Source organism: Bradyrhizobium arachidis, assembly GCF_015291705.1.
In the GTDB taxonomy this organism is placed as follows: domain Bacteria; phylum Pseudomonadota; class Alphaproteobacteria; order Rhizobiales; family Xanthobacteraceae; genus Bradyrhizobium; species Bradyrhizobium arachidis.
This window is the reverse complement of the sequence record NZ_CP030050.1, coordinates 5,333,045-5,390,194: the sequence shown is the minus strand read 5'-3', so window position 1 is coordinate 5,390,194 and position 57,150 is coordinate 5,333,045. Positions and strand designations below refer to the sequence as shown.

Here is a 57,150-nt window from a genome sequence, read left to right as displayed (position 1 = left end):
TTTGATCTACAATTTTAGATGAGGCCAACAATGCATCCTGTCGTCAGAATGGTCGCGATTGCGACAGTCCCTGTTTGGATCGGATTGACCCCGGAGTCCGCCGCAGCACAGGATTTCAATGATCGATGGTCCATCATTCCAAAGGCCCACGCAGACCCGGCCCCTGAGGGACTCGAACAGGTGAAGAAGGACGAGCCGCAAGCGCAACCTGCGACCGGACAAGATACGTTGAAGGACGCGCGAACTTCCAATCGAGTTTTTTCCGGAAAGGCTTCCTTCTATGCGTATTCCAAGAGCAAGACAGCGAGCGGCTCGTTATTCAATCGGAATCTACTGACGGCCGCCCATCGCAATCTACCGTTCGGCACCAAGGTCCGCGTAACCCATGGCGGAAGCAGCGTCATCGTCACCATCAATGACCGAGGCCCATTCGTTCGTGGCCGCGTCCTAGACCTTTCGCGCGCCGCGGCGCAAAGCTTAGGAATTACGGAGCTTGGCGTCGCCCATATTCGTGCTGAGGTGTTGTAGAGAACGATGCTGACAGAAGGCGTGCCCTTGCCGCGCCAGCTTAAACCGGCCAAGCACCGAAGCCGCTGTAAACCCCTCCAGCGCGATCTAGGCCCTAGACCATCGCCCTGCCGCAGGTACCTTCGTTCTGCGGCACCCTGTTTTTCGACATCTGCACCGACACGAGCTCAAGTGCGAGCCAATCTTGGATTACCTGCAAAGCGGTTTTCGATATCGTTCTGACTGCTTATTAGCAGCGCAAACTGCTGCTTGAACATCCCTGCAGCACGTTCTCATAGAAATCCTGTAGGTGCAGGTCCGCTCGGGTCAAAAGCTGACCATCGGAGAGCCCGGCAGCTTGGTCTGCAACTGGCCAAGACCGGACTCATGCAGCGCAGCAAACAACAGACGTCGATGCGCCCACGGACAAGGTCCCCAAAAATAAGCCGCCGGGTGGCGTTCCGGATAACGTATTCAGGGGAAGCAAGACGCGGGTAGATGGCTTGCGGGAGAGCCACGGAGCGCAATCGATAAACCGCGGCCATTTTGCCTGCAACGCCAGGGCCCCGGCTGCGCGGGACCCCTCGCTGGCTGGCAAAATCCCGACAGATCAGGTTGGGCTCAAGGGGATCAGCGTCATTTCCTCCGGATAATAGCGGAAGCCATCGCCCTGCTTCGCCACGTGGCCGATCCCCGGCCAAGCAAAATGATAGGCGAGCAGGCGCGTCCTGCCCTCCGCCAGCATGTTGAGCACACGCACCCGGCTCTTCGCCGACTGTTTGGCGTCGGTATCGTACATGAACTCGGTCAGCGGTTTCTCCAGAAGCAGGACCGGGTGGTGAGCGAGGTCGCCGATGTAGCACAGCGAGTCCGTGCCGGAATTGATCATGAAGACCGTGTGACCGACCGTGTGGCCCGGCGCCAAGATCGCATGAACACCGGGCAGGATTTCCTCGCCGTCCTTGATGAAATGCATCCGGTCCTTGTTCGGCTGCAGATTCTTGCGCGCCGTATCGAGAAAGACCTTGAACTCGGACGGCACCTTGGTCTCGTCAGTCCAGAAATCGTAGTCCGCCTGCGTGATGAAATACTCGGCATTCGGGAAGTGACGCGATCCGTCGTCCGCCATGCAGCCGCCGCAATGGTCGATGTGCGCGTGCGTCATCACCACCGCGTCGACGTCTTTCGGATCGATTCCCGCCAGCTTGAGGCTGCTCATCAGCCGGCCAGTCGTCGGACCGAATAGCGTCAGGCTTCCCATCCCAGTATCGAACACGATGAGCTTGTCGCCGGTATTGACCACCAGCGCGTTCTGCTGGAGCACCGCGTTGCTGAGCGGCAGGAAGTTGTCGGTAAGCTGCTTGTCCATCTCGGCAGCGCTAAGACCATTGAAGTTCTTGTGGGGGTCGCCGAGGGGCAGCGGCCCGTCGGTCACGATCGTTGCTTCAAAATCGCCGATCTTGAAGCGATAGAACGGGGCAACCTGGGTGCCGAGCTTCGGGGCCTTGGCGAATGCTGGGCTGAGCGAGCCGAGAGCGCCCATCGTTCCAACTGCAGAGGCTCCGATCAGCAAGTTACGGCGTGATACCGCATCGAATCTGGCCATGTGCTTCCTCCTTTTCGTCGCATCATTGGCGCTTATGCGCGAGCGAACGTTACCGCAGCCTGGGCCGCGCTTCGAGCAGAAAGTCGCAAGATCCGGATTGAGGTCCGGTCGCCCCGAGCATGCTGCCGATGCCTGTCGTCGCAAAAGCCGTTCCGAAGGGAGAAGTGCCTCGACCTATTCATGAACGGATTGCAGTGGGCTTGTGATCGACTACAACGACCTTCCGTGCCCCAAGGTCATTCCTTCATAGATTAATCGTCCGGCTTCTCACGGGTTATCTCCCCGGTCTTGGGGTCTGCATGGAATTCCATCTTCTGTCCGTTCTTGATGCCTTTGCCCTCCCACCGGCCATCGTCGGCTTCAATTCGGGTGACCACCGTGTAGCCGGACTCTGTGACCTTCGCCTTCACCTGTTCAATCGGCATCCAGTCGGGACCAGGTTGGTCGGCATTTGCGATCGAGCTGACGGCGAGGAATCCGATTACCGTGATTGCTGCCTTCATCGCGGGCCTCCCGTGGTTGAACGTCTTACCGAAAGGCAAGTCGGTTGTTCGTGGAAGGAGGCGTAGTGTCGCGCTGACCAAACGGAACCGCGCGGAGAAGGCGCGCGGCACGCGCGAGCACAAGAAAAGCCCGCCTCCAGGGTGAAACCTGAAACGAGGCGGGCCTCCGGGAGTACGTGCTGGCCAGCGCATACCCCTAACCGAAGTGTTGCACGACGACCGACGGAAGGGAAGTGGATGCCGAAACAACTTGGCCGAACGGTTAGCTGCCGGCGGTGAGTTCCCGACGTTACATTCGTGAACGTCGGGGCCGGAAGGAGCTGCATTGGGCGAAAAGACGACGACTGATACCATTAAGGCGGCCGCGCTCTATATGCTGAGAAACGGATTAGCCAGCTATCAAGAGATAGCTCAACTGTCTGGTAGATCCCGGCAAGTCATCCGCGTTTGGGGTAAAAAGGTCGACGCTCCGGCAGCCCGAAAGCGATACCTTCGAAGAATCTGGATCGATGCTCATCGATCGCTTCGGTGACGTGACGTCTGGCCTACTTGGGAAACAGCTTGTCGCGAATATAACGCGAGGTCGCGGTCAGTCGGATGCCGCTCGGCTTCCGCCATACGGCCCGGTCGATCTCCTTCGGATCGCCGATGACCAGCTTGCCTCTGGCGTTCTTGGCGACGAAGATCGCATCGCTCATCTTCCGCCCCGACCGCTTGTTTTTCGCCGTGACCTCCTTCCAGAGGCTTACGCGTCCAAGCTTGAGTTTTGGCAGCTCCTCTTTGATTTCTCGGCGCAAGCATTCCTTTTCGGATTCGTTCGGGCGACGGCGGCCGCCCGGAAACATCCAGCGGCCGTCCGACCGACGCCTCACGAGGAGCACCTTGCCACGCTTCGCAGCAACCAGTTTCGATGATTTCGTCATAGCCAGCCGCAACGACCAAGAATCAGCGAAATGGTAACTTGTCTCTTCGGCTAGACAAGTTTGGCGGCTCGCCTAATGCCGCCAGGGTGGCTGCTTCACGTCTGCTAATGGGATGGTCCGGCCGTGCTCCGGCCCTGCCAGCACGAGAAGCTGGCAAGGGGCGCTCAAGACAAGGAGCACGCCATGTCTCAGAAACTCAACGCGGCGATCGCCGTGATCGGCATCGACATCGGCAAAAACTCGTTCCACATCGTGGGTCAGGATCACCGCGGTGCCATCGTGCTGCGGCAGAAGTGGTCGCGCGGCCAGGTGGAAACGCGGCTCGCCAACCTGCCGCCGTGCTTGATCGGTATGGAGGCCTGCGTAGGCGCCCATCATCTCAGCCGCAAACTCCAAGTACTTGGCCACGACGCCCGCCTGATGCCAGCGAAATACGTGCGCCCGTATTCGAAGGGACAGAAGAATGACTTCCGAGATGCGGAAGCCATCGCCGAGGCTGTCCAACGCCCGACCATGAAGTTCGTCGCGACCAAGACCGCCGATCAGCTCGACCTTCAGGCACTGCACCGCGTCCGCGATCGATTGGTCGGTCAGCGTACCGGCGCGATCAATCAGATCCGTGCGTTCCTGCTGGAACGGGGCATCGCCGTGCGGCAAGGCCCGCATTCCCTGCGGTTCGAGTTGCCAGGTATCTTGGCAACACGCACTGATGTGCTCTCGCCTCGCATGTTGCCCATCATCGAGGGTCTGGCGGAAGACTGGCGCCGGCTGGATGAGCGTATCGAGGGTCTATCTGGCGAGATCGAAACACTAGCCCGTCAAGATAGGGCCTGCCAGCGACTGATGACGGTGCCTGGCATTGGCCCAATCATCTCGAGCGCAATGGTGGCTGCGATCGGCACCGGAGACGTGTTCTCGAAAGGCCGCGACTTCGGCGCCTGGCTTGGACTTGTTCCGAAGCAGATATCGACCGGCGACCGCACGATCCTCGGCAGTATATCAAGGCGCGGTAATCGCTACCTGCGCGCGCTGTTCGTGCAAGCCGCGTGGGTTGTTCTGGTAAAGGTCAAGTGCTGGGAGCGCTATGGCCTCAACTCTTGGATCGAAGCCGCCAAGAAGCGATTGCACCACAACGTGCTGGCGATTGCGCTCGCCAACAAGCTCGCCCGGATCGCCTGGGCGGTCCTCAACAAGGGACGCGCCTTCGCGTGCGTCAAGATGGAGGAGACGGTGTCCCGACCTGCTTGATCCTCGCGCCGTGCGCGGGGCCGTCAAGGCGCAGCCTGGCAGCAGGAGAGCAAGACGTCAGGACAGCACGACGGCCGGCTTTGACGGCCCCTTGCGCGCGGCGCGTCTGCGCGCGCAGGCCGGGACGAAGGAACGGCCGCCAGGCACGAACGAAGGAACAGCGCGAAGTGAGGAGCTATCGATGACGTAACAACCCTTACCCGCCGAGGTCTGCGAGAGGATGAGACGACGATGGAGAATCGGTCTTCCCGGCACATGTGAACCCTGGTGACCCAAATGGCCCGGTCGAGGCCTGTCCGCTAACCAGATCACATGCGCGCTGATATCCATGATGGCCCGGAGCACTGCGCTCCAAACAGAGGCCGGATACATTGATGCAAGACCGCATCTACCGGATCGTCGAAATCTTCTTGCACCCCACGGCCGGACCATACATTTGGGTCACAAGCAGACCAAAGGCCGCCGACCTTACGACTTCCGCTTTTACCCTTGAAGCTGACGTCTGTCGTGACTCACTTGAGCGACTGGCGCAGCGCCGCATTTCGAGACCAAAATCGTAGATTGCAACCGTAGCAATCGCGCTGGGCGCCGAAAAACGTCAAGCATTCAACAGAATGTAGAGGAGGGAGTATCCTCGCAGAATACGGCTCGCGCTGGAGTTACCCTCACAACTTCGGCTGGAAATGCTGAACACCTTCAAAAGCTTGCGCAGTAAGAAAAAATTCTATTTTGGCGAATTTGAGAAGAGCTATTTTTTTCAATAGCTTGGTCGGCCTGTAAACCCGCCAGCAGGTCGCGCGCGTTTGTGAGGGCCTGTTACGAAGTCGAATACCGTTGGCTTCGTTAGAAAGGAGCTGCGGTCCGCGCCCTGAAAATGTTCAGTTGCCCAATGCTGAACATCTGGGAACAGGACGATGAATTCTACGAAGGTTGAAGGCGAACGCGCCGTAGTCGCGACCGTTAACGAGACTATGTTTGCGCTCAGGATCGGTCGCGCGAAGCTCTACGAGTTGCTGCATTCGAGAGCGTTGGACAGTTATCGCGAAGGTGCTTCGCGGAAGATCACTTGGAGCAGCATCGACGCATATGTCGAGCGCCGTCTGGCGGAGGAATCTAAGCGGCGAGGCAGGGAGTAATTTCATGCAGGCCGCGGCCGAATCTCTAGCAGCGATAGTGTCCTCGAACGAGCTTAAAGACGCCGCGACGAGGCCGGTGCCATTCCCTAGCGAAGAGAGGATTTTAGGCCTTTCAAGGCACTTAGGCCGGAGTTTGGGCCAAGCCCGCTTCATTGAAACTCAAGGTGTTTCAACTCCGCCTCCCAAACGGCTTACTGTGGAAGGTAAGGAGGGCTCGTCTGCGGCCACACGTTGCCGTTTCAACAAACACGAGTTCGGCGTAGCCATTCCTGAACCGGACCCGCCGGACAAAAGAAAGCGCCCCCCGAGGGCAAATCGGGAGGCGCCGGCTTTCTTTGGTACTTGGGCAGCTGCTGATTCTGCATACCCGAACGAGGAGCTCCGTTCAAGCGCCCCAGTAATGTGGGGGCGTCCGTGAGCGAGAAATTCGACTGGGATGACGGGTGCCTCGTCGTGCCGTTCTATCCGGCGCAAAACAAAACCGCCGTGTACACGAACCCTTTTGGGGACATCGTGCTGCGGCAACACAATCCGGATTCCTGGAAGGACGATGAAGATAACGTCCTAATCTTCCGACCGGAGCATGCGGAAGCCATTGTTCGCGCGATCATTCAGGAGGTCGGGCTCCCTTACGTTCTGGTGCCAGAAGTTGCGGAGAACGCTTGTTCTCGCGATACAAGCCTCAAGGACAGGACCGCCGCGGAACGCCAGCGCCGCCGGCGCAAGAAGCTGCGCCAAGGCCGTGACTCCAATCGTGACGACAGCGTTGCCGTCACGGGAGTCACGTCCGATCAGCCGCTGGTCCTGCCCGATCGTGCCAACCTTGTCCTCCTGCGCGCTCCTGATGAGCAAGGCGAGGAGAAGGTCCAACACACGGCGCTCACGCGCTGACCGAACCGCCGCGTTCGGACGGCCGTGGGCTCCGCGATTGCGGGTCCGCTTCGGAGGCTCCCGCCGCAATCGAGGTACTTCGGCCGACCGTCGCGAGAGTAGCGACGAGTCGAGATCGGCCATGATCTCGTCGCCGGGGACGGAAGAGCAAAGCTTTTTCTCCCGCCGATGAATGACCGCAGCGCGCTTGGGCGCTCAATTCCGAGCTAGAGCCGGCTACACCGGCAATCTCGCGGGCTCTCACCCTGGCGGAACGGACGACGAAGCCGCATGTCAGGTTCTCCGGCCCTGCGCGCAGTATCACGATCGGCGCGCGATATACCGAGGCAACTCATATCCCCCTGTCGAATGGGTCCGATCCCCATTCGGAGGACCGACTGATCGCACGTCACGCGATGCCCGGATAAAGCGAGTGGAAATCGTGGTCCGAGACCGTGTCTCTTCCCTAGGTGGCGGGGAGGGGAGGACGACGGAGGAGGAGCTATGTCCGGACTTCAGAACAGCTCACAACCACAGCGTACGATAGTGAAGCGCGTGAACCAGTGAGACACCCCGAGTCACCGCGCCCGCGAATGAGACAGGTGTCTCAGGCCGGATTGAGAGAAAAATGGGGGGCTGAAGGCTGAGGGGAGAATGCCAAAGTCGGCACGCTACCTCAGAGGGGGTGTCTCAGGCCCGGGGGCGGCTGCGTCGTCAGCACCGGCAAGATTTTGCCCCCCGGGAGGAGGCTTCTGGCCAAGCGGCGCGAGATACCGCCGAGATGAGACAGGGCGGCTGCGCCATCGACGAGCCTTGGGACAGAGGCGACATCTGATGCCAACACCAAGCCAATGGGAAGCCACTGGCTTACCCGTTGGCTAAGCCACCGCAACAGGAGACGACATGGACCGCAGCACGATGCTCGAACGCTTGAAGTGGCTGGCCGAGGCCGAGCCGGGCACGCCGCCGCCCAACTGGATAGAAGAGAATTGGGCCTGCTCTATTCCCGAGGTGGCCCAGGCCGCGCTCGCCGAGATCCAGCAGCACGAATACAGCTTCGAGCTGCGGTGGAACGCCGACATGCGCGCCATCAAGCGCTGGTAGGAGCGCGCCTGGTCAATGGAGCAGAGCAGGGCTAGCGACCTGAGCCCGATCGAGAATGGCCGATCCTGCCGCCCCAACACCTGTCGAGCTTGGGGCGACCGATACTTCTGAACGACCGGTGAGACACCGCGAGTCACCGCGCGTCCTCAGATGAGACAGGTGTCTCAGAGGCCGCCCGGGTGGAAACCCAATGCAGAAGATAGACTTAGCATGAGACCCCCCTCCATCTTGTCGGTGAGACACCGGGGTCAGTGATGCAAACATGTCCCCTAGCAGCCAGTCGCTCAGCTACTGAGTAATCCCCGCTTCAGCCCATCCATGTTCCTGGCGGGTGCCGCTCGTCCGCATTGCAGAGTGTTTCGAGCCCAGCTGCGGCCATCCCGGACAAACCAATCGGCTGGCTTCAACGAGCTAGCCCCCCTGGCAGCTGATGCCAAGGCTGTCGCAGGTGAGGGCAAATAAATCTTTCGATTTGGAATCTTCAAAACAGAATCTAGTGCCGATCTCGGCTCGGTCGGTCCACCAACCGACGTTAGCAGCTTTTGCGATGCGGGAAGCTTCGCCTCGTAACAGGTCAAGCTGTTTCCCGGCGGCACGAACAATCACGCAATTCTCTTTGGGCATAAAGGTCTCTCCAATAGTGAATCGGGGGCGGCCCCGTCAGTACGAAGGCCGCAGCAGGGGGACTGCTGCGGCCAGCGCGATGGTCAAAATCGACCGGGTGAAAAGGTCTAAGTGAAATATGGAGCCAGCCCCGGTGACGCTGAGCCTACCGCAGCCTTTTTGGCCTGCAATATGATCAAATTCACAATCTTCAGCAGGCTTAACGTGCATCAAGGTGAGGGAGGCCCGCCGGGCCGGCGAGCTGGCGGGCCTCTACCTCTGAGCAAGGCCGCGTATGTCCCCCACCGGCTTCGTCTCAAGAGCAACACGATTCTCGCTAATGACGGCCTAAGATCGTGGCGGAGTTGGCGCGCGATATGCTTAGGTCTTGCGCCGCGCCGATCGTGCGGAACGCCGCGGCTCGGGCCGCGGGAGCCGCACCAGAGCGGCGTCCGCCGGCCCGTAGCTCTCGCCCCATCGCGGGATGACTTCAGTTCTCGACCTTGACCCAGAACTTCTCCCGGCCGCGGTAACGGCCGGTCGAGGCGCTTCGAGCGCGCGACAGCTTAGGCTTGTCTGGTTCAATTTGGGTGTGCCCCATTCATGGTTCAATAATATGCTTCGACAAACCTAACTGAACCATGTTCATGTGAACCATCCAAACCAGACTCGCGGGGGTTTACATGTTCATCCGAGCCTATCTTCGCGCCTCAACCGACGATCAGGACGCCGACCGCGCCCGCGATCAGCTCAAGACCTTCGCTGCCGATCGCGGCTTGAAGATTGCCGCCTGGTACGTCGAGAGCGAGAGCGGCGCCAAGCTGGCGCGGCCGGAGCTGTTCCGACTGATCGCCGACTCACAGCCCGGTGACGTTCTGCTGATCGAGCAGGTCGACCGCCTGAGCCGTCTGACGCAAGCGGACTGGGAAAGGCTCAAAGCCGAGCTGACGGCACGCCGCCTCCGCGTGGTCGCGCTCGACCTGCCGACCAGCTGGATGATGGCGGTGGGCAACGGCGACGAATTCACCGCCCGCATGTTCGACGCCATCAACGGCATGCTGCTCGATATGCTCGCCGCGATCGCGCGCAAGGACTATGAGGACCGTCGCCGCCGGCAGGCGCAAGGACAGGCCAAGGCGAAGACGGAGGGCCGTTATAAGGGCCGCCCGGCTGACACCGAGCGCAACGCTGGCATCGCTCGCATGCTCGCCGCTCGCATGTCCTGGAGCGCTATCCAGGCCGCCACAGGGTGCAGCCGCGCCACCATCGCGAAGATTGCCAAGCAGGCCGCCTAATTCCCATCCGACAGCAGCGTCTCGACGGGCCGCCTATGCGGCTCGTTTCGAGCAGCGCGCGGACCGCCGGTGAGAGGAACCTCAGGGACGGCGGGCAGTTATCGGCAGTATCCCCAGACAAGCGGAGTTCTCCCATGCGCGAGAAGCGCAGCATGGCAGCACCAGCAACCTCCGCCCGCACAACCAAGGCATCGATTGAATCTCTTCGGACCGGTTATGCCTTAATCGTCGACGGTCATGTCAAGGCGACCTTCACGGCGAAAGCGAGCGCCCTGGAAGCTGGCACACAGCTGAAGAACCGATCCCCTCGGCTCCAGGTCAAGATCTACGACGCCGAAAACAAGGTCAGCGAGGTTGTTGAGATCGCCCGCGCTTGACGAACTGATCGGCGGCCCGTTCGGAGTTGGTACCATGAGCGCCTCGCGCACAGGCGACAAACGAGCCATGAACATCTTGCGCGAATTGCACGAGGCCGAGAAAGAGTTAGTTGGCAAGGCTGTCGTCTTGACTGATGGCAAGGCTGGCACAATCGATGGCGTCTTCCTCGATGATGAGCATGGGCTCCGCATCTCGATCGCGGGGCACGAGGGTCGATGGCCGATCGCGACGGTGAAGCACATCGAGAGCTGATCGCCCGCGGCCTTGCAGCCGCGCTGGCGTTCGGTTCGCGAGACACCGCGAGTCACCGCGCGCCCTGCCGCGGAAGTACCTAAACAATGCTACTCAGTCTGACGCATCCCGCTCAGTTAACCCATGAAGCGATTTAGTTGGTTCATGAGGCCGGTGAAGAGGCCCTAGATACTCGGCCAGTCGGCGCAATCCTATTGCCATGCCGTTCAGGCGGGCCGCTTCATAATCGCGCAAATTCGGCGTGCAAGCCCAGCCTTCGCACATGTCGGCAAGATGGTCGAGCTGTGAGCTCGATAGCAAGCCCAGTGTGCCCATTGGCGGAACGGCGAAAAAATCAATCAAGCTCAGCGCATCCGCTCTTGGTATCGACTTTTCCAGGGCTCCTCCTCGATCAACAATGACCTTCAAGAACTCTGGGAGCTTCCACATCCTGCATCGCCGTTCAGCTTTGGCCTCTTCGAGAGCGGCTTCTTTGATGATAGCGAGCTTGTGTTTCATCTCGGCGATCTCGCCAGCCGACGAGCTTGCTGCGATGTTCTCAGTGATCTGGGCGTACTTTTGCGCGCACAGCTGGATGTAATATTCGGGTTCGGATTTTCCCACCATTAGAACCTGCCAGCACAGTCGGTAATGCCGATTGGGGCGTTCAGACCGGTGCTTCCTGCTTGTTCAGGGTCACGCCCATCTTGCAGGTAGTCAGCCTCCCTTCGATCTTCGAGTCTTCTTCGTCCCTTCAGCGAAAATTTCCTGAAAGCTCACGCCTAGCGCTTGCGAGACATGCCAGAGCGTCACGATAGTCGCGTTGCGGGTCCCAAGCTCAAGTCCGCTTACGTAAGAGCGATCGACACCCAACCGATTAGCCAATTCCGCCTGCGACAGCCCAGCGGCAGTGCGAAGCCGCCTAACATTATCTCCAACCAGCTGTCGCACGTCCTCTGCCATGGACACAATGCGACAGACCGTGCAATACATTGCGACGCATTATAGTGCACAGGGAGGGCATTCGGGTGTGCAAAACCGCGCTAGCTAGCCTAGTTCTCTATTGCTTGCTGTTTTCAGTTATAGATCCTGCTCAGGCAGGGGTTGTTGGGAAGGTCTCATGCGATGGCCGATCGATTGGCTTTGCGATCGATATCACTGGGCCAATAGAGGATGCTACCTTCGACGAAGTCCGCGAGGTATTTACGAAATACCACCAGCAACAAAATGAAATTGCCAATGGCGGGATTTGTCCTGAGAAGGCTCTCAAGGGCAAACCGCTCGATTTCAGTGCCTATGGTCACCGCTTTTCGATCGACAGCACGGGCGGAAGTGTGATCGCGGCGATGAAGATTGGTAGGCTCTTGCGGCAAGAACGAGAGTCTGTGATGGTCGAGGGCGTCTGCTTCAGCGCGTGCGTCTTTGTGCTTGCCGGTGCGGTCGATCGAGCCGTCTTTGCCCCTGGCAAAGTTGGTATCCATCGTCCATATTTAGTTTCATATACTTCTGATGCGCGGCACGAGATTGAGAGTGCTTTGCGCCTGATGCGCGACTATCTTCGCGAGATGGATGTGTCTCCGCAACTGGCGGATGACATGATTGCTGTTGAACCAGAGGACAACAGGGTACTTACCGCTTCTCAACTAGCAAGCTACGGACTCTTGGGCGTCGACCGCGCGGAGAAGCAACAGCGGGCGATCGATCAGGAAGTGAGGGATCTGGAAGAGGCGAAGGCATTGGGGCTGGATCGACGAGAATACAATAGGCGCAAATCTCGCGCCAAACTTCTTTGCTCTGGGCCCGAGGCATCTCCCGATTGTCGGAAGATGATTTTGCAAACGGGTCAGCCGTGACGCGGTGCTTGCAACCATGGCTAGAGGCGCACTAGTTTAGGCACGCATACCTTGGGGGCCAACCATAATGCGACTTGCATCCATATTGCCGTGCCTAGCAGCGGCTTTGTTGTCCGGCTGCATCACAACGTCCATGCAAGGTTATGCGGATCGAGATCCTCCGGCGCGCCCAGTCAAACACCTGGCGGCCTACGTAGTTGCGCCTACCGGCTTAGCAACAAGTTTCCAAACGAGTATTGCGCAAGAAGCCGCTAAACGCGGCATTCTGGCAGACGACGCCTATATTTTGCTCCCACCTACGCGCAGTTACAACGATGCGGAAATCCGAAAAGTTCTCGCTGCGACCAATGTTGATGCCGTTCTAATTATTAATGTTGGCGACACTGGCGTTGTCAGAGAGTACGCTGGGACTTTTTTTCAAGCGGAGTATTCTGGTTCTACCGATATCAGCGGGACCGTTACGAGAAGCGGAAACGTTTCAAGTGTGGCGTTGGCCGGAAGCACGTCGGGGACAATGACTGGAATCTCCTCCCCGATACATCGTTACAGCCGACAAACGGCTTTCAGGGCTCGCCTAGTTGAACCGGCGACCGGGCGTAGTCTTTGGGTGGGGTCAGGCGAGGTGAGCGCAGGCGGCCGCCTCTTCGTTGGAAACGGCAGCAGTGCATCTAGCTCCGCGACTGCCATATTCGATGATTTGAGCGCAAAAAGGCTAATCTGAATACCAACTGAACTAATGATGCGGAGGACGTACGTCCGTCATCGCTCGCCTCCCATCGGTACTGAACGGGTATTCCATGGAGCTGCCTTATTGCGACGAACCGTTCGACATGGACTCGCTGTCCGTAAAGACGTGGGCGCGGGTCCCGGAGCCGGTCCGGAAGAAGGTCGAGCTGCATGTGGCAGCCCACCTTCCAGCCGAAATGCTTGCGACGGTTCGCGACCTACACGCTCGCGGACTTCCTCTCAGTTCTAATTTGGCGTTCTTCCATTTTGCCGCCGGCATGGCTGTCAGAAATCTTTGCCGAGAACGGCTTAGTGACGACGAGCTCGCTGCCTGCGGTGGTTTTGGCGCTGATTGGGACAACTGCTATATCGGCGTTCTCGCCGCGATCGCTGCGATGCGCCAGTAGCAAGCCTGCGCTCGTCATTGGCAGGACCAAGCAAGTTGGGGCCTCTGTCCGCCCGGCTGAACACCCCCAGGAGCGCCGCCATGTCGGCTGTCTGCGGGAGACCGGACGTCGTACGATGGTTGCGTTGACCGCCGGTTTGACCCAAATGTATGGTCCGGCCGTGGGGTGCAAGAAGATTTCGACGATCCGGTAGATGCGGTCTTGCATCAATGTATCCGGCCTCTGTTTGGAGCGCAGTGCTCCGGGCCATCATGGATATCAGCGCGCATGTGATCTGGTTAGCGGACAGGCCTCGACCGGGCCATTTGGGTCACCAGGGTTCACATGTGCCGGGAAGACCGATTCTCCATCGTCGTCTCATCCTCTCGCAGACCTCGGCGGGTAAGGGTTGTTACGTCATCGATAGCTCCTCACTTCGCGCTGTTCCTTCGTTCGTGCCTGGCGGCCGTTCCTTCGTCCCGGCCTGCGCGCGCAGACGCGCCGCGCGCAAGGGGCCGTCAAAGCCGGCCGTCGTGCTGTCCTGACGTCTTGCTCTCCTGCTGCCAGGCTGCGCCTTGACGGCCCCGCGCACGGCGCGAGGATCAAGCAGGTCGGGACACCGTCTCCTCCATCTTGACGCACGCGAAGGCGCGTCCCTTGTTGAGGACCGCCCAGGCGATCCGGGCGAGCTTGTTGGCGAGCGCAATCGCCAGCACGTTGTGGTGCAATCGCTTCTTGGCGGCTTCGATCCAAGAGTTGAGGCCATAGCGCTCCCAGCACTTGACCTTTACCAGAACAACCCACGCGGCTTGCACGAACAGCGCGCGCAGGTAGCGATTACCGCGCCTTGATATACTGCCGAGGATCGTGCGGTCGCCGGTCGATATCTGCTTCGGAACAAGTCCAAGCCAGGCGCCGAAGTCGCGGCCTTTCGAGAACACGTCTCCGGTGCCGATCGCAGCCACCATTGCGCTCGAGATGATTGGGCCAATGCCAGGCACCGTCATCAGTCGCTGGCAGGCCCTATCTTGACGGGCTAGTGTTTCGATCTCGCCAGATAGACCCTCGATACGCTCATCCAGCCGGCGCCAGTCTTCCGCCAGACCCTCGATGATGGGCAACATGCGAGGCGAGAGCACATCAGTGCGTGTTGCCAAGATACCTGGCAACTCGAACCGCAGGGAATGCGGGCCTTGCCGCACGGCGATGCCCCGTTCCAGCAGGAACGCACGGATCTGATTGATCGCGCCGGTACGCTGACCGACCAATCGATCGCGGACGCGGTGCAGTGCCTGAAGGTCGAGCTGATCGGCGGTCTTGGTCGCGACGAACTTCATGGTCGGGCGTTGGACAGCCTCGGCGATGGCTTCCGCATCTCGGAAGTCATTCTTCTGTCCCTTCGAATACGGGCGCACGTATTTCGCTGGCATCAGGCGGGCGTCGTGGCCAAGTACTTGGAGTTTGCGGCTGAGATGATGGGCGCCTACGCAGGCCTCCATACCGATCAAGCACGGCGGCAGGTTGGCGAGCCGCGTTTCCACCTGGCCGCGCGACCACTTCTGCCGCAGCACGATGGCACCGCGGTGATCCTGACCCACGATGTGGAACGAGTTTTTGCCGATGTCGATGCCGATCACGGCGATCGCCGCGTTGAGTTTCTGAGACATGGCGTGCTCCTTGTCTTGAGCGCCCCTTGCCAGCTTCTCGTGCTGGCAGGGCCGGAGCACGGCCGGACCATCCCATTAGCCGACGTAGGGCAGTAAAGCACTGAAGTCGGCCCGAAGCGCTCATCACCCTTCCGGCACGCTAGCGAGGCGCCAGCCTTCACACAAGCGCTGCAGCCCGGCAAGGTAAATTGGATTGTCGCTTTGTTGAGCTGCGAGCAAGCGACGAATGGTGAAACCTGAGTTGAGCGCAAGCCCCGTTCTCGCAGCAGTTCGCGCCTCATCGAGCGCGCCGGTCAAGGCCAAGGCAGCGGCGAGCGATATATGAGCGAGATGAAAGTTACGGTTCGCCTCGGTGCTTCGTCGCAGCCAACTGACGGCTTCGACGTCGGAACCAAGCAGCAGCTTGGCCACGCCCGCAAAACACGCCCACTGGTAGGCGAAAACGTCCCGAGGAGAGAGCCGTAAAGCTTCGAGCACATGGCCTTCGGTCTCGGTAGCGCGACCTATGTAGGATTTTGCGAAACCAAGGGCCGCATGAGCGTTGACCAAATTCGGAGCCAGCGCCAACGCATGTTCGAACTCACGGATGCCTTGGGCGGCCCGGTTCGTAAAGGTCTGGACCCAACCCCGAGCCATGTGGGCTGAGGCACTGTTCGGCCTAATCGACAATACCTTGTTCACCATCGCCTCGGCCGCCGCAAGCCGCGCGGGCCCATCATCCGTCGTAAAGCTACCTCCAACTACCGTATCAACATTTGCCAGACCAATCATTGCTTCGACGTTGCCGGGATCGAACTCCAGCGAGCGTTCGAAGAAGCCCCGCGCTTGCGTCACGCATTCAAGGCTAATCCCCTTCATCAACCAGGCCCGGCCCTGGAAGCACAAGTCCATCGCATCGGGATGCAGCGTACGCTCGGCTCGTCGCGCCTCAGCCTCGATGAGCTGGGCACCTAATGTACCGGCGAGCCTCGACACGATTTCGTCCTGCATATCGAACAGGTCGCCGAAAGGCTTCTCGAAGCGCTCGGCCCAAAGATGCTGGCCGCTCCTGGCATCGATCAGCTGAACATTCATCCGAAGTCGCTTGCCGCTGCGTTGCACTGAGCCTTCGAGCACGTAGCGAACATTCAATTCGCGGCCGACTTGGCGGACATCGACAGCTCTGCCCTTGTATGAGACGGCGCTGTCCTGTGCCATTACAAATGAACCACCGATGCGCGACAGGTCCGTGGTTAGACTCTCGGTTATACCGTCCGCGAAATAGTCCTGCTCACGATCACCGCTCAGGTTCGCGAAGGGTAGCACGACGATGGACAGGCGCGGCGCTGGGTGGGGGATCGGTGTCGTGCCGCTGCCCTTTATTGTCGGGCCAAACTTAACCCGAGCCACGGCATAGGCCCGAACCGGGCGAGCGATGTTTTTGAGGTTCTGATCGCCCAAATCGGCGAACTCAACCCCGATCTTGCCCCATACTTGATCGTAGGCAAAAGACGAAATGCAGATGCCGCCAGGCTCTGCGATGCCCTCAAGCCGCGCCGCGATGTTAACTCCGTCTCCAAATATGTCATAGGGTTCGACGATTACGTCGCCAACATTGATGCCGACTCGGAAAGCAATTCGCCGGTCTTCCTCCTCGTTGATGGTAAGTTCCTTGATGCGGGTCTGAAACTGCACAGCGGCTCGGACTGCCTCAACTGAGCTTGTAAACTCCGCCAAGAACCCATCGCCAGTGTTCTTCACGATACGGCCGCCGTGTTCGGCAATTGAAGGCACAACGGCGTCGGCCAAGAGCGCGGTAAGTTTGGCGTGCGTAGCCTCTTCGTCAATATGCATGAGCCGCGAATAGCCAGCCACGTCGGCCGCCAATATCGCCGACAACCTGCGCTCGACCCTGACTGGCCGTTCTTGCACCATCGCCCGCAATCCAGACCTGGATGCGACTGTACAACAATTGGAACAAGATGCCCACCCAGGTCGATGTTGCATATTGGCCCTTCTGCGACTTCGAGCGATGTCCGCTCTTCCGCCGCTGTTGAGGGTGAGCGGACATCAGTTACGGCCAGGTGCGTAAGGTCACGCCCTAGGCAGAAAGCATAGAAGCAATCGAAGATGCGGAAAATCTCGCTCCGCGTTCGTTGGTAAAGCCTAATCTGGCGAGTTCATCGGCGACCTCACGCAACGAGCGCTGGTGACCCTTCGGCGATCGCCGCCGTAGACGCTTTGCTGTGGCAACCAGCTCTGGACTGAGCTCCGCCCAGCTCTTCCTGCCTTCGACCTTTCCGACCGCCTCACGCTTGCGCTGACGCGCGGCGCGCAACTTCGCCACCGTGGTTGCCTTCTCGAACTGCGCGATGGCGCCCAGCACTTGGCGCACTAATACCGCCGTTGGTGTGTCCTCGATGAAGAAGTCTGGCGAGCTCGCGGGAATCAGCGTGATGCCGAGGCTGCGGAGATGATCATGTCCGGCGAGTTGGACCGCCAAATCTCGCGCAAAGCGATCTGGGCTTTCGACAAGGATGGTCCTGACACCGTTGCCGGCGATGCGGTCGAGCATCGCTGCAAAACCCGGTCGCTCTGCGATCGGGTCTCCACCGCTGACCGCCGCGTCGTAGAACTCGCCGACCACCTCATACCCGTTCGCATTTGCGAAGCTTTCGATCGCAGCGCGCTGCCGGCGATCGCTGTCCTTGTCGGCGCCGACATTGGCAGCTGATGAGGTGCGGAGATACGCAATAGATTTTACTCGTTTTTCTTTTCCTACCATGAGGTTACCCCGCATGTTTGTACGGATTTCTTGAGAATTCCGCGCGATGAAAGTGGCTGCGGGGCAGGCCCAGCTTGACCTTCACAGCCTCGAGGCGGAGGCGAGGAGGGCTATCGCTGGCAGGTCGGCGGAACGGGGCTCCTCCGACCCAAAGCAGCTAAGGGCGTGATTGAGCTAATCTTTGCAGCGGGATGCCGAACTGCAAAATCAAAAGCTACGGTGCCAAGCTACGGGACGTGAGGCCATGGCTAACCGCTGTTGCGTGTATGGTGTCGAAGGTTTTTCCCGACCGGCGCTCGGTCTCTTTCCAATCGATGCCACGCGGCAGGAGGAGTTCCCATTCTTGAGACCTTCCGACGTGGCCCCACAGCGCGCGCAGAGGTACGCATAACTTGAGGACCAGAACAACCGAGCGACCATTGACGCAATCAATGCCCGCCCGCCTAAAGGCGCTGTTGAGGGCAACGATGGGATCGAGTGTCGCAGAGACGTAGCTCGGGTAGGGATGCTGCGTCACGAGCAGGTCGTTGCATCGCCCATGAAACAATATCTGACCATGGTCCAGCGATATCCTAGAGGCGGCAATCTCGGCGTCGAGCCCATCGATAAGCTTCCGATCCTTTTCCGAGGCCGTCCCATCTGCAATCTGCCGGGCCGCCGCATGGTACCTATCGTATTGGCGGCGACGGTAGGCCGGAAAGTGTCTCAGATCCTTGAGCGGCGTGTAGAGGGCTTTAATCGCTGCGACATCTGGGTCCTGTACAAGCCGCTCCGCGATGCTCTGCTGAAATCGGGCGCGGTCGTCGTTGCCTGGGTCGTCCAGATGCTTCAGCAGGGCGTCAACGTCGGGGAAGTCGTAGGACTCCGCGTCCGGCACGAGTGACGGATCGTGTGCGCGAAGCGCACGATCGCGCGGTGTGTCGTGTAGGTACTCAAAATGCCAGCAGGAAACATCAACGGGCATTCTGATCCTATAGGAATTCGAGGAAAGACATCTTCTACCAACATAGACCGCAGCGATACTTCTATAGCACAGCAGGCCACGTCCTAAGCTGGCGGCCAAGCACGCGAACTGTCTCCCAGAGCCGGACGCGGCGCGGCCGGCGAGGTGGAGAATAAAGGGGTAGGCGAGGCCGAAGCCTCGCCCTTGGGGTCTTAGTTACGGCGGGTGATCGGCGGCAATGACGGGCCACGGCCCGGCCCCACTGGGCGCCCCACCGAATGTTCAACATTTGTTCAGGTGGAAGCAGCAGCACTTCGCGCAAGACCACTTCAAACGGATTCTTTCGACGCAGAATATTGACCGAATCCCCACTTCTATGCGCCATAAAATAGTCGATTCGCGGCGCAAGCCGCGCCAGTATTTCGATGTGGTGGGGGCAGGGTGAACCAAAATCCCGAGCAAATCGTGCGCGACCGGGTTGACGCGAAGCTGGCCGAAGCGGGGTGGCACGTTCAGGACAAGGCTGCGCTGGATTGGAGCGTGGGACGCGGCATCGCGGTGAGCGAATATCCCACCGACACAGGCCCCGCGGATTATGTGTTGTTCGTGGACAAGCGCGCCGTCGGTGTGATCGAGGCGAAGTCCAAGGATTGGGGACACAAAATCACGACTGTTGAGGAGCAGTCGTCCGACTATGCTGCCGCCAAACTGAAATGGGTCGGCAACCGCCGGCAACATGTGTCAACCAATAATCCCAGCGAGTGAGCCGGCCCCCATAGAGTTTGCCGGTAAGAAAGTTCGTGAGTCTTCAATGGCGGATGATGTTGTAACCTTCGGGGACGGTCTTCCCCCCATCCCCGAAAAACTCCTTCTGGCTCGTGATCGTGGTGAGGTCCTGTTCATTACAGGAGCGGGAATATCTCGACCAGCCCCTTCGTCGCTGCCCGACTTCCGCGAACTTGTCGTTCAAGTGTACGATCGTCTCGATACTGCAGTTGCAGCAAAGCTGCATGCGATCTTCAAAGAAGAGCAGAAGGCCCGTGATGCCGGTAGCATCTCGCGAACATCTTGGAGGGACTACACCGCGGGTTTGAACGCTGGTCAGCAAGCCGAGTTGCGGGCCTTCACGGGCTATGAGTTTGATGTGGTGCTGGGCATGCTTGAGCGCAGGCTCGATTCTGGCGCCAGCAGCGCTAGCTCGATGCGCAAAGCGGTTTCGGAGATCCTGGCCCGCACGCGACAGACCAACGAACTACACGTATCGCTCGCACGATTGGGACAACGTTTCGGCCGCCCATTCATCGCTACTACGAATTTCGACGCCCTCCTCGGAACAGCTGCCTCGCGCAGGAAACTATCGCCGAAGATTTATGCGTTGGGTGCAATGCCTCGTCCCAGCCGGCGAAAAGAATTCGAGGGAATCTTCCACCTTCATGGCGCCTTGGGAAAAGACGATGGCGCTTCCGATCTCGTACTGACTGATCAAGACTTCGGCGATGTGTATTTACGTCGGCGGATCGCGGCCGAGTTCATCTACGACGCGGCACGCATATTCCATCTGGTCCTCGTGGGTTACAGTCTTAGCGACGCGCCGATGCGCTATCTTATGAATGCGATCGCGGGAGATGAGACGCATTTTGCCGACATCAAGGCGCGGTATGCAATCATTCCGGTCGGGAACGACAACGCCGTCGACATAGCCTATTGGCAGGCGAGAGGAATCGTTCCAATCGCGTATAATCAGCGCGACAATCACAGCCAGCTACGATCACTAATGAGGAATTGGGCGGAAAGTATTCCATCGCCTGCTAACGACGCTTGGTCACGCCGGCAGATCAGGCGCATCACGAGTTCCACCCTAGAGGCGGCATCCGAGGCCGACCGATCACTCTTTCGATACCTTGTGCGCAGAGCGACACCATCCGAACGGGAATCGTTCGCCGGTTTGCTCCGCGGAGGTGGAGCATCAGCGCGGTGGCTCGGGTATATAAATGAAATCACGCGAGAAGACGTGGCGGGACCACGATGACTGATGACCATACCCTTAGAGGTCGCGAACTGGCTCAACAAATCAGAGCCACAACAATCGCGTTCCTACAGAACCGATTGAACGATCGTTCCTCAATTGAATGGGCACTGGAACTAGGTAGCGAACACGACGAAGAGCGGCTCGCGATCCGGCATTTGATCACAAGTGCGGCCGTCAAGATGAAGGAGCCGTTTCGTTCCGCCTGGTCTTGGCTTCTGGAATCGTGGTCTGCAATGCCGCAGACGGGTCCCGATACACGTTATGGACTGATAGCGCGCGCGCGGCAGAAGAGCATTGATGGCGACGTTTTGCGTCAGGTGGTCGATCTTGTTCGGCCATGGCCCCGCATAAAGAGGCGAGAGGATTGGAGCCTGTATGGGGGCCCCGCTTTGCCGAAAGTGCCTCGTAAGCTCGGAGATTTGGTTTTCATCTCCATGACCAGCGGCGATCTTATTTCCCTTCACGACGTCGGCCTTGAAGATATCACCAACGTTGCTCTTGCAGACGAACTAGCAGATCGGCTAGAGGCGGCGCTGTTAGATGGTTTACACGTTGCGCAGCGGCTTGGCTGGACCGAAGGGATCGACTTGACGAACTCGGAGGTGCGGCGCGTTTACCACGTCTCGGGCTTCGCTGGCAGCGAGGAGGACTCAGGCCGCGATCCTGATGCTTATCGACATGGCTTTGCACCCGTGACGAAGCTTCTGTACGAGGCAATCGAGGTTCTTGCACGCATCGACGTCGAGAACGCGAAGCTTCGGATTGTTAGATGGAACGCCAGTAAGTGGGCCCTTTTCAAGAGGCTGTGGGCTGCGCTGGCACGAAACCCCAATCTGGCCTCCGCTGAATGCTTATCGAAATTCTTGTCAGATCTTACTGACAAAGAATTTTGGAAAGTCGCCGAATATCCGGAGTTCGCCGAGCTTCGAGCTCGCCGCTTCAGTGATCTGGATGAGGCTGCAAAACTGGCACTGGAAACGAGGATTCAGCGCCTTCCCCCCAAAACGCTCTGGACTAATAAGCCCGTGCCGAAGGAGTTGGAGCGCTATCGGCACATTCGCGCCGGTATCGAGTTCAAGAGAATTCTCGCAGCGCCGGCTCAAGTCAGTGACATTTCCCAGGCTTGGATCGAGAATATTGCCGCAAAATACGAACTACCAAATGTGACCACCGTCGATTTCGACTTTGAAGGGACGTCTTCAACACGGTGGATGCAGGAGGAGGAAGAAACGTTCGAAGCCTTGGATTCGGCTTCGGCAGTTCGCAATTTGGAGAACGCGTTCAGCAAAGAGCGATGGGGAAACGCCGGCGCGGCACAAGTGTACTTGGAATCCCATCTCTCAGAGATTCTTGAACTTTTCTCCGCCTCGCCAGAGCTTAGCGCCAACAGCCCTGGAGTATGGGGCCAAGTCTTACGTCTTTCGCGCCCTGCAAACCAAACGTCCGCCCCAACAGAAGAGGCCACAATCCAGGCGGAACTAGAAAGAGGGCGAGCTTTCGTAATCTTGACGCTCCTGAACTCCGTGCCGGAACGTCATCTGGAAACTATGATTGATGGCTTGTCGGGCTGGATTGCTGATTGGGCCGGGAGTTTAAAGGGCAACCCGATGTTTTCAGCGCTGTGGCTTCGCGCTTGGCCGCCAGCGGTCGACGTCACCAACAAACGCGGGACACCCTCGAAAGACGACGAGGTCACGGACCTCTTGGGCGAGAGAGACTCGGACCTTGGCGAGCGCCTGGCTACGGCCGCCCTGAACACACCGGCCGGAGTCATGATGACGGCCTTTCTGCGCATGTGCCCCAATTTGAATGAGGTGCCGCATCCATTTGCGAGTGGTGCACTCAGGGACATGCGAGATAGCGCGGCGCGAGCGACAGGCGCAACCCGCCTGCAAGTGCTTCATCGGTTTCTGTCGTCGCTAGAATACATGCGGCGCGCCGACGAAGCATGGACGGACCAGAACCTTCTGGATCCGTTGAACAACGCCGACGGAACTGAAATTGAGGTGTGGGATGCCATCTCGCGAAATCCCGTTCTTCGCTACGACACAATGCTGAGAATTGGAGAGCGGATGGCCGAGGTGGCGCATTCCAGTGCGCTGCCGATAGAGACCCGCGCGAGGCTAGGAGAACGCGTGGTGTACCGCGTTCTTCTCGATAAGAACGACGGCAGGGAGCCATCGATACCGGAGAGGGTCGTGCAGCAGATGCTGAGGCTTGGAACAGACCGCCTTCGTGCAGCTGGCGGACGAATTGCTGGGGTCTTTATCGAAGCCGACGACCGTCGGTCATCGCGCGAAGACCGTCTTAGAAAGGTAGTGGTGCCATTCTTTGAAACCATTTGGCCGTTGGAGAGAACGCTGGCGTCACCGAGCCTTTCAAAAGAACTTGCTAGGCTTCCTGCAAAATCAGGTACTGCTTTCGCTGAAGCTGTCGATGCGATCGCACGCTTCCTAACTCCCTTCGATTGTTGGTCGCTGCATGACTACGGGCTCTATGAGCGTGACGCCGATGGCAAAAACTTGCGAGAAATAATCGGGGAGGCCGCGTCGGCGCTTCTGACGCTCCTCGACATGACCATCGGCAGCGAGGAGCGTGCTGTGCATCCGCTCGATCTGGATCGCGCCTTGGTCGCCATACGGGGTGCTAACCCGAAACTGGTTCGCGACACGCGGTACGCGCGTCTATCTGCACTGGAAAGGCATTGACAAGCTCCCGCCAATAAAGCGGATCGAAGGATCACCGCTCCTCTAAACGCTTGAGCTAAACTATTACGTACTCTGCAATTTTCGGCACGCGACCCGTTGTTCGCGTGAACAACTACGGTGATAAGCTACAGATTGGCCCGCGCGGCGAGCAGGCGTGAAGGGCACCGGAGCCTTCTGATCGTCCTTCATTCGCGGGCGGATGCGTGTTCTTTGTTGTCATGGCGATAATCCTCCTGTTCTTAGCTGCAAACTGGTTGGGATTGGGTCGGCGCTTGACGCAGCGAGGTTGGAGCTAGAGTTGAGGCGACCGCTCGGTCAAAGCAGGGCGGCCCAAGTCGGCTTTGGATCATTCGCCGCGGACCAAAAGCGGCCCCACGGCCGCAAATCTCTGAAAGCAGATCCAATCTGTGCGCCGCCGCGCATGCTCGATGCCCCTAGAAACCGAGGAGCACGAACATGCCCGACAAAGACAGTCTCGCCACCGTCGCCCGTCGCACGCCCTGGAACAAGGGCAAGCTGATCGGAGCCAAGCCGCCGTTGCGACCAAACCAGGTCTGGGCGATCCGAACCCGTCTCCTGATCGAAAGACGAACCCGCGACCTCGCTCTTTTCAATCTTGCGATCTACAGTAAGTTGCGTGGTTGCGACGTCGTCGCCTTGAGGGTCGAAGATGTCGCTCCGAATGGCTATACGGTTGATCGTGCGGCCGTCCGGCAGAAGAAGACCGGAAGCCCAGTCAAGTTCGAGTTGACGGATCAAATCTGGCAAGCCGTCGACGACCTCTTGAAGGAGACCTGCAAGAGGCCAGGTGAGTATTTGTTTACAGGGCGCCGTGGGCGCGCGATCGGGCGATTACAACCCGCCAATATGCTCGCCTTCTTGCCGAATAGGTGGCAAGCATCGGGCTTGACACGAGGGTGTTTGGCACCCACTCCCTGCGCCGTACTAAGCAACGCTGATCTACCGCCGCACAGGAAATTTGCGAGTCGTGCAGCTCTTGCTTGGCCACACGAAGATCGAAAGCACGGTCCGCTACCTTGGCATCGAAGTTGACGACGCGCTCGCGATTGCCGAACAGGTCGATGTCTGAATTACCGGGGCAGAGCGGACACCCTCTGCCCATCGGCCATCAGCTGCTTCGGGCCACTAGCAGACATCGCGATTAGGGAAGCAATTTGTCAAAGCGCAGGGGCCGCACGAGAAACAAATAGGCGTGGCTTTGCGATTTGAGGGAGCGCATCTGTGACATACGTTCCCTTGTTGCTACCGCTTGCCTCTCGGAAGCAGTTACGATCCGAGGTGACCTACTGACCTTCGCGGTGCTTGACCATCTCTTCGATTTTCTTTTTCACCGATTCCAGATTGAATGAAGCCGGGTCCTGCATAGGCGGATATTCGATTGCCGTCAGAGCCAACTTCCCGACATACTCCTGAACCAGAACGAAGCGCCAGAACTCACGCGCGAAAAAGTCGTTGCCATAGCCGAATGCCCCGGCGTTTGACGACTCGCCGCGAATGAACGGCGTCCGCTCGAACGGATCCTGACGAATGTTGACCATCGAGGGCATGTCGGTGGTGGTTTTCTCGCCCGGCCAGCCCCAAGGCTGCTGATAGAACTGGAACTTGAAGTTGTCGATGCGGACCGCACCAAGTTGCGCGCCACCGAAGTAGAAGATCTCATGACGCTTGGACGGGCCTTTTCCGGTGAGCAGATCCATCTGATTGTAGCCGTCCAGATGGTTCTTGTAGGTCCGCTCGCCGAGCTTCACGCCCTTTAGCAGTTGCTCGCCGATATTGGGATTGCCTGCCGCGGCGACCAGAGTGGGGAACCAGTCCAACCCGGACATAATTTGGTTCTCGACGGTCCCCGGCTTGATCACGCCCGGCCATCGGATGATGCACGGCACGCGGAAGCCACCTTCGCCAACGGTGCCCTTGGTGTTCTTGAACGGGGTCATGCCGCCATCCGGCCAGGTAAACACCTCCGCGCCGTTGTCCGTCGTAAAGATGACGATCGTGTTGTTAGTCTCACCGATGTCGTCGAGATGCTTCAGCAGGGCACCAATGCTGTCATCCATCTGCGTCATACCGGCTTCCTCGAGTCCGTAGTTCGTCTCGCTGTTCTGCATCGCGCTGTACTTCTTCGAGAGGAACGTCCAGACGTGCATGCGCGTGGTATTGTGCCAGACGAAGAACGGCTTGCCGTCCCTCTTGGCTCTGTCCATGAAGTCACTGGAAGACTTAACCAACACTTCGTCGAATGTCGTCATGTCATACTTCGCCTTCAGGAAGGGCAAATCGTGCATGTTGGGCACGTTCGACATATCCGGGAACGGCGGCAACGGACCTTCATCGATGATCTTTTGCTTGCCGATTTTGCCCCAGCGCGGCATTTCAGTCGGATCGTCGGTATCGGTCGCATAGCTATGGATCAGGCTGCGCGGGCCGTTCTTGTTGTAATAATCCTGGTTGGCGGGGAACGAGTACCAGTACGGATCGGACATGGCATCGAGGTGGTACAGATATCCAAAGAACTCGTCGAATCCGTGCACGGTCGGGAGATATTTGTTCAGGTCGCCAAGGTGGTTCTTGCCGAACTGCCCGGTAGCATAGCCCTGTGCCTTCAGGGCGGTGGCGAGCGTCGCAGCCTCAACCGGGATCCCCACATCGGCACCTGCTTGGCCTACGGTCGTCAATCCAGTGCGGATCGGCAACTCGCCGGTGATGAAGTTCGCCCGACCTGCCGTACAACTTGCTTCGGCGTAATAATCGGTGAACATCATGCCTTCAGATGCCAGCTTGTCGAGGTTCGGCGTCTTGCCCGACATGATCCCGCGATGGTAGGCGCCGATGTTGAACCAACCAACGTCATCGCCCATTATGACGACGATGTTTGGACGCTTTCCGTCAGCTGCGGGAGCTCCCGGTCGCTGCTGCGCTTGGGCCGGGCTTGTGAGCCCGACAGCCGAAAGCGCGGAAGCGGCGACGAGTGAAGTACCGCTCAATAATAAATCGCGACGTTTCAATCCTGCGCTGGTCAGCTCGGCTCTCTTGGAGTTTTTAGGAATGTCATCGTTCCTCATGGCGCGATCCTCCTTTGACAGATGCTGAGGTGCACAAAATCGGAGCGGCGCACACTTCAGGGTTGATCCAGATCAAAGGATGTCCGAGTCGGGTCATAGGCTGCCCTTGGCGGGCTGCTTCACCTTGGCCGGCTTATCTCCCGGAAGAAGACTTTTCGGCTCTCCGAGCGAAGGTCAGCAACGGGCCATAAGCAGACCTCGAGCTGAAGGGTCCAGGTAAGCAGAATCTTTGAGCTTTGATTTAGCTCAAAGGAGATCTCGGTATCGGAATCAGACTGCCAATATGAAGGCCACGCCCGGCCCAAAGATACGCAAGCGCAGACCTGGTCGCAAAGCGAGCAGGACCGACGAGGCACTGCGCATAATTGCTGATTATGCGAATGAGCTGCGCAAATTGATGGATAAGCTTCGACGCCGTCTAAATTAATACCTTGTACCTTGGTACAATGTTCTATGGGACAGGTGCCGCTTACGCTTCGGCAGCCGCGCTTCAATGTGAATTGTGATTGGAGCAGCCGATGTTTCTGCGCATTACAAGAAACAACACGTCCCACCTCAGTACGCTCGGCGACTTTGGTATATCGAGCCAATCAGATGCCGCGGTAAACCTGAACGAGATCACCTATAAAAAGGGCACCGAAATTTACGGCGAGAAAGAGCCGGCCGAATACGTCTATCAAGTCAAAAAAGGCGCCGTGCGAACATACAAATTGCTCTCGGATGGCCGGCGCCAGATTGGAGCGTTCCACCTGGTGGGAGATATCTTCGGTCTTGTTGATGCCAGTACCCACCGGTTCACAGCGGAGGCAATCGTCAAGACCACACTGCGGTTGATCAAGCGTCGGACTTTAGACACGGTAGCCGACACAGATACCGTCGTAACCCGCGAGCTCCTCAGCATGGCGATGCTAAATCTGAAGCACGTCGAGGATCATATGCTGCTTTTGGGTCGCAAGGACTCAGTTGAACGAGTGGCCGCATTTCTCGTGGAAATGGACGAGCGTGAAGCTTCGCAAGTCATGGCTCTCCCGATGACGCGACGGGATATCGCCGATTATCTCGGGCTGTCACTTGAGACTGTATCTCGTGCCTTGTCCAGAATGCGTCACGCTGGATTGCTCAACTTCGTCGGCTCGACGCAGCGTGAAATCGTTATTCTGGATCGGATGAGACTTCGCGCCGTTGATTTCAAGTGACATGGTTGCCTTGCCTTCAGTCTCGATAGCACTTCCACATGCGGCGCAAAGAAAAACGTGACGCATTGTCGGACCATCTTTTACCAATTGGGAGCGGGACCACTTCATGATGTTCCCGCACCCAGAGCACAGTGGAGGTCCCATTCCGTTGGAGGCATCCGAACTTGCTATACCTTCTAGACCTTGCGCGACCGAGCTATAGCTCTCGGCGATATGTTGTAATGTTGCGCGCCTAGACTCATTGCCGACTTGATCGGCCATCTGTAAAGCTTCGGCGGCCTTGCCGAAAGCGTTTGGCGTTTTCCAAATCAGTACGCGCCTTCTGACGGACTTTGCTAGGCGACCTCAACCCCTCGCTCATATGCGAACCGGTCTCAGCCTGGCGGGCCTTCCGCAGAAGTTGCTCGCGCTCGGGGCCGCGCCGCAGGGGCTTCTCCTCGCGCAGTCGATTGGCTTCCTGAACAAGCCGCTCTTCGAGAGATTGGGTCTGCCTGGACCCATGGCGCTGCTCCATTGATGAGAGGCGGAGCGCAACTGGCGTTCACACACCGATAGAAGCCTCGGAATACGCGGTGATGGAACAAATGTGCAGCTAGGAAGAAGATAAGGCCAAGGGTTTATTTCAATCCGCACACGGAACTATTCAGGAACTAATCAAACGTAGCCGATTTAGCCGGTACCCGTCCGCTATGGGTCTTGGCCGTGTAAAAACGGCCTTACTGGGCCGTCAGTCTTGAAGCCAAAACTGAGCCGACCTCAGGCCACGATCGCGGCGATCAGCGGCCTGATCCCAAGGATGTTCATTGCTCGGGTCAGATTATAGGCCAAAACCGAGAGGGCCATCTCAGCGGCGACCTTTGGAAGGGTTTTAGTCAGGAAGTGCGTCGCTCCCATGCGTGCCTTCATCGTGCCGAACGGATGCTCGACAGTTTCGCGACGAAGGCGCATAGCGAGCGGGTTCGCATCGAGCCGCTGCTGCACGGCGTCGAGCAGATCCTCGTGCTCCCATCGCGCGATCCGTCGCTCTGACCCGGGCGTACACTGGGCCTTGATCGAACAATTCTTACAGGCATTGGTCCAGTAGCGCCGCAGCATCTTGTCGGCTTCTTCGTTTGTATAGCGATACGGCAATAGCTCTCCGGCCGGACAACGATAGGCGTCTTCCTCCGGCAAATAGACAAAGTCCTGCTTACCGAAGCGTCCGTCTGACTTGGCGCCCGAAGTCAGCGGCTTGGGCAGAGTTACCGTGATGCCGACCTCGTGGCAGGCGAGGATCTCCGGGCTGCTGAAGTAGCCACGATCGGCAACGGCCTCGAGCGTCTCGGTCTTCAGAACAGCCTTCGCCTGCCTGGCCATGTTGGCAAGTTGTGCCCGATCTGAGCCGCTGTTCGTCACCTCATGCGCGATGATCAGGTGATGGTCGGTATCGACGGCGACTTGGACATTGTAGCCGACAACGCCGGATCCGCGGCCACTGGTTGCCATCGAACGGCTATCCGGATCGGTCAGCGAGATCTGCTGATCCGGCGAAGCAAACATCTGCTTCTCGGAGGCAGCAAGCTTGCCCATTTCCTCCTTCAGCTTTGTCAGCTTCTCGGTAAGCCTCGTCACCTTCGCCGCCAGCGCCTCGCTCGGCTCCTGTCGGTCGGCCGTGTCAAGTTGGCTCAAGTAGCGCGCGACGCTCTCCTCCAGCTGAGCACGTCGCCGCTCCACCTTCGCGCGCGTGAAGTTCCTGTCCCGGTTGTTAACGGCCTTGAACTTGCTGCCATCGATGGCGACGCTCGCTGTCGCGAGCAGGCCCATCTCGCGGCAAAGTTCGACGAAGCGCGCACATACCTTGCGCAGTGCCAGGCCGTTGTCCTTGCGGAAGTCCGCAATCGTCTTGTGATCGGGAGCGAGCCGACCCAGCAGCCACATCACCTCGATATTGCGCCCGGCCTCTCGTTCCAGCCGCCGGCTCGACTGCACTCGGTTCAGATAGCCGTAAATGTAAAGCTTAAGGAGCACCGAGGGATGGTACGACGGCCGGCCGGTGGCCGCCGGCTCCGCACCCTCAAAGCCCATCTCAGCCAAACCGAGCGCATCGACAAATACGTCGATCACGCGAACTGGGTTACTCTCGTCAATGAAGTCATCGAGGCATTCGGGCAACAGCGTCCGCTGCCCACGATCCGCCTCTTCAACGAAGCGCCTCATCGATTCCCCCAAAAGCATCACAGGAGAATCATAATAGCAGCCCGCCGTTTTTACACAGCCAGGATCAAAAGGCGACGTGGCCATCGCTACCGGTCTTGGAGCAAAGCAGACTTAGCGGCGGTACATCCCACATCATCAAGATGCAGCGGATATCCACTCCTCTACACTCGGCACGGCAAGTAGTTGGAGTTGGACAGATTTCAGCTCAATGTCTGAAACTGCCCATATGCTTCTACGGCGACTTGCTACAACTTGGTCGACGGTGAAATGATTCGTAGGAAACGCGTACGAGACCTATCGGAGACGCCGCAGTGGCGCGAGCACGCGGGCGAATGTCCGGACACAATGCGCGGCTATCGAGGTAACTGCCGCGGGAGCGCTAAAGGGATTGCTGGTCTGTGAACCTTTCACCGCCGCGATACAGGTTGGACAGTTTACTGCTTTCATTGTGGAGCATGGGCGTGGACAGGCAAGGATGGATGCCACAAGCTGGCAAGGCGCGGGTCTGACGGATGCTTTCGTCCGTCAGTTCCAAGTAGCGCGGCACAGCCCGAGCGTCGCCCGACGCAAGGAGGGCCGATGAACTATCGCGCGTATCATCTTCAGAAAAGTCATCCACGTCGTATCAAATGATACGGATGCATAAAAATAATGAGCGGCTATCTCCGACAAACCCCGCGAGGCCAGGCAGCTTATTCTTGTCAGCGTGTAACCGTAGGCAAGGCCGAAGTCTCGTTGTGCTGCGCTTTCGTCCACGCCAATGGTGCGGAACGCGCGGCACCGGCCTCTGATACCAGGACAGCGCATGGCGCCTTTCTCTTTCGCGTCCTCTGAAAACGCGTTTTTTGCTTGAGCAGCGTCGGAGCTTCGTCGATCGTCCGGGAGGCCGGCATCGTTTCCGGAAAGCCGTGATGTTGCGGACGCGAAGTCTCTAGCTATGGCGGATATGGCCGGGTGCACTGGTGTTCGACGTTGATCCATTCGTGCTCCGTACGATCTCATCGGCATTCGGTCGATCCCGGCACACCCCAGCGCTATGACGCACCGGCTGTTGTAACGCGCTAAAGTGTGACACCGGCGAATGTACGAGTCGCACCGGGGGCACTTCCCCATCCAGCCACCGCTGCTCCTCGGCCAGCGCGCGCCACGCGGCCTCCATCCTCTGGAAGCGGCGCGCGGCGGGAGAGGTCTCGGCCTCCTCCGCAAGCTCGGCGCAGTTCTCAGCGCGCTCCAGGTACTCCCTCGTTTGGTACATCACGCTACTCCGGTCTTAGTGGGTGTGGACTCCTGCCATTTCTCCAGGTCGATATCGGGCCGGTCCCGGGGAGCTGGTCTTTTTCGGGGTTGCCCGTCCACGGCTTGTTCGTCTGCCTGTGGGTGGGTTCGTCGGTCTGCTGCCGGGGATCATCCGTCGTCTCGCGGGCGTCTCGGTCTTGGGAGGCGTTTTCCATGGGGCGATAATGGGTGAGCGCCACCCTCCGTTCCTAGGCGAGCGGGCAACTGATCGGCCAGGCCGAGCATTTGAGGGCATGCAGCGCATTGCAATATTGGCCTTCATGCTAACGGCCGCCGTGATGCTCGCTCGATCGGTCGAGGACGGCGGCGTGCATACGGCGGGGCATCGCGAGCCAGAGAGGACAACCGTCGGGCAAGGCCGCTAACGCGCGTCGCCGAGGTTCAAGGTGTTCGGGTCGAGAAGAAGAAAAAGGCCAAGAAGGCGAGCAAGAGTAAGACTGCAAAGAAGCGCCGCCAAGTCGGGTCACGTGGTCGCTTTGAACGCGACTTCTTGCGAAGAAGCGGCCGCACGATCTCGGTCGTAGTGAAACTCGTTCGAAGCCCTCCGGCAACAAAAGCAGTTCATTCGGCCGGCGTTGTTGCAGACGGGGCAGGGAACGCCGGCTCCTCCGCAACCGCAAGCCGAGGCCGGTCGCGATGGCTTTCACACACCCGGCGGGCATCCGCGCAACGTACGCATGTCACTTTCTCTTTTCCGCTAGTGCTGCGTCGGCTGTTCTTCAACTTCCTGGCCGTGCAGATGATCAAGCACCTGGTCGAGCTTGCGCATGTCGAATATCTCACCGCAGATCGTGCACGGGCGTTATGGTCGGCTTAGCGGGGTTGTCGAGCGCCGACGGGTTTTCCTTTCTCATGCATTGCTGGCGCTCCTTAGAGGCAGAGCCACCCGCACGCCGACCGCGCGCCTGAGCTGGCTCTCGATGAAGTCCTTTAATCCGTCGGAGATATCCTGACCTTCGGCGGCCACTCGCCGCTCGATCTCTTCAGCGATGTCTTCAGATGCAGTCTCGTGACCAGCTCTCAACCGGGTTGAATGCGACGAATGAGCCAGCCGCGGCTTGCCGAATCTTCGGAAATAGCGAACGTTCTGCTTCGCCGGTTCCCGCTGGCGGGCCAAGCGCCCTAAGTTCATTCTTGAACTTTCCTAAGTCGTCTGTTGCAGTAGATCCGGCTCGATGGGGCACGGAGCTTGAAATGCGGACTGCCGAAGAATGTCTGACGCTAGCGATGGATTATCGGAGCAAGGCGGAGGTGGCGGGCGTCAATCCACGAGCCGCCACCGTACTTAGGAACATCGCGAAGAGCCTCATAGGACTCGCCAAGCAGTACGATATGCTCGCAGCTATCGAGGATGAAGAACGACGCGCGCGTTGAGGCCGCCTCAATTGGCGGCCGGGCGCCTTTCGCTTTCTACTGGTCGCCAGTGGGAACCGATCTGTAGGTCCACAGTTTACCGTTAGCTTCTGTCCCCCGAACCCGTGGTCAGAAGATTGGAAATAGCGGCTCCGGTTTTGCCCAAGCTGGAGCCGTACTTCTTTGACGCTGCTGCGACCCGTTCACGCTGGCGGGCCCTGCTCTTTTGATGTCCTGCCGTCGTCATCCTTGCGGGGTTTTCTTTTAGAATCGAGAAGCTCTGGGGAAGGCGCCATCTGCCGGCGCGGAGTATCGGTAGCAGCGTCGGGGTGTGTATTCACGTACACCGTGTTCTTTGTTTTCTTTGCGCCGACGAGAACACCAATAGAGCCGGCGACCACAAGAAACGCCCCTGCGATCATCAGCCAGTGGGGCAACTTCAGCATTGCGACCAGCGGTAGCCATGCAGTCTCCGCCAAGATCTCTACTCCCTGGCCCCCGGTTCACGCTGGAGTGCCCGTACTCCGTGTTGATCACCTGTTTCGAAAATGAATACACGCCCGAGTTTCACTGCCTGTTGCTCTGCCGCCGGAATTCAGTCGGCACTTCACGTCCCTGGGTAGTCAGCTCGTATCGATCGCCGTTCTTCGTCAACCAGCCGCCCTCGACCATGAGGAGTGCAAACGCTTTCGTGCAAACTGGATGAAAGGCGGTCAGCTGATAGATCTGGTCGTTTCGCTCGATCAGGTAGCCGTATAGCCGGGCCCGCCGCAAAATCCTGTGTACCTCTGGCGAAAGAACCAACATGATAATCGCTCAAACATCGGGTTGAGAGAGTGTTCCTAAGAATGGCGAGCCAGTGCGGGGTGCTTATTGCCGCACGCCGCCGGTCGCGCTGGTGGACCTCTGTGCTAGCAAATTAGCCTGCCGAGCCGATCGTGCAGAACGTTGCGGCACAGAGCAGAGCCTGCGGCTTTTGCACCGGCCGCAGGCGCTGTTCCCGCGACGAACAAATCCACGGTCCAAGTCCTAGCAGATTAAGTCCGCCTCAGGTGCGTCCCCTTCCATGAATGGAAGTGCTTAGCTAACTCGTCGTAGCTCTCAGCGGCTCGCCGAAGAGTATCTCTGGTTTGTTGATGTTCCGCGTTGTCAGCCTTGGGCGAACTCTTCCGCTCGCATGCGCCAATACTTGGTTGGACGATTGCGCTCGATGCCATCGTACAATCCTGGGTCGGCTAGTCCATGCCGGTTAATGGACCATCCGTCCAAGTGTTCCATTCGCACATACATTAACCAGAGAACAAATTAGGCCGCTTCCACACGGGCCGAGGCGGCTTACTTCTTCCGGCGCTGCTCTATGATCTCAAGGGCCTGGGAGGAGCGGTTTAGAACGGCGGCGCTCTTGGCGAGCACAGAGGAGCTTTTATCCAAGGCTTCGAGTTGGGACTTAGAGATCGGGTCCCAAGCCTGATCTGCGGCCCAGGCGAAGCGCTCTGCCAATTCCAAGGATTCCGCTGGCGTCATCATGTCCACCAAACGATACACGAGGGGAGCCGTTCCCAATTAAGGACACTCGCCCAATCAACTTAGGATACTCGGAGGCGAAGACGAACAGTACCATCGAGCGTCGACAAGGAGGCATGGCTGAAGCTGGTCGAGTGCGGCCTACTCGCCATAGAGCAGTAATGACCGGGAGGCCATGGTGAGTGAAAGAGGGCAGAGGACGAGCAGGTTCATCGTACGGAGGGGAAGCACAGGTTGGATGGTTTACGATCGAGAGCGCAAGGGACCTGCGCTGATCGGGACCGAATGGGCAGCCAATCTGACGAAGGAGCAGGCAGAACGAGCCTACCGAACTTTGTCCCGATCAGTTGGGCAGCCTGAAGCACCTCCATCGTAGCGCGCAGGACGCATCTTTTACGCTCTCGTCAGCAGACTTTCGGCGCCAGCAGCCGAACGTAGCGCAGCTCAAGCCAGCCGCGCTCGACCGCGTACTTGATGCGGGCTCCGGACAGTCGCCGGAGCAGCTGCCAAAAATATCCTAAGTTAAGTTTGGAACGGCCGCGGCGATTGTGCGTCTCTGGATAAGGAGACGGGCTATGCCTCTCTCATCACCTCCTACACCTGTGGTGTACCGCTGCCCCAAATGCAGCCAGCCGCTCACTTTGGCTGACAAGATTTGGGACATGGAGACGAAGCGTTTTATCCGCGTCTTCAAATGCAAGTGCGGAGCACTGATCTGGGACGACTAAAGACGAAGGGAACAGTTCGACGGGGGTCGTCCATTAAAGAGCATGAACGTACGAATCGGGATTGGCGTCATGGGCATCGAGCGTATCTACACCCCCAAGTATTTTCGGGACCGCGCGGAAGAGTTTCTGGCAAAGGCGGACAATTCGGAGCACGCAAAGACGAAAGAAACACTCCGCAAGGTCGCCAAGACCTACGACGAATTGGCCCGTCGATCTGAGCAAATCCGCACCGTCCGAGAGGCAGCAGAGTAGGGTGTCTCTTTGATCTAGCTCAAACGGAGCTTGCCTCAGCAGCGGACCATCGAGGCATGTCCGACCGCGCCGAAACAGACCGAAAGGGAAGTCAAGCCGTCCCGGATGGAGGAGGCGCCGTATGTTCGCGGAGTACGCGAACGACCTCCGCGAGATCATCCAGGCCGCGCCGCAAGATGAACTAAGGCTGCCTCACAGAAACCTACGCCCGTTTTGGTGCTTATATCGGATGCAACGGGTTTATTTGGTTCGGGTCACAACCGACAGCGGCGCACGCCAGCTCTGGCTAGCAGCGACGGAGCGAGGCGCCGCTGTGGATCGAGTGCTCGACGCCATCCCCGAAGGCTGGGCAGCGAGCCTAGTTGAACGGGAGTTGGATGCGGACCTGACAGCTTCATTGAACATGCAGCCCGGCGAAGTCCGGCGACATCTGGTGTCCTAATTCCCCTGTGCGGGTACGAACGGCCCCGGGCATCTCCGGGGCTGGACCGAGACGCACCGAGACCGCCCGACGCACCATACTCAACGCGGCACGCCGGTTGACAGCGTCCCGCCCGGGATTCACTCCACGAGTCTCAAATGATAGAGTGTCCTAAATTTAATGTGCGGGTGTCCTAATGAGAACAGCACCCATGGCTTCTTCAGAGAGGCCGCCCTCCGTCTTTGTTGAGCAGCCTGACGTAAGTTCCGCTCGTGCAGCTCGAGCCAGCCGTGCTCGACGGCGTACCTGATACCGGCGCCAAATTCGGCGCCGCTGGCCTTCAGCGCAAGCAGAAACGGCGCGTTGATCTTTTCGATATGGATGCGCCCATCCTGGACGGACTCGACGTTCGCGGCGGGTTCGAGGAGCTTGCGCGCGGCGATTTCAGGGTCGGAGTAGGGATTCTCCGGTCATTTTCAATTCACCGCTCCCCGGGCCATCAGATAGAGGGCGGGTTAGTGGCGGATAATTGTGGTGGGCAAGGCGACAAATGGCTGCGATCAACGGCAGTCTATTCGCTCGGAGCCTCAGCTCAGTCCGCAGGCGCAGATCGGTTTGCTCTGCCAGCAGACCTGTGGATTTGAACACACCTCCGGGAAGGATGGGCGAGGCCAACTGCTGGCCGGCAGTCACCTTGCATCTCTCCGGGCCCACGGCCTTCAGCGATTGCTCCACCAAGGCGCTCAGATCGGGATCGGCGCTGCCGGCGAGCGCGAGGGCCGCTTCAGCTATTGCTTGGAATCGTCTCAAGAAAGCATCGCACTCCGCTCCGGCTCCCTCTAGTGCGTCGCGAGGAGATTTGAGGAGGAAATTCTCTTCTCCATGATTTGAGCATGCCGATGGGACATTCTTTATTCGGACCAACAAAAAATAATCCGCCGCGTGGCCGCTTTTGATGAAAAGGCAGCAGGGCGCAAGCCTCGCTCACGGGCGGAAAACTACGGTTGAGATATTGCTGGGACGACCGTTGCAAACACCGTAGCTATTCTTCCGAGCCGCGAGAAAAGTCCAGTTGAATCAACGAGGTTGACAAGACACCCCTTCCGCCAGGTCGCAAAAAAACGGCCCCGGCACAACGCCGGAGCCGTTGGAAGCCTCGACGGTAATGGGGCGCGCCAAGGCACATTGGGTCTAGGGCGATTCGGCAACGGGGTCTGTATGTCTTTGGAGATAGGCGGCGCCTTGGTAGGTTAGGCGCTATTGTCTGGTGTGGTGTTCAATCGCGCGACGCGCCGCTCTCGCTGCCAGACTTCTAGTCGTACCATCTAGAAATTGGGCTGCCTTTTGTCTCGCATCCTCGTCGTCGGCGCAATCCAGCTCGTGCACACCGATGATCCGCCCGTCACCATCAAGGATGTGAGCGCGGTCGTCCATGGCGGCCGTTCCCCAGACGGAACGATTATGTAATTGGCTAAGAAATTGAGAAGTGGCTGGCGTTCTCGAAACTTTTCGGTCGGATACGGGGTTGACGCTTAGCTCGGGCAATCTGAGCCGAACGATGGGTGACTTGCCCCGGCCGCGTGATCCCCCACCGCCGGGGCCTTCTACCCTCCGCAAGGCCCGCCGAGTGCCCGATGCCGCAGGCCAAGGCCGACGGCTTCTCGATGCCCTCAGCGGCTCTGACCTTAATGTCACACCTTCTAAGTTCCTCAAAAGGAACAGCATTTTCTTGCGCGACGAAATACGGCCGAAACACCGCAGTGCTCTACTTTGGGCACCGGGGCTGGCTCATACTTCACTTGGATCTTTTCACCCGGTTCATTTGACCTTGCGCGGGCCGCAGCGATTGACTTCGCTGCGGCCTTCGTCGTCGAGGTCGGCGTGTTTGCTTTTGGGGAACGGTCTCGGGCATCCTATGGGACGTCGATATCCGCTTTAGCGCTGTGACCATGGCCATGCCAATAACGGCTGCGGCTTCTTGGCCTGCGATCGCTCCGGGGTTGGCGGCGGCCTTTGCGTTTGGGCAACATTGGCCGGCTGCCGCGGACGCGGCAGCGGTATGTCGGGCATCACCTTTGGCTCTTCGGGGCTTACTTGTGGCGGCGCTTCGGGTGTCGCCTTTGGCTCTGAAGCGCTGGTGAGGACGCGGGCGAGTTGTTCCTCATTTGCGTCGAGCCGCTCGGTAAGCGTCATGTTTTGGCGCGCCATTTCGATCTGGTTGGCCTTGATCTGGTCGATGATACGGTCGTTGCGTGCCAACTCCTCTCGGCTCGCCTTGAGTTGGCTCGCCAGATTGTCATTGTCGCGGATCAATTGTTCTTGCCTCGCCTTGAGTTGTTCGACCGTTTGGCTCAAGGCAGCGAGATCGCGCGCCATCGGTTGGAGTTGCTGCGTTAACTCGGAGCTCAGTGCAACGGCAGTCGGTGCGACGGCGTCCGGCACGGCGCGTGTCAGAGCTGCTGGATCTGAGGCAGTCATCCTTGCCGTCTCAACGGAGGATGACCACCACCAGGCAGCCACACTCATGGATGCTGCCAACAGCAAACCGACGAAAGCCACATATTGCCAATGCGCCTGAATCGTTGCGAGGGCAGCGGGAGACCTCTTCATGCTGGCCGGCGGGGCCGTAGGAGCGAATCCAGCTTCGAGCAGGTTCGACAGCTGCTCCTCCAAGCTTGCGATCGGCTCTTTCGCGAGCCCGTCGTCCAGCGTGGAATTCATTTGATGCTCAGTATCAAAATGCGTTGGCATTCGCATGAGAGTGATCGGCGCATCTGCGCTACGGCGCGAGCTAACACGCAGCGGAACGCACTGGTCTCGAGCTTACGAGGCTTCCCACGGATTAGCATGCAGGTGCTCGTCAATCGTTTTTCCTGCCAGTTGCTCTGTACGTTTTAACGCGGCCGAGAAGGCGGAACTATGTTCGGTGGCCTGAAACTACGGAAGCAGCACTGACCCTTCGAATAATGCCCCCCGATCCGGTACCTCGCTGCAAAAACGACCAAAACGCCTCCGGCACTGGACTGAGCCGTCCCTCCGTGTGCGTCCATTTGGTCAGGAGGCGCAGGCAAATCCTACGGCCCTAGAATGTGGTTTCATTCGCCTCTTCAGGCATATGGCGATCCTCGCCCACGATCCACCACGGGCGAGCAAGACGTGTCGAGGGAAGCTTTGCGCCTTATGGTAGGATTGTTCTATGTCTCGATCTGTCGTCTGTCCGCGGAACGCTAAGTCGACGGTTCTCAGGATCATTCATCGAGCCTTGCTCGCGATGATAGGTAGCCTCGTTGTCCTCCCGACTTCACGCGCTCAGGACAACGCGGCCTTAGCCAGCGACAGCGATTTCGAGCAGCGCATCCTGCGCGTTGTGAATGGCCTGCGGCCGGCTACTAGCGGCCGCCCGATGACGCTTGTTGACCGGATGAACGAACTGCACGTGCCTGGCGTCAGCATCGCTATCATTCACGCCGGCGCGATCCGGGCTCGCGGGTTCGGGCACGCTAGCATCGGTGGTCCGCCGGTCCTGCCTGAAACGTTGTTCCAGGCAGCGTCGATCAGCAAACCGGTTACTGCAGTGGCGGCGCTTGCACTAGCTCAGGCCGGGAAACTCAATCTTGATGGCGATGTCAATCTGTCCCTCAAAAACTGGAAGCTTCCGGCCAACTCCTTTAGCGCCCAATCCATGGTTACACTTCGAAGACTGCTGAATCACTCGGCTGGTGTCACGGTCCGCCGCTTTCCTGGGTACGCTGCGGACACACCAATTCCTTCACTCCGCAACATTCTCAACGGGGAGCCGCCGGCGAATACAGCACCTATTGTCGTCCATCACGAGCCCGGCGCACAGTTTGAGTATTCTAGCGGGGGCTATACCATTGTGCAGCAGATGCTCATCGACGTAAGCGGTAAGCCATTCCAAAACCTGCTTGAAGAAGTTGTCCTGAAGCCGCTCGGAATGACTCACAGTAGTTTCCTCCAGCCTCTCCCAAAAAATGACGCTCAAATTGCCGCAACACCTTATCAAGCAACGGGAGCGCCCGTGCCTGGAGGTCCACACACCTATCCCGAATTAGCCGCGGCGGGATTGTGGACGACACCTACTGACCTTGCACACTTTGCGCTGGGTGTTCTGGATGCATGGACCGGTCGCGATACGTCCCTGTTGTCTCAGGCCACGGCGCTCCAAATGCTCACGCCCGGTTTTGGCGATTACGGGCTGGGCTTTGTTGTTCGCGGGCGTTCACCACATCAACGATTTCTGCACGAAGGCGACAATGCTGGTTTTCTCAGCTCGATGATCCTGTTTGAGAATGGAGATGGCGCTGTCGTCATGACGAACGGAGCTAACGGTGGCCAACTGGCCAGCGAGATCATGCACAGTATCGCATTGGAATATGACTGGCCGGATGGCCGGCCCTAGCTTGGCTGCGCCTTCTAGGCAACCGACAAAGACGTCTCCGGCACAAATAGCGGCGTGGTCTCTCTGAAGTCGTCGATAGCCATTTGATCGATCCGAGCAAGGGTACAATCGATCAGAGATCAGCGCGGGCAGCAGGGCTCCTAATTGGTGTGCTCTACCTCGACCAGGCCGAAACGACGCCGCCTCTCAATGCGACTGAGCGCCGCTAACACATGATCACTGATGAGTGCGTCCATCAGCTTTTCGACCGTGGCGTTCGCGTCACGAGGACTATTTGGCACTAGGTAGGCGCTCAAAATCGCCCGCGCATCCAGAAAGGCGCCAAGCAGCACTTGCACGTCCGTTCGCTTCGGCACGATGGACCTAGGCTTATCTTCCACTGGACATTCAACGGCTACGCCATAGGGATCATTCTGGCATAGCCATTCGTTAGCAGTATCGTAAGAACCGAAGACTTTTACGATTCCCTTGGGCACGTTGACGTACAACCACACTGACTCAGTCATCGGGGAGCCTCGCGATATCTGAACTCCATGACCGTGAAATGGTCGCGCGCCTTGATCCGCGACAAAGCCGCATCAACTTCTTCGCTATCAATGAAATCGACTATTTGATCTAGGGCCCCTGCGGCCTCAAAAGTATTCACCGGATTGATGTCCGTGCTCAAGGCAACGCGCGCACGCCACAACGCATCCAAACAAATCCCGGCATCCGTTCTCTTCATGCTGCACCCCCAGCTAGCTACGGTGAGGCGAAGTGCGCTGCGTGAGATAGCTTCCTAAACACCGCTGAGTGGCTCCGCAATTTGGCGGCGGCCAAAGTCGACTTCACACGCTAGGAACTTCGCCGTTCTATAGCTGGTTCATTTCGCGTGACGTTGTTTGATCCGAATAGCCCAATGATTGCCTGTCCGACTGCCGGGCGTGGCCGATGGCCATAAATGTGATGGCCTATGGCACAGGCCGCCCCAAACAGATCGACTTCCGACGCGGCAAGTGCGGATATTGAAATTGTACCGAGGTAAGTTACGTCCGAATTTGATCGGCTGGAAGTCGCGAAATTATTGCAAAGCTGATCTTTTGAAGTTCTTGCGAGGTACTCTGTCCTCGCGCAGCGGTCGACTCCTTTGATTAGCGGAGGCGTTTCGGTAGACGCTGGGAAATGAATTGTCGACTGTCAGGTAATCTGCCAATCCACCCCGGATTTAGCTGTTTACGCAAATCGATCGCCGAACACGCATCGTGACGACGGACGGTTTTCGGCCCGAACTTGCGACAGAAGCTGGGCATTTCCATCCAGGGTTGTGAAAAGGCAGCGTCGGAGATTTGCAATTGCACTTGGTATGGCCAGCTCGGGGCTTCCACTGGCTCTAAGCTATATTCTGGCTGCGGTACTCTAGCCGCCTGACGAAATCATCGCCGCGTGCCTTCAGCCACCTTGATCGCGTCAGCACGCGCGCGATCGCATCGTGTTCGCCGCAACGTCATCAGTCTTCCGATCTCCCCGAGCCGATCGTCGATCGCCGGCTTTTGGGCCACCGGAAGTTGACCGTCCCGGCGGCTGTCAGCTATGCAAAAGAAGTCTGCGCAGAGGCGGGATTTTTTGGTGCGGCAGGTTTGGAATCTCTGAACGTTGGGGAGCTTTGGTTGAGTAGCCGGGAGTCGACATCGCCAGAACTAAGTCCAACCAAGAAGGCGATCTTTTACGTCATCATGTTCGTGTTCGTCCTTCTGTCGGTAGAGGGCATGGCGCAGCTTTGGCGCTATGTGCGTAACGCGCGGATTCCCGTTGCAACCGAGACGTTCCAGGTGCGCTCGTTTACACGGCTTGTCGACGACGCTCGCCACGTTACAGCAGTTCCAGATTCAACAAATCCGAATTATGGAAATGGCTGGGGAATTTCGACCGATGCATATGGCTTTCGCCGCGGCGCACAGCGGACCGAGCCGGATTGCCCCAACGTCGTGTTCATCGGGGATTCCGTTCCATTCGGGTATGGCGAGCCTGACAACGCATCGATGCCCAGTAAACTGTTCGAACGTTTGCAGAAGGCGAATGACGTTCGATGCGTCATCAATGCGGCAATTCCATCCTATTCGTTGTTCCAGGCCGTTGCGCGCTTCGAGCACGAGATCGCGGGCAAGTTCAACATAAGCGCGCTCTATCTTCAATTTTTCGATCCTGCGACGCAGTTTTCGCGCCTCGGCGCGGACTGGCGTCCGGAAGTTGACTGGACGACCGAAGCAGTGCTGGTCAAGAAGAAGTGGCAGCCCATTGCTTCAGTTGAACTGATCCGTGATCAATTGCTGCGTTTGGACGTGATAACCCCAATTGACGAGCAATCGCTCAACCGGTACCGGCTCGAAATTCGGCAAGCGCTGGAGCGCTTACATGATCTGGCCGTCCGGGCCGGCGTGAAGCAGCTCATCGTTGCGCCGATCACCGTGCCATACAGCTCGTATCAGAGGTGGCCTCCAGCACTTCGTTCCGCGATCGATGCGGCGAACGATGAATCCAAGCAATTCTCCGTCAGGCACGCGGACACAAGCTTTCTCGACACGATCGGGCTCTTGAGGGACTATCCGGAAGACGACGTGTTCGTCGACAAATGTTGTCACATGACTGAGCGAGGCAACGATTTGGTCGCTGAACAGGTACAGCGGCTGATTGCTTCCGAGCGTCGACAGTAACCGTTCAATCTGGTGGCAGGTCTAAATTGTAGCTCTGCTTTAGGCTCGGATCCTGGTCCTGCTTTCTCAGGACGCAGGTTCCGACCACCAGCATGTCGAGCTCGTTGCCCATGAAGCAGCGGAAGGCATCTTCCGGCGTGCAAACAATCGGTTCGCCACGCACGTTGAAGCTGGTGTTGACCAGAATTGGGCATCCCGTGAGGCTTTTGAAGCGGACCAGCAGACGATGAAAGAACGGATTTGTGTCGGCGCTGACCGTCTGGATGCGGGCGGAGTAGTCGACATGCGTCACGGCGGGGACGCTCGACCGCACGATATTCAGCTTGTCGATGCCGAAAAGTGCCTGCTCGTCTTCGCTCATTGCAAGACGTCGGTCGTTCCTGACGTCAGCGACGAAAAGCATGTAGGGGCTGTCGCTATCTAGTTCAAACCAGTCGGCGACGTCTTCGCGGGCCACCGCAGGTGCAAACGGCCGGAAGCTCTCGCGATATTTTACCTTGAGATTTAGGTTCTTCTGCATCGAAGCGGAGCGCGGATCGCCAAGGATCGATCGTGCTCCAAGCGAGCGCGGTCCGAACTCCATTCTGCCTTGGAACCATCCAACCGCGAGTTGGTCGGCGAGCGCTGCCGCGGTCGTCTCGATCATCGCTTCTTCGGTCAGGACGTCAAAGCGCGCACCAACGGCGCGCAGCCGCTGCTCGACCTCGTCTTGCGAGAACTCAGGTCCCAGAAAAGCTCCCGACATACCGTCGCCAGCCACAACGCGACGCGGCTGTTGCTTGAATTGGTGATAAGCGGCAAGGGCAGCTCCAACTGCCCCTCCGGCGTCTCCGGCGGCGGGCTGAATCCACACGGAATCGAACTTGCCGTCACGCAACACCTTGCCGTTCGCGACGCAATTGAGCGCAACGCCCCCTGCAAGGCATAAATTGCGCGCGCCGGTTTGGCTGGCAAGGCTGCGGGTCAGACGGAGAACGACTTCCTCGAGGACTGACTGGATCGAGGCTGCGATATCCATGTGGAACGGGGTGAGCAACTGATCGGGTTCGCGGACAGGCTCGCCAAAAAGCTGAGCGAACCGTTCGTTGGTCATCGTCAGCCCGGTGCAATAGTCGAAATACGACATATCGAGGCGAAACGATCCATCGGCCTTCAGGTCTATCAGGGAGTCGAGAATGCGCTGAGCGTATTTTGGCTCGCCATAGGGCGCGAGCCCCATCAGCTTGTACTCGCCGGAATTGACCTTGAAGCCCGTGTAATAAGTGAAGGCAGAGTAGAGCAGGCCGAGCGAGTGCGGGAAATGGATCTCCTGAAAAATCTCCAGGCGGTTGCCATCGCCGTGCGCCGCGGAGGTCGTGGCCCATTCTCCAACGCCGTCCATCGTCAGGACCGCGGCCTTTTCAAACGGCGATGGAAAAAAGGCCGATGCCGCGTGGCTCAGATGGTGCTCGGCGAACAAGAGGCGATCGAGAGCGAACTCCGGGTCGAATTCAGCCAAATGCTTCCGTAGCAGGCTTTTTTGAAAGAGCTTCTCTTTCAACCAAAGCGGCAGCGCCATCTGGAAAGAGCGGAACCCGCTCGGCGCGAGTGCGACATAGGTTTCCAGAAGCCGCTCGAACTTGAGGAACGGCTTATCATAAAACACCACATGATCGATGTCGGATAGCTTTGCTCCCGATATCTCCAGGCAAGACGCTATTGCGTGCTGCGGAAACGCGGCGTCATGCTTTTTCCGTGTGAAACGTTCCTCCTGTGCGGCCGCAACGACACGGCCGTCATCGACAAGTGCTGCTGCACTGTCATGGTAGAAAGCCGAGATGCCGAGGATCCGCATTCCTAGAACAGGGTATAGATGAAGGGAGCGACGACCGACCCCTTGGCCAGGATGGCCAGGCCACCGAATATGACCATCATGACCAGGATTGGCAGCAGCCACAATTTCTTCCGGACGCGGAGAAAGCGCCAGATCTCGGAGACGAAGTCGAGCATTAGAATTGATCTCGCATGCTTTCGGGCGCGGGACCGGGCGTCCGGCGAATCCAGTAGCTCTCCGCGCCCGCGTCGCGGTTCAGGCGCAGCGGGTCCTTGCCGCGCAAGCGCATCACCAGGCCGGTAGGCAGGATCGCACCAAAAAAGATGAGCCCCATCACAATCGGGTTCACGATCCTATGCAGAAGCAAGCCGAGCTTCATCCAGGCACGATTGAGTGGATGCAGCATCGCCGGACGAGCGATTGCGAAAAGTGCGAACACTGCGGACAAAGCCGAGGTCCATGGCCACAAGTGGCCGGAGTGCCAGACATTGAGAAGGCTGACGACCGCGAGAGCAGCGGCCATCACCCATCCAAAAGACCGATCAGAGCCAACAACGAGTTTCTCCTTTTGGGAGAGAGGTTCGTGAGTGGTTTGTCTCACCGCTTGATCCGAGCCCATCTTTAGGTATCAGAAATCGTCTGAATACCGCAAAAGTAGCCCATTCCATAGAAGGATGTGTCGAGTCAATCCAACAATGGCGGGCGGTACAGCGCCTATTACGGGAGCTCTCGGCAATGTCCATGGTAACGTGGAGGTTTGCCGGTCTCGGCAAAGCGGCGTCACGGTTGCGAGCTGAGGGCGGGCAGCGCGACCACGTCGGAATAATCGCATTTGCGCAGCTGTTTTGCCCGACGCGTCAATCGGCCTTCTCGGGATGCGCAGGGTGGGGCGCGTAGGGTCTTGATCCGACGCGCGCGGGTCACGCTGGCCTAGTAGGGATACCATTGACCGCGATAGCCGCTGCCGGCGAAGGCATGGCGCGGGTTGATACCGCAATAGGCGTTCGTACCCGATGCGGTTGCCATGCACTGCTCGTAGGTTGCGAACTGGCAGTTGCCGGGGTAGCCCCATATCCGCCCCTGCAAGCAGTAGAGATCAGCTGGGCCGCTCTGGGAAATGTAGCCTTGGCGATATTGCCGTGCGGTCGTGGGCGAGATCGAACCCGCCGATACCAGAATTGAGCCAGCTGATACAATCGCGAGAAGCAGGCGAGTCATGTTCACCTCCTGATTTGGTTCTCGCCAATCGAATTTGAGTGGCGCCTTCGGACAGTAGCCACAGTGTCGCAGCTCACTTCCCGTTGCAGAATGTCTCCGGTTCTTCCAACCGGTGCCATTGCGGGAACAGGCACACGCGCTCATCTTCCCGGATGACCAATATGAGCTAGCGGTCGCGCTCGACTTCGCAAGAGGAGTCCGGTCAGGCGAGACGTGGAAAGGCAAGCGCCGCGACGCAGGCGGTGCGGGCATCTCCGTGACGGATTTTCCGAAGTTGGCAGAATGTCGCTGTTTTGCCCGACGTGTCAAACGGCTTTCCGCGGCGGATGAGAAAAAGCGTTGTGCCAGCTCGACTTAGCTACTGTGCATGGGGTTGTTTTCGATATTTGTCTGAGCGCCCTGCCGGCAAGGCGGATGGCTTCGAGTCCAACTCGGATTGTCACCACTAAGGTCCTGAATAAGCGGACATTTCGGTTTGGCCGGGCCCCCCGGTTGGGGTGAGGGGCGGAACTCTTTCCTCACCGTCGCGTTGTCTCGCCATGACTGAAGACCTTTCCTACCGACGCAAACCCCTGACCCCTGAACAGCGCCAGGCGCGCGATGCGGCGCGCCGGATCGAGGCCGAAAAGGCCATGCGCGATCATGAAGAGGCGCAGAAGGCGTTTTACGCCAACAAGGAGCGGCTCAAGGCCGAACGTCTTGCGCGCGAGGCCGCCGCCGCGAAGGCCTGACGGATCCCACGCGTCGCGCCGAAATGGCTCTCGATGAGATCTTGCGGCCGGTGCCGGCGCCAGTGCCGGCCATCGCCCCGTGCTGCGCTCAAAGCGAGCTCGAGCGCCTCGCTTGCCTCGGCTGCGATGCGGCAATCATTCGCGACATCGAGCAACCGGCTGCGCGCGAGGTCCAGGGTGGAGAGGGCCGCCTGCCAAGGGCATACCCGGTCAAGCCGTCGAAACTCCCGCAAGGTCGCTGTTCAAGCGTCAGCGCTCGATCTTCCCGCCATGCAGGGAGAGGCTTGACGGCGTTTGGCTTCCGCCGGAAGCTTCAGATGATCCCGAACTGACGTGAATCCACGGAGACGATTGCTCCCAGCCAGTTTCGATCCTCTTGACGCGAAAACGAGATGGAGCTGACCATGACCACGTTCGACAAGCGCGAGCAGGGCTTTGAAGCCAAATTCGCCCACGACGAGGAGCTCATGTTCAAGGCCGCTGCGCGGTCCAACAAGCTGCTCGGGCTGTGGGCCGCAGGCCAGCTCGGGCTCAGCGGCGATGCGGCTTCGAATTATGCGACGGCGCTGGTGACGGACAGTCTGGGGAGCCAGACGATCGACGAGGTCGTGAACAAGGTCTCGGGCGATCTCGCCGCCAGAGGCGTGGCGCGCGAGCAGGTCGCGGTCAAGCTTCAGGAGTGCCTGCACCAGGCGCTCGCGCAGCTCGAAGCAGACAAGCAATAAGCCCGGCCTTTGCGCCTCACTCGGCATGCCTGCGCATGCCGGAATCGCTGAGCTTGTCGACATAGGCGATGCCGAGCGCCGAGACGATGAAGGTGATGTGGATCAGCACCTGCCACATCACGCCGGTCTCGGTGAAGCCGGCGCGGCTCGAGCCGAGATTGCCGGCCTCGATGAAGGTGCGCAGCAGTGCGATCGAGGAGATGCCGATGATGGCCATGGCGAGCTTGATCTTCAGGACGCTCGCATTGACATGGCCAAGCCATTCCGGCTCGTCGGGATGGCCCTGGAGGTCGAGCCGCGAGACGAAGGTCTCGTAGCCGCCGACGATCACCATCACCAGCAGGTTGGAGATCATCACGACATCGATGAGCGCTAGCACGCTCATCATGATCTGCTGCTCGGTGAGGTCGAGCGCGTGCCAGGACAGATGCCAGAGCTCCTTCAGGAACAGCGCGATGTAGACGCACTGCGCCACGATCAGTCCGAGATAGAGCGGCAGTTGCAGCCAGCGCGAGCCGAAGATGATCATCGGCAGGATGCCGAGACGCGGCGCGGGCAGGGAATGTGGGCCAGTGTTGGGCTCAGGCTCAACCGACATTCAGGCAGTATCCTTGCGAGCGAAATGACCTTGCATTCATGTACCCCGGCAAGATGGCCGGTGGAAGACGCGAGGCCGGGGCTGCCGTTCGCGGACCGTGACGTCTCGTGTTACCCTGCCGGCGGCCGCAGCACAGGCGATCTGGATCGGGAGGGCGGGCGTGTCCTGGAATGGATTTGGCAAGGCAGTGGGCGGGATTGTGCTCGCGGCCGCGGTCCTGGTTGGCGCCGGCGCCACGGACGTTGCGGCAACGCCGCTGACGCCGTTTCGCTACGAGGCGCAGGCGCAGCGCCATTGCCCGCACGACCAGGTGGTCTGGCTCGATTTCCGCAAGGGCGTCTACTACGGCAAGGGCCAGAAGCGCTACGGCCAGGGTTTCGACGGCAGCTTCGTGTGCCGGAGCGAGGCCCGCGACAGCTTCTATCGCCGCTCGCTGCTCGGCCTGCGCTGAGCGGCGCGTGATTCGGATGTTCGGCCGACGCCGGTTATTTCTGGTTCGGCAGCTTCACCGGCACGTGCGGGGAGGAGCTAACGGTTCGGGGGCTGCCGTCGGGGTAAATGCGGTCGCCGCGGATCAGAGATTCCAGAACAAGAAAAAATTTCTCTGCAAGCATTTGCGTCACCCTCGTTGGTGATGGCCTCTTGAAATTAAGTCGAGGCGCCGCGCGTAGGAATTCAATCAACTAAACGGGAGAGGGGCTATGGCGGGCAGCAGCCGCATGCTGCGTCGCGGCGTAATCGTGGTCGGAAAAAGCGAAACTGCGATCGCGCTCAGCCGAAGGCGAGGGCCACAAGGCTCGAGCAGAGAAGGACCAAGCCACCGGCTGTCAGCACCAGGAAGCTATCCGATACCAGATCATGGTTGCGCATGGGACACCTGCCACTCTCGTTTTCGATGCTCGGTCGGATTGATTAAAAATGTCCGAACGTGCCGCCCTTGAAAGAGGTGATGCTTGCCGACCGCGCGAGTGCCTCAGGCCCTCGTGCGGTAACCTTCAAACGCATGGGCCAGGAAGATCCCCGCGCTTACCAGACCCATCAGTGCCGAAACCGTCTCGATCATCGTTAAATTCCAATCCGCCCCTGCCAGCCGAGAAGACGCGGGCGGCCTTGCACAGTCAAAAGAATTCCAGGGCGGCGCGCGACAATGGGGGTGGAGTGAGGTTTTGGCGCAACAGCATGTCCAGCCGTGGCACAGCAAAGGGCGCCTGCGGTCCGTAGATCAACGGGGAGAAGCGAACGCCCCGTTTACCATTCCGCTGTGATCGCCGCGGGCTCCCCATTTCCGCCGTGTTCGGGTTGCGTTATCCTTACTGCTCCGACGCGGTGGTGGGCCGCTTCGGATTTGAAGGACCGGACAGCGCTCCCCCGTAGCCAAAGCGGGTTGGGTACGCCTCCGGCGAAGTGGTATTTGGGGCACATGGGGATCCGACGGTCAGATTCGGTTTTGCGGGCCGCGCGCGGTGTTGCGGCAGTCGCAACCTGCCTCGCGCTCGCCAATTGCGCCTCGTCCAACAAGTTCGCCAGCCGCGTCGATCCGAAATACGGCGTGTCCTCGAGCCCGCGCGTCGTGGCCTGGGGCGACCCGGTCCCGAAGGGCGGCGGCACCTACCGCGTCGGCAAGCCCTATGTCGTGGCGGGCAAGACCTACGTGCCGGAGGAGGACGTCAACTACCGTGCCGAAGGCATGGCGTCCTGGTACGGCGATGATTTCCACGGCCGCCTGACCGCCAACGGCGAAGTGTTCGACATGGGCTCGCTGACAGCGGCGCATCCGACGCTGCCGATGCCGTCCTATGCGCGGGTCACCAACATGTCGAACGGCAAGTCGCTGATCGTCCGCGTCAACGACCGCGGCCCCTACCACGGCAACCGGCTCATCGACGTCTCGAACAAGGCTGCCGAACTGCTTGAATTCAAAGGCAATGGCGTCGCCAAGGTCCGCGTCGAATATGTCGGCCGGGCGCCGCTCGAAGGCTCCGACGACCGCCAGCTGATGGCGACCTTGCGCACCGGCATTCCGGCGCCGTCGCCGTCCATGGTGCGCGTCGCGTCCGCAAGGCCGTTCGTGCCGGAATTGCCGTCATCGAGCCGCGGTGCCATTCGCGGCGAGGTCCCGATGCCGGAGGGGCGGCCCTACAATCTCGGCAACACCTCCGCCGACATGGCCTCGCTCAATGCGACCTCGGAGATGTCGGCCTCGAGCCGCAGCCGGGGCCGGGCGCTCCAGAACGCGCGCGCGGTGTCCTATGACGAGAACGGCCGCTATGCGACCGAGAGCGCTGCCAATACCTCGGACGGCGCTGCCGAGGCCCGCAGCATCCTGAGCGGCCGCGGCCTCTACTGAGCCGCGCTCTCCTTCAAGAACTTCACCAGCGCGGCGTTGACCTCGTCGGGGCGCTCCTGCTGCACCCAGTGCCCGGCGCCGTCGATGATCAATTTGCGCTGGAGGTTGGGCAGCACGCGCTCGAGCTCGTTGATGCGCTTGGCGCCGATCAGGCCGGTGATGACGGCGTCCGTCGAGCCGGCAATGAAGAGCGAGGGCTGGCGGATCTGCGCATCCTGCCAGGGCGCCGTCAGCTCCCAATTGCGGTCGAGGTTGCGATACCAGTTCAGCCCGCCGCGGAAGCCCGACTTGCGGAAGCTCTCGGTGAAGGTGGCGAGATCCGCCTCGCTGAGCCAGTCCGGCAGCGGCTCCTCGCTGGTCGCGTGGCCTAGAAAGCCCTTGCCCTCCTGCACGAACATCGCGGCGCTGGGATCGGCAAGGCCGCGGCCGCCGAGGACGATGCGCATGGTGCGGGCGACGTCGAGCTCGAACTCGGCCTCGGCGACGCCGGGCGTCTGGAAATACTGCCAGTAGAAATTGGTGATGCCGCCTTGGCGCAACAGATCGAGCGGCCTGCCGCGGCCGCGGAACGGCGGCGGCACGCTCAGGCCCGCCACCGCCGTGAAGATCTCAGGCCGGAACAGCGCCGCATGCCAGGCGACCGGCGCACCCCAGTCGTGGCCGACCACCATCGCCTTGGTCGCGCCCAGCGCCTGCACGAGGCCGACGACGTCGCCGACCAGGTCGAGGATGGAATAGGCGTCGATCTCGGCCGGCGCCGCGCTCTGGCCGTATCCGCGCATGTCGGGGGCGACGACGTGAAACCCGGCGGCTGCCAGCGCCGGGATCTGGTGGCGCCAGGAATAGGAGAGCTCCGGCCAGCCATGACACAGCACCACCAGCGGTCCCTGGCCGGCTTCGCGGATGAAGAGGTCGATGCCGTTGGCCTTGATCACGCGGGTGGAGGACATCGCTTTTCCGCCTTGTTTCAGGGGTTTGGTCGTCAAACATGAGGTGCCACGATAGGGGCGTGGCGCGAATCGTGCAAACTCGGGTGCCGGCACCCAGCCGCGTGTTGTTCGCGCCGGTTCCAACTGTTAGAACGCCGCTCTCAGGGCTTGGCCATGGCATTTCGTCTCATTCCGCTCCGTCGCAGCCGGTGCACCGCCGGAGCGCTGGCGCGTGGGCTGATCGCGACAGTTTTGGCGGCGAGCGTCGGCTGGGGCGGGATGCTCCACGCCGCCAACCAGAGCGTGCAGGGCGCCAAGAAGACGGAAGAGGCCGGCTTCGACGGCGATGCGCCGACCGCGATCCTGATCGAAGCCTCCAGCGGCAGCGTGCTGTTCGAGAAGAATGCCGACGAGCTGCGCGCGCCCTCCAGCATGATGAAGCTGATGACGGCGGAAGTCGTCTTCAACGCGATCAAGAAGGGCGACGTGAAGCTGACCGACGATTATCGGATCAGCGAGAATGCCTGGCGCAAGGGCGGGGCGCCCTCGGGCGGCTCGACCATGTTCGCCGCGATCAACAGCAAGGTCTCGGTCGACGATCTCCTGCATGGAGCGATCATCCAGAGCGGCAACGATGCCTGCATCGCGCTCGCCGAAGGCATCGCCGGCAACGAGAAGATCTTTGCCGCCGACTTCATGACCAAGCGCGCCCGCGAGCTCGGCATGACCAGATCGACTTTCGGCAACTCCAACGGTCTGCCCGACCCCGGCAACAAGATGACCGTGCGTGAGCTCGGCATCCTCGCCCGCCACATCATTCTGGACTTCCCCGAATTCTACAAACTGTTCGGCGAGAAGGAGTTCACCTGGAACAAGATCCGGCAGCCCAACCGCAATCCGCTGCTCAATTCGATGGAAGGCGCCGACGGCCTCAAGACCGGCTACACCAAGGAAGGCGGCTACGGCATGGTCGGCTCGGCCGTGCAGAACGGCACGCGGCTGATCGTCGTCGTCAACGGGCTCGAAGACCCCGAGGATCGCGCCACCGAAGCCAAGAAGATGCTGGAATGGGGCTTTCGCAATTTCGAGACGCGGACATTGATCGCGGCCGACCAGCCGGTCGGCTACGCCAAGGTATTCGGCGGCGAGAGCCGCTCGGTGAAGCTGGTGGCCAAGACGCCCGTCAAGGTGATGGTGCACAAGAACGGCAGCGACAAGCTGATCGCGCGCATCGTCTATAGCGGCCCGGTGCGCGCGCCCGTGCAGGAAGGCCAGCAGGTCGGCGTGGTCAAGGTCTGGCGCAGCGGCAACATCGCGGTGGAGACGCCGGTCTATGCGGCGGAGGCGATCGGCACCGGCTCGACGATGCGGCGCGCGATCGACGGCGCCAGCGAGCTGGTGATCGGCATGTTCCGCGCAGGCGCCGAGAAGCTCTGATCATGAGTGAGAGCGCGGTCAAGCGGCCGTCCGGACGTGGACGCTTCATCACCTTTGAAGGCGGCGAGGGGACGGGCAAGTCGACCCAGATCAAGAAGCTCGCCGACCGCCTCAAGGCGGCGAGGATGCGGATCCTCGTCACGCGCGAGCCGGGCGGCTCGCCGGGCGCCGAGATCATGCGCCATCTGGTGCTGTCGGGCATGGGCAAGCTGCTCGGGCCCGAGGCCGAGACGCTGCTGTTCGCGGCCGCGCGCGACGACCATGTCCGCACCCTGATCGAGCCTGCGCTCAACCAGGGCGCCTGGGTGCTGTGCGATCGCTTCGCCGACTCGACGCGCGCCTATCAGGGCAGTCTCGGCCGCGTTCCGGCCGGGCTGATCAACGCGATGGAGCGGGTCACGATCGGCGATCTCAAGCCGGACCTCACCATCATCCTCGATTTGCCGGTCGAGATCGGCCTCGAGCGCGCCGCCGCGCGGCGCGGCAGCGGCGCGCCTGACAGGTTCGAGGGCGAGAAGCTCGCTTTCCATCAAGGCCTGCGCGAGGCCTATTGCAAGATCGCCGCGGACGAGCCCGGACGCTGCGTGCTGATCGACGCCAATTCCGATCCCGACACGGTCGCTGGAAGAGTCTGGGCCGCGGTCCGCGACCGCCTCCTTCCCACGCCGGCTTCGGTGATCTCAGCATGAGTCCGCGCCAGGCCGAGCGCGAGACGGCCATTCCGCATCCGCGCGAGACATCGAGGCTGTTCGGCCATCGCGAGGCCGAAAGCGCACTGCTGACGGCCTATCGCAGCGGTCGCATCCCGCACGCCTGGCTGATCGGCGGGCCGCAGGGGATCGGCAAGGCGACGCTGGCCTATCGCATGGCGCGCTTCGTGCTTGCGCACGGCCAGCCGCTGGCGCCTTCCGTGCAGCGCGCCGAGGATCTCGCGATCGATCCCGATGACCCCGTGGCGCGGCAGGTCGCCGCGAGCTCGCATGGCGGCCTGTTGACGCTGGAGCGCACCGCCAACGACCGCGGCGTGATGCGGACCGTGATCACCGTCGACGAGACGCGCGAGACCATCGGTTTTTTCGGCTCCACCGCGGCCGCCGAAGGCTGGCGCGTCTGCATCGTCGACACCGTCGACGAGCTCAATCCGAATGCGGCCAACGCGCTGCTGAAAATCCTGGAGGAGCCGCCGCAGCAATCGCTGTTCTTGCTGGTGAGTCACGCGCCGGCGCGCGTGCTTGCCACGATCCAGTCGCGGTGCCGCAAGCTGCGTCTGCGGCCGCTCGCCACTGATGACGTGATCGGCGCGGCAGCTCTCGCGGCTGACCTCGATGCGAACGATCCAGCGCTGCGCGAGGCGGCGGAGGCTTCGGAGGGCAGTGTTGCGCGCGCGCTGACACTGCTCGGTGGCGACGCGCTCAAGCTCCAGCAGCGCACGGCGGCACTGCTTGCGCGACTGCCCCAGGTCGATCCGCGCGAATTGCACACGCTCGGCGATTCCCTCGGCACCAGCGACCGTGTCGCGCTCGCCGCCTTCATCGACGGTATCGATCGCTGGATCGCGGAACGCCTGCATGCGGACGAGGCCAACGCGAACCAGAACCTGCCGCGCCTTGCGCGCCTAGCTGAGGTATGGGAAAAGATCGTCCGCGCCGCGCGCGACACCGAAACCTACAATCTGGAGCGCAAGCCCTTGGTTTTCTCGGTGTTCGACTGGCTGGCGGACGCAACGCGGTAGAGCATGATCCGGAAAAGTGCGGAGCGGTTTTCCGAAAGGATCATGCTCAAAACAATAACCGAACGCAGGTTCGTTTCCAGATTTTGAGAAGCCGGTAAAGGAATTCGTCGTGGCAACGCGAGCTAAGAAAACTGCCAAGGGCAAGAGCAGCAAGAAGACTGCGAAGAAAGCCACGAAGAAGGCTGCGAAGGCGCTTGCGCGCAAAGGCGCCAGGAAGGTCAAGAAGACCAAGAAGGCTGCCGCCAAAAAGGGTGTGAAGAAGACGGCGAAGAAGGCCGGAAAGAAAGCTGCGAAGAAGCAGGCCGTCGCAAAGAAGGCAGTGAAGAAGGCGACCAAGAAGCCGGCCAAAAAAACGGCCAAGTCTCCGGCGACGAACAAGGCTCCGGCAAAGAAGGTGGCCAAGAAGGCGGCGGTGACTGCGCCCGTCGCGACCGCTGCACCCGCTCCCGTCGCCACGCCGCCGAAGGCTGTGATGTCCAAGGTGTCGAAGCCAAAGGTATCGAAGCCCAAGGCAACGAAGCCTGAGGCAGCGCCTGCGCCGAAGCCCGTTGCCGCTCCGCAAGCTGCCGCGCCCGCAGTCGCTGCTGCGCGCGACAACGTCTTCTACATCACGACCGCGATCGCCTATCCCAATGGCCAGCCGCATATCGGCCACGCCTATGAGGCGATCGCCACCGACGTGCTGGCGCGCTTTGCCCGGCTCGATGGCAAGGACGTGTTCTTCCTGACCGGCACGGACGAGCACGGCCTGAAGATGGTCCAAACCGCGCAGAACGAAGGCCTGACACCGGCCGCGCTCGCGACCCGCAACGCCGGCCGGTTCAAGGAAATGGACGAACGGCTGAACGTGTCGTTCGACCGCTTCATCCGCACCACCGAAGAGCAGCACCATCGCTCGACCCAGGAGATCTGGCGGCGCATGGAGGCGAACGGCGACATCTATGCCGACACCTATGCCGGCTGGTACTCCGTGCGCGACGAGGCCTATTACGCCGAGGACGAGACGCGCCTGAACGACGACGGCGTGCGGCTCGGGCCGCAGGGCACGCCGGTCGAGTGGGTCGAGGAGAAGAGCTATTTCTTCCGCCTGTCCGCCTATCAGGACAAGCTTCTGAAGCTCTACACGGACAATCCTGATTTCATCGGCCCGGATGCGCGGCGCAACGAGGTGATGAGCTTCGTCAGGAGCGGTCTGCGCGACCTCTCGATCTCGCGCACGACGTTCGACTGGGGCGTCAAGGTGCCCGGCGACGAAGAGCACGTGATGTACGTCTGGGTCGATGCGCTCACCAACTACATCACCGGCGTCGGCTTCCCCGACGAGAGCGACAAGAACTGGCGCTATTGGCCGGCCGACGTGCACATCATCGGCAAGGACATCATCCGCTTCCACGCAGTGTACTGGCCGGCATTCCTGATGTCGGCCGGCATTCCCGTGCAGAAGCGGGTCTATGCCCACGGCTTCCTGTTCAACAGGGGCGAGAAGATGTCGAAGTCGGTCGGCAACGTGGTCGACCCCTTCAATCTCGCCGACCAATATGGCGTCGATCAGATGCGCTATTTCTTCCTGCGCGAGGTGCCGTTCGGACAGGACGGCAACTACAACCATGAGGCCATCGTCGCGCGCATCAACGCCGATCTCGCCAACGATCTCGGCAACCTTGCGCAGCGCTCGCTGTCGATGATCGCCAAGCAACTCGGCGGCGTGCTGCCTGAGCCCGGCGAGTTCAGTGACAACGACAAGGCAATTCTGGCGTTGGCCGACGGCATGGTCGCCGCATCACGTGAGGCGATGGCGACGCAGCAGATCCATCAATGGCTCAACGCGGTGTGGGCGGTGGTCGCGGAAGCCAACCGCTATTTCGCGGGCGAGGCGCCGTGGGTGCTCGCCAAGACCGATCCTGCGCGGCAGAAGACGGTGCTCTATGTCACCGCCGAAGTCGTGCGCCAGATCGCGATCCTGGCCCAGCCGGCGATGCCGACCGCGTCCAGCCTGTTGCTCGACAGCCTCGGCATCCCCGCTGGTGAGCGCGATTTTGCGATGCTCGGCGGCGACAAGCGGATCGCGCCTGGCTCGACGCTGCCCGCGCCGACGCCGGCCTTCCCGCGCTACATCGAGCCGGCGGCGTAAGGCGTTCATTCGATGTTGGTCGACAGCCACTGCCATCTGGATTTTCCCGACTTTGCAGAAGATCTCGACGGGATCGTGTCGCGTGCGCGTGCGGCCGGAATCGGCCGCATGGTCACGATCTCGACGCGGGTGAAAAAGCTTGACCAGCTTCTCGCCATCGCCGAGCGGTTCGACGACGTCTACTGCTCGGTCGGCACACACCCGCACAACGCGGATGAAGAGGACGGCATCACGCCGGACGAGCTGATCGCGCTGACGCAGCATCCCAGGGTCGTCGCGCTCGGCGAGGCCGGGCTCGACTATTTCTACGACAACGGCTCGCCCGAGGCGCAGGCGAGGGGCTTTCGTGCCCACATCGCCGCGGCTCGCACGACCGGCCTGCCTCTGGTGATCCATACACGCGAGGCGGATGAGGATTGCGCCCGCATCTTGGAAGAGGAGGCGGCCAAGGGATCGTTTGGCGCCGTGCTGCATTGTTACACCGGCGGGCGTGATCTGGCGCTGAAGGCGGTGTCGCTCGGCCTTTATATCGGCTTCACGGGCATCCTGACCTTCAAGAAGTCGGAGGCCCTGCGCGCGCTCGCGGCCGAACTGCCGTCGGACCGTATTCTGGTTGAAACAGACTCGCCCTATCTTGCGCCCGGCAAGTTCCGGGGCAAACGCAACGAGCCGGCCTATGTGGTCGAGGTCGCCAAGGTGCTCGCCGAGACGCGCGGCGTGTCGCTCGAGGAGATCTCGCGCCAGACCACCGACAATTTCTTCCGCCTGTTCTCCAAGGTGAAAGCGTAAGATTGGGAGCCGCATGACGCTGACGCTGACGATCCTGGGTTGCGGCTCCTCCGCCGGCGTG

General features: G+C 59.8%; 53 protein-coding genes and 1 pseudogene (1 of these 54 running past the window's edge). 29 read left to right on the top strand and 25 right to left on the bottom strand.

What is annotated here, in order from left to right:
• The first annotated feature begins 30 nt into the window (after positions 1–30).
• Positions 31–528 (top strand): septal ring lytic transglycosylase RlpA family protein, encoded by a 498-nt coding sequence (locus WN72_RS25165; RefSeq protein ID WP_167381217.1) that lies wholly within the window; start codon positions 31–33, stop codon positions 526–528.
• A gap of 589 nt (positions 529–1,117) precedes the next feature.
• Here the strand turns inward: WN72_RS25165 and WN72_RS25160 are convergent.
• The 3 genes from WN72_RS25160 to WN72_RS25150 form a co-directional block, all read right to left on the bottom strand.
• Complete coding sequence (locus WN72_RS25160; protein WP_194482926.1) at positions 1,118–2,113, bottom strand: MBL fold metallo-hydrolase; 996 nt, start codon at positions 2,111–2,113, stop codon at positions 1,118–1,120.
• A 251-nt stretch (positions 2,114–2,364) separates the two neighbouring features.
• Positions 2,365–2,616 carry a PepSY domain-containing protein gene (locus tag WN72_RS25155; RefSeq protein WP_092221142.1) on the bottom strand — a complete coding sequence of 84 codons (252 nt, stop codon included), beginning with the start codon at positions 2,614–2,616 and terminating at the stop codon, positions 2,365–2,367.
• Between the two features lie 545 nt (positions 2,617–3,161).
• Entirely contained in the window at positions 3,162–3,539 is a 378-nt protein-coding gene (locus tag WN72_RS25150; RefSeq protein WP_027565100.1) for an NUDIX hydrolase, read from the bottom strand.
• A 183-nt stretch (positions 3,540–3,722) separates the two neighbouring features.
• Between WN72_RS25150 and WN72_RS25145 the strand changes: the two genes are divergently transcribed.
• The 3 genes from WN72_RS25145 to WN72_RS25135 all read left to right on the top strand — a co-directional run bounded on the left by WN72_RS25145 (position 3,723) and on the right by WN72_RS25135 (position 7,897).
• Positions 3,723–4,787 (top strand): IS110 family RNA-guided transposase, encoded by a 1,065-nt coding sequence (locus tag WN72_RS25145; RefSeq protein WP_194482925.1) that lies wholly within the window; start codon positions 3,723–3,725, stop codon positions 4,785–4,787.
• Between the two features lie 1,550 nt (positions 4,788–6,337).
• Positions 6,338–6,814 carry a hypothetical protein gene (locus tag WN72_RS25140; protein WP_143130881.1) on the top strand — a complete coding sequence of 159 codons (477 nt, stop codon included), beginning with the start codon at positions 6,338–6,340 and terminating at the stop codon, positions 6,812–6,814.
• Between the two features lie 882 nt (positions 6,815–7,696).
• On the top strand, positions 7,697–7,897 hold the full coding sequence (locus WN72_RS25135; RefSeq protein WP_092220927.1) for a hypothetical protein: 201 nt from the start codon (positions 7,697–7,699) through the stop codon (positions 7,895–7,897).
• A 411-nt stretch (positions 7,898–8,308) separates the two neighbouring features.
• Here WN72_RS25135 and WN72_RS25130 read toward each other — a convergent pair whose 3' ends face one another.
• Positions 8,309–8,521, bottom strand: a complete 213-nt coding sequence (locus tag WN72_RS25130) for a hypothetical protein (protein WP_092220929.1) — start codon at positions 8,519–8,521, stop codon at positions 8,309–8,311.
• 662 nt (positions 8,522–9,183) lie between these two features.
• Between WN72_RS25130 and WN72_RS25125 the strand changes: the two genes are divergently transcribed.
• From WN72_RS25125 to WN72_RS25115, 3 genes are all read left to right on the top strand, one after another.
• Positions 9,184–9,795: a recombinase family protein gene (locus WN72_RS25125; RefSeq protein ID WP_092220931.1), complete on the top strand. Its 612-nt coding sequence runs from the start codon at positions 9,184–9,186 to the stop codon at positions 9,793–9,795.
• Positions 9,796–9,929: 134 nt separating this feature from the next.
• On the top strand, positions 9,930–10,172 hold the full coding sequence (locus WN72_RS25120) for a hypothetical protein (RefSeq protein ID WP_244554028.1): 243 nt from the start codon (positions 9,930–9,932) through the stop codon (positions 10,170–10,172).
• A 34-nt stretch (positions 10,173–10,206) separates the two neighbouring features.
• On the top strand, positions 10,207–10,425 hold the full coding sequence (locus WN72_RS25115; RefSeq protein WP_092220933.1) for a photosystem reaction center subunit H: 219 nt from the start codon (positions 10,207–10,209) through the stop codon (positions 10,423–10,425).
• Between the two features lie 93 nt (positions 10,426–10,518).
• Here WN72_RS25115 and WN72_RS25110 read toward each other — a convergent pair whose 3' ends face one another.
• Both WN72_RS25110 and WN72_RS25105 read right to left on the bottom strand, forming a co-directional pair.
• A complete protein-coding gene (locus WN72_RS25110; protein ID WP_092220935.1) occupies positions 10,519–11,031 on the bottom strand; it encodes a hypothetical protein in 513 nt (170 codons plus the stop codon).
• A 90-nt stretch (positions 11,032–11,121) separates the two neighbouring features.
• Positions 11,122–11,367, bottom strand: a complete 246-nt coding sequence (locus WN72_RS25105; protein WP_092220937.1) for a helix-turn-helix domain-containing protein — start codon at positions 11,365–11,367, stop codon at positions 11,122–11,124.
• Positions 11,368–11,432: 65 nt separating this feature from the next.
• Here WN72_RS25105 and WN72_RS25100 point away from each other — a divergent pair, with 65 nt between their 5' ends.
• Together WN72_RS25100 and WN72_RS25095 are read left to right on the top strand one after the other, a co-directional pair.
• Positions 11,433–12,257: a COG3904 family protein gene (locus tag WN72_RS25100; RefSeq protein ID WP_143130882.1), complete on the top strand. Its 825-nt coding sequence runs from the start codon at positions 11,433–11,435 to the stop codon at positions 12,255–12,257.
• A 797-nt stretch (positions 12,258–13,054) separates the two neighbouring features.
• Entirely contained in the window at positions 13,055–13,390 is a 336-nt protein-coding gene (locus WN72_RS25095) for a hypothetical protein (RefSeq protein WP_092220943.1), read from the top strand.
• A gap of 581 nt (positions 13,391–13,971) precedes the next feature.
• Here the strand turns inward: WN72_RS25095 and WN72_RS25090 are convergent.
• The 4 genes from WN72_RS25090 to WN72_RS25075 all read right to left on the bottom strand — a co-directional run bounded on the left by WN72_RS25090 (position 13,972) and on the right by WN72_RS25075 (position 18,764).
• Positions 13,972–15,036, bottom strand: coding sequence for an IS110 family RNA-guided transposase (locus WN72_RS25090; protein ID WP_194482925.1), 1,065 nt, complete (start codon positions 15,034–15,036; stop codon positions 13,972–13,974).
• Positions 15,037–15,159: 123 nt separating this feature from the next.
• Entirely contained in the window at positions 15,160–16,950 is a 1,791-nt protein-coding gene (locus WN72_RS25085; RefSeq protein WP_092217300.1) for an adenylate/guanylate cyclase domain-containing protein, read from the bottom strand.
• Positions 16,951–17,116: 166 nt separating this feature from the next.
• Positions 17,117–17,800: a recombinase family protein gene (locus tag WN72_RS25080; RefSeq protein WP_092217313.1), complete on the bottom strand. Its 684-nt coding sequence runs from the start codon at positions 17,798–17,800 to the stop codon at positions 17,117–17,119.
• A 214-nt stretch (positions 17,801–18,014) separates the two neighbouring features.
• On the bottom strand, positions 18,015–18,764 hold the full coding sequence (locus WN72_RS25075; protein ID WP_143130651.1) for a hypothetical protein: 750 nt from the start codon (positions 18,762–18,764) through the stop codon (positions 18,015–18,017).
• Positions 18,765–19,184: 420 nt separating this feature from the next.
• On the opposite strand from WN72_RS25075, the gene WN72_RS25070 reads away from it, so the two are divergent.
• From WN72_RS25070 to WN72_RS25055, 4 genes and pseudogenes are all read left to right on the top strand, one after another.
• Positions 19,185–19,508, top strand: a complete 324-nt coding sequence (locus tag WN72_RS25070) for a hypothetical protein (protein ID WP_092217297.1) — start codon at positions 19,185–19,187, stop codon at positions 19,506–19,508.
• Between the two features lie 46 nt (positions 19,509–19,554).
• Positions 19,555–20,772: an SIR2 family protein gene (locus WN72_RS25065; protein ID WP_167380931.1), complete on the top strand. Its 1,218-nt coding sequence runs from the start codon at positions 19,555–19,557 to the stop codon at positions 20,770–20,772.
• Between the two features lie 77 nt (positions 20,773–20,849).
• Positions 20,850–23,480, top strand: coding sequence for a hypothetical protein (locus WN72_RS25060; RefSeq protein ID WP_210339296.1), 2,631 nt, complete (start codon positions 20,850–20,852; stop codon positions 23,478–23,480).
• Positions 23,481–23,936: 456 nt separating this feature from the next.
• Positions 23,937–24,570: pseudogene (locus WN72_RS25055) on the top strand (tyrosine-type recombinase/integrase).
• Positions 24,571–24,784: 214 nt separating this feature from the next.
• On the opposite strand, the gene WN72_RS25050 reads toward WN72_RS25055, so the two are convergent.
• Positions 24,785–26,563 (bottom strand): arylsulfatase, encoded by a 1,779-nt coding sequence (locus WN72_RS25050; protein WP_092217294.1) that lies wholly within the window; start codon positions 26,561–26,563, stop codon positions 24,785–24,787.
• Between the two features lie 518 nt (positions 26,564–27,081).
• Between WN72_RS25050 and WN72_RS25045 the strand changes: the two genes are divergently transcribed.
• Positions 27,082–27,759: a helix-turn-helix domain-containing protein gene (locus WN72_RS25045; RefSeq protein WP_092217293.1), complete on the top strand. Its 678-nt coding sequence runs from the start codon at positions 27,082–27,084 to the stop codon at positions 27,757–27,759.
• Between the two features lie 756 nt (positions 27,760–28,515).
• On the opposite strand, the gene WN72_RS25040 is transcribed toward WN72_RS25045, so the two are convergent.
• The gene (locus WN72_RS25040) at positions 28,516–29,955 is read right to left on the bottom strand and encodes an IS1182 family transposase (protein ID WP_092217291.1); all 1,440 of its coding nucleotides are present in this window, start codon (positions 29,953–29,955) and stop codon (positions 28,516–28,518) included.
• Positions 29,956–32,101: 2,146 nt separating this feature from the next.
• Entirely contained in the window at positions 32,102–32,383 is a 282-nt protein-coding gene (locus WN72_RS25035; protein ID WP_092217289.1) for a hypothetical protein, read from the bottom strand.
• Positions 32,384–32,445: 62 nt separating this feature from the next.
• Between WN72_RS25035 and WN72_RS25030 the strand changes: the two genes are divergently transcribed.
• A complete protein-coding gene (locus WN72_RS25030; RefSeq protein ID WP_092217288.1) occupies positions 32,446–32,625 on the top strand; it encodes a hypothetical protein in 180 nt (59 codons plus the stop codon).
• Between the two features lie 182 nt (positions 32,626–32,807).
• Here WN72_RS25030 and WN72_RS25025 read toward each other — a convergent pair whose 3' ends face one another.
• The 3 genes from WN72_RS25025 to WN72_RS25015 form a co-directional block, all read right to left on the bottom strand.
• The gene (locus tag WN72_RS25025; protein ID WP_143130650.1) at positions 32,808–33,083 is read right to left on the bottom strand and encodes a hypothetical protein; all 276 of its coding nucleotides are present in this window, start codon (positions 33,081–33,083) and stop codon (positions 32,808–32,810) included.
• Between the two features lie 88 nt (positions 33,084–33,171).
• Positions 33,172–33,411, bottom strand: coding sequence for a hypothetical protein (locus tag WN72_RS25020; protein ID WP_092217286.1), 240 nt, complete (start codon positions 33,409–33,411; stop codon positions 33,172–33,174).
• Positions 33,412–33,939: 528 nt separating this feature from the next.
• Entirely contained in the window at positions 33,940–34,149 is a 210-nt protein-coding gene (locus WN72_RS25015) for a hypothetical protein (protein WP_143130649.1), read from the bottom strand.
• Positions 34,150–34,925: 776 nt separating this feature from the next.
• Between WN72_RS25015 and WN72_RS25010 the strand changes: the two genes are divergently transcribed.
• Both WN72_RS25010 and WN72_RS47640 read left to right on the top strand, forming a co-directional pair.
• Positions 34,926–35,108: a hypothetical protein gene (locus WN72_RS25010; RefSeq protein WP_092217312.1), complete on the top strand. Its 183-nt coding sequence runs from the start codon at positions 34,926–34,928 to the stop codon at positions 35,106–35,108.
• Between the two features lie 711 nt (positions 35,109–35,819).
• Positions 35,820–36,173 (top strand): hypothetical protein, encoded by a 354-nt coding sequence (locus WN72_RS47640; protein WP_167380930.1) that lies wholly within the window; start codon positions 35,820–35,822, stop codon positions 36,171–36,173.
• Between the two features lie 1,291 nt (positions 36,174–37,464).
• Here WN72_RS47640 and WN72_RS25000 read toward each other — a convergent pair.
• Positions 37,465–38,250 carry a hypothetical protein gene (locus tag WN72_RS25000; protein ID WP_092217282.1) on the bottom strand — a complete coding sequence of 262 codons (786 nt, stop codon included), beginning with the start codon at positions 38,248–38,250 and terminating at the stop codon, positions 37,465–37,467.
• Positions 38,251–38,800: 550 nt separating this feature from the next.
• Here WN72_RS25000 and WN72_RS24995 point away from each other — a divergent pair.
• Complete coding sequence (locus tag WN72_RS24995; protein WP_244553801.1) at positions 38,801–39,949, top strand: serine hydrolase domain-containing protein; 1,149 nt, start codon at positions 38,801–38,803, stop codon at positions 39,947–39,949.
• Between the two features lie 140 nt (positions 39,950–40,089).
• On the opposite strand, the gene WN72_RS24990 is transcribed toward WN72_RS24995, so the two are convergent.
• The gene (locus tag WN72_RS24990) at positions 40,090–40,455 is read right to left on the bottom strand and encodes a hypothetical protein (RefSeq protein WP_092217280.1); all 366 of its coding nucleotides are present in this window, start codon (positions 40,453–40,455) and stop codon (positions 40,090–40,092) included.
• A complete protein-coding gene (locus WN72_RS24985; RefSeq protein WP_092217279.1) occupies positions 40,452–40,673 on the bottom strand; it encodes a hypothetical protein in 222 nt (73 codons plus the stop codon). Before WN72_RS24985 ends, WN72_RS24990 begins: the two co-directional genes overlap by 4 nt.
• Positions 40,674–41,493: 820 nt before the next feature.
• Here WN72_RS24985 and WN72_RS24980 point away from each other — a divergent pair.
• Entirely contained in the window at positions 41,494–42,639 is a 1,146-nt protein-coding gene (locus tag WN72_RS24980) for an SGNH/GDSL hydrolase family protein (protein WP_143130648.1), read from the top strand.
• Positions 42,640–42,643: 4 nt separating this feature from the next.
• Here the strand turns inward: WN72_RS24980 and WN72_RS24975 are convergent, their stop codons facing one another.
• The 4 genes from WN72_RS24975 to WN72_RS24960 form a co-directional block, all read right to left on the bottom strand.
• A complete protein-coding gene (locus WN72_RS24975) occupies positions 42,644–44,473 on the bottom strand; it encodes a carbamoyltransferase family protein (protein ID WP_092217277.1) in 1,830 nt (609 codons plus the stop codon).
• 2 nt (positions 44,474–44,475) lie between these two features.
• Positions 44,476–44,628, bottom strand: coding sequence for a DUF5989 family protein (locus WN72_RS24970; RefSeq protein WP_092217276.1), 153 nt, complete (start codon positions 44,626–44,628; stop codon positions 44,476–44,478).
• Positions 44,628–44,975, bottom strand: coding sequence for an SxtJ family membrane protein (locus WN72_RS24965; protein WP_244553800.1), 348 nt, complete (start codon positions 44,973–44,975; stop codon positions 44,628–44,630). The genes WN72_RS24970 and WN72_RS24965 overlap by 1 nt, the downstream gene beginning before the upstream one ends.
• Positions 44,976–45,382: 407 nt before the next feature.
• On the bottom strand, positions 45,383–45,670 hold the full coding sequence (locus WN72_RS24960; protein WP_092217275.1) for a DUF3551 domain-containing protein: 288 nt from the start codon (positions 45,668–45,670) through the stop codon (positions 45,383–45,385).
• Positions 45,671–46,209: 539 nt separating this feature from the next.
• Here WN72_RS24960 and WN72_RS24955 point away from each other — a divergent pair.
• Positions 46,210–46,401 (top strand): hypothetical protein, encoded by a 192-nt coding sequence (locus tag WN72_RS24955; protein ID WP_027558095.1) that lies wholly within the window; start codon positions 46,210–46,212, stop codon positions 46,399–46,401.
• 404 nt (positions 46,402–46,805) lie between these two features.
• Positions 46,806–47,126 carry a DUF1476 domain-containing protein gene (locus tag WN72_RS24950; RefSeq protein ID WP_167380929.1) on the top strand — a complete coding sequence of 107 codons (321 nt, stop codon included), beginning with the start codon at positions 46,806–46,808 and terminating at the stop codon, positions 47,124–47,126.
• Between the two features lie 16 nt (positions 47,127–47,142).
• Here WN72_RS24950 and WN72_RS24945 read toward each other — a convergent pair whose 3' ends face one another.
• A complete protein-coding gene (locus tag WN72_RS24945; RefSeq protein WP_027558093.1) occupies positions 47,143–47,724 on the bottom strand; it encodes a TIGR00645 family protein in 582 nt (193 codons plus the stop codon).
• Between the two features lie 160 nt (positions 47,725–47,884).
• On the opposite strand from WN72_RS24945, the gene WN72_RS24940 reads away from it, so the two are divergent.
• On the top strand, positions 47,885–48,175 hold the full coding sequence (locus tag WN72_RS24940; protein ID WP_027558092.1) for a hypothetical protein: 291 nt from the start codon (positions 47,885–47,887) through the stop codon (positions 48,173–48,175).
• Between the two features lie 969 nt (positions 48,176–49,144).
• On the top strand, positions 49,145–50,071 hold the full coding sequence (locus WN72_RS24935) for a septal ring lytic transglycosylase RlpA family protein (RefSeq protein WP_092217272.1): 927 nt from the start codon (positions 49,145–49,147) through the stop codon (positions 50,069–50,071).
• On the opposite strand, the gene WN72_RS24930 is transcribed toward WN72_RS24935, so the two are convergent.
• Positions 50,065–51,021, bottom strand: a complete 957-nt coding sequence (locus WN72_RS24930; RefSeq protein WP_027558090.1) for an alpha/beta fold hydrolase — start codon at positions 51,019–51,021, stop codon at positions 50,065–50,067. The genes WN72_RS24935 and WN72_RS24930 overlap by 7 nt on opposite strands.
• Positions 51,022–51,174: 153 nt before the next feature.
• On the opposite strand from WN72_RS24930, the gene WN72_RS24925 reads away from it, so the two are divergent.
• From WN72_RS24925 to WN72_RS24900, 6 genes are all read left to right on the top strand, one after another.
• Entirely contained in the window at positions 51,175–52,437 is a 1,263-nt protein-coding gene (locus tag WN72_RS24925) for a D-alanyl-D-alanine carboxypeptidase family protein (RefSeq protein WP_092217271.1), read from the top strand.
• A 2-nt stretch (positions 52,438–52,439) separates the two neighbouring features.
• Positions 52,440–53,126 (top strand): dTMP kinase, encoded by a 687-nt coding sequence (gene tmk / locus WN72_RS24920; protein WP_092217270.1) that lies wholly within the window; start codon positions 52,440–52,442, stop codon positions 53,124–53,126.
• Positions 53,123–54,169, top strand: a complete 1,047-nt coding sequence (locus tag WN72_RS24915) for a DNA polymerase III subunit delta' (RefSeq protein ID WP_092217269.1) — start codon at positions 53,123–53,125, stop codon at positions 54,167–54,169. The genes tmk and WN72_RS24915 overlap by 4 nt, the downstream gene beginning before the upstream one ends.
• A 109-nt stretch (positions 54,170–54,278) precedes the next feature.
• The gene (metG, locus tag WN72_RS24910) at positions 54,279–56,300 is read left to right on the top strand and encodes a methionine--tRNA ligase (protein ID WP_092217268.1); all 2,022 of its coding nucleotides are present in this window, start codon (positions 54,279–54,281) and stop codon (positions 56,298–56,300) included.
• Positions 56,301–56,312: 12 nt separating this feature from the next.
• On the top strand, positions 56,313–57,089 hold the full coding sequence (locus WN72_RS24905) for a TatD family hydrolase (protein WP_027558085.1): 777 nt from the start codon (positions 56,313–56,315) through the stop codon (positions 57,087–57,089).
• Positions 57,090–57,102: 13 nt separating this feature from the next.
• Positions 57,103–57,150: the beginning of an MBL fold metallo-hydrolase gene (locus WN72_RS24900; RefSeq protein WP_027558084.1), read on the top strand. The gene runs 750 nt beyond the window's last position; 48 of the gene's 798 nt are visible here — the first part of the coding sequence; its start codon is at positions 57,103–57,105; its stop codon lies beyond the right edge, outside the window.

What these genes read in the sequence shown, in the direction of transcription:
- WN72_RS25165 (WP_167381217.1), top strand. Translation starts at nt 31, where the DNA reads ATGCATCCTGTCGTCAGAATGGTCGCGATTGCGACAGTCCCTGTTTGG.
- WN72_RS25160 (WP_194482926.1), bottom strand. Translation starts at nt 2,113, where the DNA reads ATGGCCAGATTCGATGCGGTATCACGCCGTAACTTGCTGATCGGAGCC.
- WN72_RS25155 (WP_092221142.1), bottom strand. Translation starts at nt 2,616, where the DNA reads ATGAAGGCAGCAATCACGGTAATCGGATTCCTCGCCGTCAGCTCGATC.
- WN72_RS25150 (WP_027565100.1), bottom strand. Translation starts at nt 3,539, where the DNA reads ATGACGAAATCATCGAAACTGGTTGCTGCGAAGCGTGGCAAGGTGCTC.
- WN72_RS25145 (WP_194482925.1), top strand. Translation starts at nt 3,723, where the DNA reads ATGTCTCAGAAACTCAACGCGGCGATCGCCGTGATCGGCATCGACATC.
- WN72_RS25135 (WP_092220927.1), top strand. Translation starts at nt 7,697, where the DNA reads ATGGACCGCAGCACGATGCTCGAACGCTTGAAGTGGCTGGCCGAGGCC.
- WN72_RS25130 (WP_092220929.1), bottom strand. Translation starts at nt 8,521, where the DNA reads ATGCCCAAAGAGAATTGCGTGATTGTTCGTGCCGCCGGGAAACAGCTT.
- WN72_RS25125 (WP_092220931.1), top strand. Translation starts at nt 9,184, where the DNA reads ATGTTCATCCGAGCCTATCTTCGCGCCTCAACCGACGATCAGGACGCC.
- WN72_RS25120 (WP_244554028.1), top strand. Translation starts at nt 9,930, where the DNA reads ATGCGCGAGAAGCGCAGCATGGCAGCACCAGCAACCTCCGCCCGCACA.
- WN72_RS25115 (WP_092220933.1), top strand. Translation starts at nt 10,207, where the DNA reads ATGAGCGCCTCGCGCACAGGCGACAAACGAGCCATGAACATCTTGCGC.
- WN72_RS25110 (WP_092220935.1), bottom strand. Translation starts at nt 11,031, where the DNA reads ATGGTGGGAAAATCCGAACCCGAATATTACATCCAGCTGTGCGCGCAA.
- WN72_RS25105 (WP_092220937.1), bottom strand. Translation starts at nt 11,367, where the DNA reads ATGGCAGAGGACGTGCGACAGCTGGTTGGAGATAATGTTAGGCGGCTT.
- WN72_RS25095 (WP_092220943.1), top strand. Translation starts at nt 13,055, where the DNA reads ATGGAGCTGCCTTATTGCGACGAACCGTTCGACATGGACTCGCTGTCC.
- WN72_RS25090 (WP_194482925.1), bottom strand. Translation starts at nt 15,036, where the DNA reads ATGTCTCAGAAACTCAACGCGGCGATCGCCGTGATCGGCATCGACATC.
- WN72_RS25085 (WP_092217300.1), bottom strand. Translation starts at nt 16,950, where the DNA reads ATGGTGCAAGAACGGCCAGTCAGGGTCGAGCGCAGGTTGTCGGCGATA.
- WN72_RS25080 (WP_092217313.1), bottom strand. Translation starts at nt 17,800, where the DNA reads ATGGTAGGAAAAGAAAAACGAGTAAAATCTATTGCGTATCTCCGCACC.
- WN72_RS25075 (WP_143130651.1), bottom strand. Translation starts at nt 18,764, where the DNA reads ATGCCCGTTGATGTTTCCTGCTGGCATTTTGAGTACCTACACGACACA.
- WN72_RS25065 (WP_167380931.1), top strand. Translation starts at nt 19,555, where the DNA reads ATGGCGGATGATGTTGTAACCTTCGGGGACGGTCTTCCCCCCATCCCC.
- WN72_RS25050 (WP_092217294.1), bottom strand. Translation starts at nt 26,563, where the DNA reads ATGAGGAACGATGACATTCCTAAAAACTCCAAGAGAGCCGAGCTGACC.
- WN72_RS25045 (WP_092217293.1), top strand. Translation starts at nt 27,082, where the DNA reads ATGTTTCTGCGCATTACAAGAAACAACACGTCCCACCTCAGTACGCTC.
- WN72_RS25040 (WP_092217291.1), bottom strand. Translation starts at nt 29,955, where the DNA reads ATGAGGCGCTTCGTTGAAGAGGCGGATCGTGGGCAGCGGACGCTGTTG.
- WN72_RS25035 (WP_092217289.1), bottom strand. Translation starts at nt 32,383, where the DNA reads ATGAACTTAGGGCGCTTGGCCCGCCAGCGGGAACCGGCGAAGCAGAAC.
- WN72_RS25030 (WP_092217288.1), top strand. Translation starts at nt 32,446, where the DNA reads ATGCGGACTGCCGAAGAATGTCTGACGCTAGCGATGGATTATCGGAGC.
- WN72_RS25020 (WP_092217286.1), bottom strand. Translation starts at nt 33,411, where the DNA reads ATGTTGGTTCTTTCGCCAGAGGTACACAGGATTTTGCGGCGGGCCCGG.
- WN72_RS25010 (WP_092217312.1), top strand. Translation starts at nt 34,926, where the DNA reads ATGGGCATCGAGCGTATCTACACCCCCAAGTATTTTCGGGACCGCGCG.
- WN72_RS25000 (WP_092217282.1), bottom strand. Translation starts at nt 38,250, where the DNA reads ATGAATTCCACGCTGGACGACGGGCTCGCGAAAGAGCCGATCGCAAGC.
- WN72_RS24995 (WP_244553801.1), top strand. Translation starts at nt 38,801, where the DNA reads ATGATAGGTAGCCTCGTTGTCCTCCCGACTTCACGCGCTCAGGACAAC.
- WN72_RS24990 (WP_092217280.1), bottom strand. Translation starts at nt 40,455, where the DNA reads ATGACTGAGTCAGTGTGGTTGTACGTCAACGTGCCCAAGGGAATCGTA.
- WN72_RS24985 (WP_092217279.1), bottom strand. Translation starts at nt 40,673, where the DNA reads ATGAAGAGAACGGATGCCGGGATTTGTTTGGATGCGTTGTGGCGTGCG.
- WN72_RS24975 (WP_092217277.1), bottom strand. Translation starts at nt 44,473, where the DNA reads ATGCGGATCCTCGGCATCTCGGCTTTCTACCATGACAGTGCAGCAGCA.
- WN72_RS24970 (WP_092217276.1), bottom strand. Translation starts at nt 44,628, where the DNA reads ATGCTCGACTTCGTCTCCGAGATCTGGCGCTTTCTCCGCGTCCGGAAG.
- WN72_RS24965 (WP_244553800.1), bottom strand. Translation starts at nt 44,975, where the DNA reads ATGGCCGCTGCTCTCGCGGTCGTCAGCCTTCTCAATGTCTGGCACTCC.
- WN72_RS24960 (WP_092217275.1), bottom strand. Translation starts at nt 45,670, where the DNA reads ATGACTCGCCTGCTTCTCGCGATTGTATCAGCTGGCTCAATTCTGGTA.
- WN72_RS24955 (WP_027558095.1), top strand. Translation starts at nt 46,210, where the DNA reads ATGACTGAAGACCTTTCCTACCGACGCAAACCCCTGACCCCTGAACAG.
- WN72_RS24950 (WP_167380929.1), top strand. Translation starts at nt 46,806, where the DNA reads ATGACCACGTTCGACAAGCGCGAGCAGGGCTTTGAAGCCAAATTCGCC.
- WN72_RS24945 (WP_027558093.1), bottom strand. Translation starts at nt 47,724, where the DNA reads ATGTCGGTTGAGCCTGAGCCCAACACTGGCCCACATTCCCTGCCCGCG.
- WN72_RS24935 (WP_092217272.1), top strand. Translation starts at nt 49,145, where the DNA reads ATGGGGATCCGACGGTCAGATTCGGTTTTGCGGGCCGCGCGCGGTGTT.
- WN72_RS24930 (WP_027558090.1), bottom strand. Translation starts at nt 51,021, where the DNA reads ATGTCCTCCACCCGCGTGATCAAGGCCAACGGCATCGACCTCTTCATC.
- WN72_RS24925 (WP_092217271.1), top strand. Translation starts at nt 51,175, where the DNA reads ATGGCATTTCGTCTCATTCCGCTCCGTCGCAGCCGGTGCACCGCCGGA.
- tmk (WP_092217270.1), top strand. Translation starts at nt 52,440, where the DNA reads ATGAGTGAGAGCGCGGTCAAGCGGCCGTCCGGACGTGGACGCTTCATC.
- WN72_RS24915 (WP_092217269.1), top strand. Translation starts at nt 53,123, where the DNA reads ATGAGTCCGCGCCAGGCCGAGCGCGAGACGGCCATTCCGCATCCGCGC.
- WN72_RS24905 (WP_027558085.1), top strand. Translation starts at nt 56,313, where the DNA reads ATGTTGGTCGACAGCCACTGCCATCTGGATTTTCCCGACTTTGCAGAA.